The following is a 56,742-nucleotide window of genomic DNA, read 5'->3' as shown; positions in this document are numbered from 1 at the left end:
GCGCTAAAGCCAAGCCCTGCCAGAACTGACGCCGCACGGGCTGGCGCACTATCGGCCTGAATGGCACGCAGACGTTCATGGATTTCGGCAATGCGCACGGGGTCAGTCGCGGTTTCGGATTCGGTCAGAAGGGCGGTTCGCTCCACATCTCCGGCCAGAACCGTGTCGATCAGGGATGCGCCATCTGCCGGGGCTTCCTGCTTCACGCGGGCCATGCGCGCGCGGGATGACAGCCGGATATCCCCGCCATCCGGGGCGATATCGCCTGCAATGGCGGCCAGAAGTGTTGATTTTCCGGCACCGTTGCGGCCCACCAGCCCGACTTTGCGCCCCGGTTCTATGGACAGGTCAGCCTGGTTAAGCAGGGTGCGGCCCGCAATGCGAAGGGTAAGGTCTGAGATGACAAGAAGGCTCAACGGGGCTCTCGTTTCTGCTGCGTGTGTACTTTGATGGGGGAAGTACCTACCAGCCCGCGCGAATATGCTCTAGAGGAGCAGGCTGAAAGGCCGCGTTTCAGGCGGCTGAGCCAGAGAGGAGAAACCGAGATGGCAACAGAACGCACACTTTCCATCATTAAGCCCGATGCAACCCGTCGTAACCTGACCGGCAAAATCAACGCCGTGTTTGAAGATGCAGGCCTGAAAATTGTTGCGCAGAAGCGCGTGCAGCTGACCCCGGCCCAGGCTGGTGCGTTCTACGCTGTGCACAAAGAACGTCCGTTCTACAACGATCTGGTTTCTTTCATGATCTCTGGCCCGGTTGTGCTGCAGGTTCTGGAAGGCGAAAACGCCGTTGCCAAAAACCGTGACGTCATGGGCGCGACCGACCCGAAAAAGGCCGAAGCCCACACTATCCGCGCTCAGTTTGCAGAAAGCATTGAAGCAAACTCCGTGCATGGTTCTGACAGCGCAGAAAACGCTGCCAACGAAATCCGTTTCTTCTTTGCAGAGACCGAAATCCTGCCCTGAGACATTCCGTCTCGTGCCCCTGATGCTGTAAAGGCGCGGGGGTAGGCAGCAGGCCCGGTCTTACCAATGTGGAACATTTGTTTCCACATTGGTGGTCCGGGCCTGTTTCGTTTTGACGGTCAGAAAAGGAACAGAGGCCGAGGGGTGATTAAGTATCCCACACAGCGTATGCGAACACATAAAAGTTATAAAAGATCCTGCTAGATGCATAGCTGCGTTTCACGGTGCCATAAGCAGACCCAAAAGCAGCATGAAACCAAAGTTTTACACCAGTTTCAGCCGGTTTGGTATCAAGCTGGCGGCTGAGTGCATGGGAGGTGGCAGGCCAGAAGCATGTTCCACCCCATGAATACTTTATACCCTGTCATGCATTATTTTATGACCGACTGACAGGTTGCGTGCGGCGTGTCCTGTCCTGACCGAGAGGAATGGCATGAAAATTCTGGCAGTTCATCCCAGTGCGCTGATGTACACCAAAGTATTTCTCAGACTGGAACCCCTCGGTCTGGAACTGGTGGCTGGTGCAGCGCGTGATGCCGGGCATGACGTGCGGATTATTGATCTCCAGGTTGAAAAACATAAGGATTACTGGAAACTCCTGCACGATTTCAAACCCGACGCGGTTTGTTTTTCAGGCAGTTATCTGGCCAATATTCCAGAAATTATTGATCTGTGCCGTGCGACCCGCCTGCATTACCCCACTGTGTTCCAGTTTATTGGTGGCCATTCAGTCTCCTTTATTGCGCGTGATGTTCTGTCCCTTTCAGAAGGGGCGGTAAACTGCATCCTGAAAGGGGAGGGCGATGCTTCGATAGGCACGCTGCTGAAAGCGGTTGAAGACGGGACAGATATTCTTGACGTGCCCGGTGTGGTCACGATGGAGGGTGAAGGTCCCCCTCCGACATTTGTGAAATCACTGGATGATATCCGGCCCGCCCGTGACCTGCTGCGTCATAGAAATAAATATTTTATCGGAACGCTTGATCCGGCAGCCTCTATCGAATTTGCGCGTGGGTGCCCGTGGGATTGCACATTCTGTTCGGCCTGGACGTTCTATGGCCGGTCGTACCGTACCGCCAGCCCACAGGTTATTGCGGACGAACTTGAAGCCATTAAGGAACCCGGCATTTTTATTGTAGATGACGTGGCGTTTGTTCATGAAGAACACGGTATGGCCATTGCCAATGAGATCAAGAAACGAGGCATTAAAAAAGAATATTACCTTGAAACCCGCGCCGATGTTCTGCTGCGCAACAAGGAAGTGTTCAAGGTCTGGAGCGAGATTGGCCTGTCTTACATCTTCATCGGACTGGAAGCGGTGGATGAAGAAGGGTTGAAGCAGTTCCGCAAACGTGTGTCGCTGGATAAGAATTTTGAGGCGCTGGAGTATGCGCGTTCTCTGGGGCTGATTGTGGCCATCAATATTATTGCTGACCCGTCGTGGGACAGAAGCCGCTTTGAAGCCGTGCGGCAATGGTGCCTCGAAATACCGGAGATTGTGAATATCTCTGTCACCACGCCTTATCCGGGCACGGAAATCTGGCACAAGGAAGCACGTCGCCTGACAACGCGTGATTACCGGCTGTTTGATATTCAACATGCGGTGTTGCCCACCAAACTGCCGTTGCCAGAGTTTTATGAAGAACTGGTGAAAACCCAACAGGTGCTGAATACCAAGCATATGGGCTGGCAGGCGTTGAAAGACACCGCTGGCATTGCCGGGCGGTTGCTGCTGAAGGGCCAGACCAATTTTGTAAAAATGCTGTGGAAGTTCAATTCGGTGTTCAACCCCAAATTGCAGCTTGCTGACCACATGCGCAAAGCCCGTTATCTGATGCCCATTCAGCCCGATGTGGTGAAGTCGATTGACCGTAAGGATCTGTATGTGCACGGACCGGGTGGCCGCAAAACCCGTGCCTTGGATGACGATACAGAACAGTTTGTCGATAAAACCCGCATGGGCGAAGACGCCTGATTTTTCCCGGTTATTCGAGCGTTTTTCCCGCCCCTCTCTGGTGTGTCTGTTAACGCAGGTCGGGCGGGGGGAACTGGAACGCTGCGCTGGTATAGGTTTCAATAACGGCACTGAAAGGCACACCGGGCTGGGTGTGCAACACGGCCTGATGGCGCAGCGTAAGGGGCGGAAAAGTCAGCGGTGTGGCGTTGCCCGCTTCAAGCGAAGTTAGTTCCCATCCTTCTGGTAAAGGCGCCCAGAGACGTTCCGCCGTAATCAGCCTGCGGGTGAAGGAAAGCTGCGCCACAACGCGACCAAACGGGGTATCGGTTGTTTCCAGTTCGGTATTCATGGCTGGGCTTAAGCGACTGGGAATATACCAGTTTTCTGCTTCCGACAGCACCAGATCCCCACACATCAGCCGCACATGCCGATAGCGGAGGGTTTCGTTTTTTTCAGAACATGCCAAAGCAGCCAGTAATTCCGCAGGGCAAGAACGCTCGGGTGAGGCAACGCGAACTGCGCGAACAGTGGGGTCAGAAGCCAGATGATGGGCGCGGCTCCACTCTTCCAACGTGCGCGTCGCACTGGATGTAGTCAGCAGGGCGTTATCAAGCGTGTTGAGCAGGGCGGTCAGCATCAGGCGGTGTATGGCTGTGTTGTGCCAGCATGAGGCTGTTTGCGTGGTGGCGCCGGGCCGTCGGGCTGGTGAAATATCCTGCATAAGGTGGACCATACCATGTCCAGCCATTCTGCCGAGCATGTTCTTCTGTGGCTTTAGCCCTCTGACCAGAACCGTTTTTCATAAGCACGGCCGTTGCAGGTTTAACCAGAGTTTTGGCCGTGTGGCGCAAGTAAGCTATGCTGCACTCAGTTGTGATGAAACGGAGTATAAAGCCCATGGCGACGGCAAGCTTTATTGTCGAAGGAATGTCCTGTGATGGCTGTGTGTCTGCCATCAAACGCGCACTGGCCGCAGTTGATGGCGTGCAGGAAACAGACGTCAATCTGGCCAATGGCGAAGTAAAAATAGAATATGACCCCCAGCGGGCCGGTCAGTCTTCCCTACAAAACGCCATTCGCGGCGCGGGGTACGACGTAAGCTGAACCAGCGGCTGTGACGGCGTGGGCTGGTGGCTTCTGGTCACGCCCTTCTGCTTTAAGTGGGTCTTGCTGTGACATGCGGTGGGCACGGGGGCGGTGTGTAAAGCCGTTTGCTATGCCGTGTCGCGCAGATGTGGCATTGTGCCCGCCAGTAATGGCACGGGCACCTGCCCATACGCCGTAGGAAAGTGGTGAGTTTTGGGTGTGATGCGGGCAATTAAAACACAGTCACAGAAAAGGCTTGGTCTGGTAGTTATGGCGTATGCGCTGTTGCTGACGGCGGGGCTGGTGCTGTTAGGCGGATGTTCGTCAGAAATCGGGCGCGTGCCGCTGGTTGATACGGACGTGTCCTGCCTGCGCAAGCAGATGAAGGGTCCGATGTTCCTCAGCTTTCCACTGGCAGCCAATACCTGTCAGCGCATGAGCAACAACAACTTCATTCTGGGCGAAAAAAATGCCCATCCGCTGCCGCTGAACCTTAAAGACGCACCGGACCTGCAAAAGCAGGCGGACGAATACGGTTATAGCTACACGAAATAATGTATCGGGTTTTGGCGGAGGGAAAGAAACGTCCTCCGTCAGCTTTCCAGTTCCGTGTCCCAATATAAATAGTCGCGCCAGCTTTCGTGCAGGTAATTTGGCGGAAAGGCGCGTCCGTTATCCTGCAACTGCCATGATGTTGGGCGGGCTGGGCGGGCGCGGGGCAACATGCCGATAACATGGGGCAGATGCGGCCCCTTCCGCAAATTACACACACCACAGGCCGTCACCACGTTTTCCCAAGATGTGCGGCCGCCTTTGCAGCGGGGAATGACGTGGTCAAAGGTCAGATCATGGGTCGGGAATTTTTCGCCACAATACTGGCAGGAAAAATTGTCACGCAGAAAGACATTGAAGCGCGTAAAAGCTGGCTTGCGGGCAGACGGCACATAGTCTTTTAAGGCAATGACACTGGGCAGGCGAAAGGTATGGCGGGGGGAATGAACTTCAGCATCATATTCGCTCAGCACCGACACACGGTCCAGACAGACCGCCTTCATTGTGTCCTGCCAGGACCAGAGCGACAGGGGAAAGTAAGACAGCGGACGAAAATCCGCGTTAAGCACCAGAGCCGGAAAATTCAGCATACTGCCGTCAGCCAAAACGCGCCTCCCTGTTCTCGCAAGGGCGCAGCTTCAACACTGGCGTTTAAATCTCAGACCGGAACGCCGTTGGAAGTGCGTCGTCGAGGTAAATGTCGAAGTGAGTATTGCAGATTACCAGTGACGCAGCAAGAAAACGTGCAAGTATTTCATAAAACAGTATTATTTCTGCCATACTCTGTGCGGCAGATCGTTTCTGGTATGGCAAATAAAGACGGAGGCAGCGTGTGTGGGTAACCCGTTTTGCACCGAGTCCGACCGGGTTTCTGCATCTGGGGCATGTGGCGTCTGCCTTGTTCGGGTGGCAGTATGCGCAGCCCGATGGGCAGTGGCTTATCCGTATGGAGGACATAGACCCCCAACGCTGCAAACCGGCCTACGCCGAGGCCCTGCTGGCTGATCTGGCGTGGCTGGGATTGCAGTCTGACCATCCCGTTCTGTACCAGTCCAGCAGGATGGGGGCCTATGCAACTGTGCTGTCAGCGTTAGATCAGATGGGAGTGCTGTATCCATGTTTCTGCACGCGCAGTGACATTCTGCGTGAGGCCACAGCCATGTTTTCCGCCCCCCATACCGCGCCGGATGGAAGCCTGCGTTACCCCGGTACCTGCCGCGATTTATCACAGGCTGATCGCGCCCGCTTGCTGGCAGAGGGGCGGCCTCACGTTCTGCGTCTCAATATGCCCAAAGCACTGGAACTGGCTTACCGCAAGCATCTTGCTGAGACAGGAACGGCGCAGCAACGACCTGCGGAGCAGACGCACTCTTCAGGCTTCCTGACGTATCAGGATCTGCAACGCGGGCGGGTGGTGTGTCAGCCCGAGTTGTTTGGCGATGTTGTGCTGGCCCGGCGTGATGTTCCTGCGTCCTACCATTTATGTGTCACCCATGATGACGCCACACAGGGCGTGACTTTGGTAACGCGGGGCGAAGATCTGCGCCCCGCGACTGACCTGCACAGGCTGTTGCAGATGCTTATGGACTGGCCCGAACCCACTTATGCCTTTCATCCATTGTTGTGCGATGAAACCGGCCGCCGTCTTGCCAAACGCGATGGGGCAAAGGCCGTGCGCACAATGCGAGAAGCCGGCATGACCCCGGAAGACGTTCGGGCTGCTGCCGGTTTTGCTGGGCTTGCTTTGTAGGGAGTGGGGAAGCCTGCGCAGAAAAATCATGGCCGTATAGCGTTTCTCCGGTTCCGCCCGAACGCGAAGCGGATTATTGTGCCGCCCGAGTTGTGGGTGTTTCAGTCAGAGAACCCACGCTTCTGCCTGAATGGCGGTATGATGAAATTGTGTCAGGAAGTGTGGGAATTATGAGCATTGTCGCTGACCGTCTGAATAGAATCAGCCCTAGCCAGACGATTGTTATTTCGACCAAAGCACGCGCCCTTAAGGCCGAAGGTCGGAATATTATCAGCCTTTCAGCCGGAGAGCCGGATTTCCGCACGCCGGATAATATTGCCCGCGCCGCCATGAAGGCCATTGAAAACGGCCAGACCAAATATACCGACGTTGCAGGCACACCTGAACTGCGCAAAGCCGTGGCCGAACGCTTCCGTACCGATAGCGGGCTTGATTACACGCCTGAAGAAGTCATTGTATCAACCGGCGGCAAGCAGGTGATCTACAATGCCATGATGGCATCGCTAAACCCCGGTGATGAAGCCATTATTCCTGCGCCCTGCTGGGTTTCCTACCCTGATATTGTGACGCTGGCCGAAGGTGTGCCGGTTATTGTGCCGTGCAAGCGTGAAAACGGTTTCAAACTGACGGCCGAGGAACTTGAAGCCGCCATTACCCCGCGCACAAAATGGTTTTTCCTGAATTCACCGTGCAACCCGACCGGTGCTGCGTATTCAGCGGAAGATCTGCGGCCGCTATGCGACGTGCTGCTGCGTCATCCACATATCTGGATTTTCACTGACGATATCTACGCAAAGCTGGTTTATGACGGCTTCCGCCCCGCCACGTTTGTGGAAGTTGAGCCCCGTCTGCGCGCCCGCACTGTGACCATGAATGGTGTGTCAAAAGCCTATGCCATGACGGGCTGGCGAATTGGTTTTTCCGGTGCGCCGGTTGAAATGACCAAGGCCATGAACAAGTTGCAGGGGCAGTCGACCTCCAACCCATGCTCCATTGCGCAGGCAGCGGCGGTTGAGGCACTGACCGGCCCGCAGAATTTCATTAATGAAATGGTGGAAACCTATCAGGGCCGTCGTGATCTGGTGGTGTCCATGCTGAATCAGGCATCCGGCCTTCAGTGCGACAAACCGGAAGGCGCGTTCTATGTCTTCCCGTCTTTGGAAGGGTGTCTGGGAAAAACATCTGCCGGTGGCCGCAAGCTGGACACGGACGAAGATTTCGTGACCGCGTTGCTGGAAGAAGAAGGTGTTGCCGCCGTGCATGGTTCCGCCTTCATGTATCCGGGGCATCTGCGCATTTCTTATGCCACCGATACCGAAAGTCTGCGTGAAGCCTGTGAACGGATTCAGCGTTTCTGCGCTGGGCTGGTTTAAGAATGGGACGGTCTTTTGCCCGCCGCATGCAGGGGCTGCCGGCCCCTGCGACCATTGAAATGGCGCGTCGCGCACGGGCGCTGCGGGCAGAAGGCAAGCAGGTTATTTCTTTAGCGTTGGGGGAGCCTGATTTCCCCACGCCCCCAGCCGTAGTGCAGGCGGCTCATCAGGCCGCGCTAGACGGACAGACAAAATACCCGCCGGTTGATGGCACACCCGCCCTGAAGGCAGCCATCGCCCGCAAGTTTCTGCGTGAAAATGCCCTTGAGTACAGCCTGGACGAGATCATGGTCTCGAACGGTGGCAAACAGGTTATTTTTAACGCTTTCATGGCCACTCTTAACGATGGCGATGAAGTGGTTGTGCCAACACCTTACTGGGTAAGTTACCCGCTGATTGCCCGGATGTTTGGCGGGGTGCCTGTGTATGCTCCCTGCCGCGAGGAAGACGGATTTAAACTGAAAGCGGAAGCTCTGGCTGCGGCGCTGACGCCCCGTACCCGCTGGGTCGTGCTGAATTTCCCGAACAACCCGACCGGCGCTGTTTGTGAAAAGGCAGATTTGCAGGCCATAGCAGATGTGTTGCGCCAGTATCCAGACGTCTGGATCCTATCTGATGAAATCTACGAACATCTTGTTTTTGATGGTGTCAGGTCTGCGTCTCTGGCGGCGGTTGCGCCTGATCTGAAAGAGCGGACGGTGACACTCAACGGTGTGTCAAAAGCCTATGCCATGACAGGCTGGCGCGTCGGGTTTGCCGGTGGCCCGAAAGATCTGATCGCGGCAATGCGCGGCGTGCAGGGAAATGCAACGTCCGGGGTTTGCTCCATTGCGCAGGCCGCCGCGGCCTGTGCGTTAGATGGCCCCGCTGATCTGGTGCACGATATGGCTGCAACTTACAGCCGTCGCCGTAAAATGGTGGTGGACGCACTGCGCGCAATTTCCGGTCTGACATGCGCCATGCCGGAAGGGGCGTTTTATGCCTATCCGGGGGTGGCCGGGTGTCTGGGCCGCACAACAGCGGGCGGCGTAAGGCTGGAAACAGATCACGATTTTGCTTTGGCGTTACTGGAAGAAGCGCATGTCGCAACGGTGCCGGGAAGCGCATTTGGGCTGTCGCCCTATTTACGTCTGTCCTGCGCCACGCGCGATGAAGATCTACAGGAAGCGTGTAACCGCATTGCCCGCTTTGTCAGTGATCTTCATTAAGGTACTAGAAAAATCTAAAATCGACTGATTGTATCAACCCTCTTTGTTGCAGATGGAGTTGATGATCAAGGCTTCGCAAGATTAAGGTATCTTGCGCGTTCACAACAAACAATCAGTTTTCCTGCGGATTACAAAACAGTAGTCCGCAGGAATAGTGGCCTTATTTCTGGAAATCTCTGGCTGGCATCCAGCCTTTGTTGGTTAGCAGTAATTCCTCATGACCATGCTGGTGCGGGGTCAGCTTTACGGCAAAATCAGGAAATGTTTTCTGTATTGCAGGGTTTTTAGCCCAATCTGCAATCTCGCCGTCAGGACCATACGTGTAAACAACGCTGGAGAGTTTTCCCATGGGGCTATCAGACGGTGGGGTGAAGCGTTCGATGTTTTCAACTGTATAGTGGCCAGCGCAGAAAGTGTTTCCGGGCGACTGGTAAGCTTTTTTGCCTTCTTCCGTCAGGGAGTAAATGCGACCCGGTGCAGGCGTATCTTTGCTGTCAGCAAACAGACCGTCAGATTTTACCTGCCCATCCTCACCTTTTAGCAGTCCGGCACTGACCAGTGCTTCATAGGGGGCCAGTTTTTTCTCATTGGCTTCAGCCGTGCCTTCCGGGCCGCGGAACATGGTGGGTGTTTCCAGTTTTATGGAAACCGGGTAGCCGGGGTGGCTATTGGAAAAATCCATCCAGGACAGGGCAACGCAGTTTTTCTCGTAATGCGTATTCAGGGCTTTTTTGAAATTGTCTTCGTTGGCGGCTTTCGGGTCACTACACCCGGCCAGCAAAGCAACCGTACAGACCATACCAAGCGCTGTTATTTTTTTCATCGGGACACTATTCCTTTTATCGCGCAGTCTTTCTTTACGCGGTTAGGAACGCGGTTCCGTCATACAGGTTGCCGCAGCAGTCCGGTTAGAGCAATGAAGCGAGCACTTAGGTACGTGCAGAGTCCTTATGGCGCGTCAGGATGAAACCGTACGCAGGAAGCGCAACACACCCGTGCCTGTGTTCTGGTAAGCGTAGTTCTGGGCGCTGCTATAAATCGTGAAGTCGTTAGCAGTAACAGTCTGGCTTTCGGTATCAAAATCAATCTGAAGGGTGCCTTCAAGCACAAAAACCATTTCGTGCCAGCCCTCCGGGTCGGGGTCAGCCACGTAGCGTTCCCCGGCCGCCAGAGACCAGAGCCAGAGCTGGGTATCCTGCCGGGCAGGGGTGGCCCCCAGCAGAGTGGCCTGACTGACGTCATTTTTGCCGCGCCACATGACTTCTTGCAGTTTACGGCTTTCCTGCGCGGGGTTGCTGACCAGCTTCAGAAACGTGGTATTCAGGGCTTCGGCCAGACGGTCCAGACTGCCGAGGCTGATATTGGCGTTGCCGGATTCCAGATTAACAATCATGCGGCGGCTGATGCCTGACGCTGCGGCCAGAGCCTCCTGACTTAATCCGGCTTCCTTGCGCAATGTGCGCAGATTTGTCCCCACATGGGCCAGAACATCAGAACGTGGGGGTTGATTGTGCATTATAGTGCCCATATATGCTGAAACCTATGAACAGGATACAGCCTTCCACAGCCCCGTCCGTCAAGTTTGTCTCCCGGCAGGAGATGATTCTGATTGGCATTACCATGCTGTGGGGTGCGACGTTCCTGATTATTCATAACACCATGCGGTTTACCGGCCCGCTGTTTTTCGTAGGGCTCCGGTTTATCACAGCCGGGGTGATGTCTGTCATTCTGTTCCGTAAATCTCTGGGTGGATTGAACAGGCACGAACTCAAGGCGGGCTGCTGTATCGGTGTTTCCGTTTTTCTGGGGTACAGCCTGCAAACTTTGGGTTTGAAAACAATTTCAGGCACGCAGTCGGCGTTTATTACAGCGCTGTATGTACCCATGGTCCCATTTTTGCAGTGGGCTGTTTTGCGGCGCAGACCCCACGCCATGAGCTGGGTTGGCGTGGCGTGTGCTTTTGTCGGGTTGCTCTTGCTAACGGGCGCAGACGCGGTTTCGGGCGTTGGTTTTAGCGCTGGGGAAGGTGCAACCTTTTTAAGTGCAGTGGCTATAGCGGCTGAAATTATCCTTATCAGCCGGTTCGCGCTAAGTGTGGATAGCCGTCGCGTCACCATGGTTCAGCTTCTGGTTGCCGGGATTCTGGCGCTGATAGCCATGCCAATTGCTGGCGAATCCGTCCCTCCTTTTTCCTGGGTCTGGCTGGTTGCAGCCATCGGGCTTGGGGCCATGAGCGCTATCATACAGTTTGCCATGAACTGGGCACAGAAAACCGTCTCTGCCACGCGCGCCACCGTTATTTATGCGGCCGAGCCTGTGTGGGCTGGGCTGGTCGGGCGTATTGCGGGCGAACGTCTGCCGTTTTCAGCCCTGATAGGGGCGGGCATGATTCTGGTCGGGGTTCTGGCCAGCGAAATCCGCCTGCCGCGCTCACGCAAAAACGCGAAGCCGGTTCAGGAAACGACCTGACGCCGAGCAAGACGCAGCATCCGTTGTTCAAGAACGGGGGAGAAGTGCTGCTGTTGTTCTAAAGTGGTTCGTTAAAAGCAGTTTGGTTAGCCACGCAAAACATTGCGTGTGTAACGCTTTGCCAGATCAGACGCGCTTTCCGTGGCGGGCAGCAGGGATATAAGCTGAAGTTCGTCGCAATATTGTGCAATCTGTTCCCGTAACGGACGGCCTGCGACGGGCCGAATGGCAGGTTCACTTTGCAGCATCTGCAACACACTGTCGGCACTTAGTCCCGGTGTGTCATCAGCGACCAGTGTGGCGGCTTCGTCACGGTGTATATTGGTCCATTTTGCGGCGTCACGCAGCGTCAGGGCCATGGCTGTTGCGGCGTCAGGGTCCGCGTTCAGGGCGCTATTCGCCACGCCGAGCACCAGATTAACCCGGTCTGCATAATGTCCCGTATTGCTGCTGACCAATTCTGAAAACAGGCCGCCATTCTGGCTGAGCAGTTGCCATGTTAACGGGTCATGCGCCACTACGGCGTCAATCTCTTTTCGGTTGGCGGCATCCAGTAAGTCTGTGGCGGGCAGGTTTTTCCAGTTAACGCCGTCCATGGCGTTAATGCCTTTGCGCCGCATCATGATGGCAAAGAACAGTTTGTCAGCAGCGTTCTGGTCTGTCACGGCCACGGGCCGACCGACAAGCTGATCAAGCCGCGTAATACCCGAACCGCGTCTGACCAGCAAACGGAAAACGCCCGGTTGAATGCCCAGAATTAAACTGGCGTCCAGCCCCGCATGCAGGCGTGTCAGCCAGGTAAGGGCAGGGGCCACAGCAAAACCGGTTTGGCCGCTGGCAAGCAGATCAAGCGCTTCATGCCCGTTTTTGGGGTTGCCCACGGTATCAACATCAAGACTGTAGCGGCTAAAAAAATCTTTCTGATACGCCACGGCCAGAACCGGCGCGGTGGCTGCATTGGGCCATGTTATTTTAAGCTGCCGATACTGGCCATCGGGCTGTTTGCGTGGTGGGCGGTTGGCTTTGTGAATTTCATAAGCCCCCACGCCACCCGCCACGGCAAGCCCGGCAAGGCTGCTGAGGAGAATGCGGCGGGAAACAGCGGTGGAAGACGAACCGTTGGTGCTCATGCTTTCTTCCTACACTGTGTTTTTCTGGGTGTCGTCCTGCAAGGGAAACGGGAAATGAAAAAAAATGAAAAAAGGGGGTTTACGAGCAAGCGGGAACCCGGTTATACGGTGCCTCGCTGATCCCGAATAGCTCAGTTGGTAGAGCAAGCGACTGTTAATCGCTGGGTCGTAGGTTCGAGTCCTACTTCGGGAGCCAGCCAGATTTTCCCTTGAAAAATTAAAAGCATTTCGAAGCTGACAACACAGTGTGTGTTCTGCTTTTGCGAATGTACATTTGCGTGTGGCCGAACAGTGGAGGCGACGTGTGAACGGTCGCCCCCTAATTTTTGTCAGGCAGATGGTAGCGCAGCAATCCCAGTCAGTTCAACGCGCCAGGCAGGGTTGGCCAGCTTGGCTTCAACCGTTGCGCGGGCTGGTTTGTTGTTGCGGTCAAGCCATTTATCCCATGCTCGGTTCATGGCGGCCATATCGGCCATATCGGCCAGAAAAATCTGTACGGACAGAAGGCGGCTTTTGTCGGTCCCGGCTTTGGCCAGCAGGGTATCAACCTGCGCAAGAATATCAGCCATCTGGCCTTCCGCATCCAGCGATGCATCATCAGCAACCTGTCCGGCCAGATGCACAAGCCCGTTATAAATAACTGCGCCGGTCAGGCGTTCTTCGGGGTCAAGACGTGTAATGGTCATCCTGAAAATCCTTTTCAGATACAGAAAAAAGCAAGCGTGTCAGGAAAGCGGCATATTATCAATCAGCCGTACATCGCCAAGGCTGGCGGCCACAAACAGACGGGCTGCGGGGTCTGACGGCTGCGCCACCTGTAAGGATGTGCCAGAGCGAAGGTCCAGATAATGCACGGTAAAACCGGCTTCTTCCAATTCTTCGCGGCAGGTTTGCAAACAGGCGTCCGTGTTTTTTCCGGCTTTCAGTTCCGCAAGACACGTCAGCAGGCTGGCGGGCAGGTGGGCTGCACGCGCCCGTTGCGCCGCCGTTAGCCTCTTGTTGCGAGAGGACAGCGCCAGTTGATCGGCTTCGCGCACGGTTGGCACGGGCAGAATGGTTGTGGGCAGATCAAGATCCTGCACCATGCGCCGAATAATGCTGAGTTGCTGAAAATCTTTTTCACCAAATGCAGCAATGTCAGCCCGTGTTTGCATGAACAGTTTGGTGACAATGGTGGCCACACCGTCAAAGTGGCCGGGGCGGTCTGCGCCGCACAACATGGCATCCAGACCGGACACAATAACCCGTGTTGAAAAACCGGGCGGATAAATCTGCGTTTCATCCGGCGCATACAGCACATCGACCATACCGGTTTCTGTCAGTATGGCCGCATCAGCGTCCAGTCCGCGCGGATAAAGATGAAAGTCATCCGGGTTGTTGAACTGGATCGGATTGACAAAAATGGTCACAATCCGTCGGGTGGCTTTTCCGTCCAGCGCCTTTATCAGCGCAAGATGACCGTTATGCAGCGACCCCATTGTGGGAACAACACCGATTGTCTCCCCCTCACGGTGCCACTGTGTAACAATATCGGCCAGTTCCTGCCTGGTTTTAACAAGCTTCATTGCGTGTCCCGGTTACGTCAAAAAGAAGGAGAGGCGCAGGATAAGGGAAAATCCTTGTAGTGCTGCACCTCTCCACAGGGGCGCGAGTTTTACTGTGTTTTGATAAAAGGTTCCAGCAGTAGCCGGTCAGCCGCACTTAACCGGGCGGACGCCGTGTTGGCCTGATGCCAGTAGGGATACAGTAGCGGTGGTTTGCTGGCGTCATCCAGTCGTCTGATCTGGTCGGCTGACAGCGTCAGGTTTGCGGCTTTCAAATTGTCTTTTAATTGGTCATCTGTGCGGGCGCCGATCACGACCGATGTAATGGCGGGGCGATGTATGGTCCAGGCAAGGGCAACCTGTGCGGCTGATACCCCCAGTTCTTCCCCAACGTTCACTAGAACCTCGACAATATCGAACAGTTTTTCCTTATCATATACCGGGGGTTCGCCCCAGTTTTCCAACTGCCGTCCCTGTGGGGTGGGTTGGTTACGCCGATATTTGCCCGACAACAGACCGCCTGCCAGTGGGCTCCAGACCTGAACGCCAATCTGCTGATCTTTGGCTATGGGCAGAAGTTCATATTCTGCTTCCCGTGCCTGAAGCGAGTAATGAATCTGTTGTGCCACCGGTGCAATCAGACGGTCCCGTTCCGCAACGGACAGGGCCTTCATAATGTGCCAGCCGGAAAAGTTTGAAACTCCCGCATAGCGTATCTTGCCGCTGCGGGTCAGGGTGTCCAGCGCTTCAAGGGTCTCGTCTAACGGGGTGGTGCCGTCCCATTCGTGTAGATAATACAGGTCAATATAGTCGCGGCCTAGCCGCTTCAGGCTGGCTTCACAGGCTGCAATTAAATGATAACGCGATGAGCCCTCACCATTGGGACCGTCATCCGTGCGGAAGCGTGCCTTGGTTGTTACCAGCGCTTCCTTTGTCCGGCCTTTCAGGGCCTGACCCAGAATGGTTTCTGACTCACCCGAGGAATAGATATCGGCCGTGTCAAACATAGTGATCCCGGCATCAAGGCACAGATCAATCTGACGGGCCGCGCCTGCAAGGTCTGTATTGCCGGTTTTGGCAAAGGCTCCCTTGCCGCCAAATGTCATGGTGCCCAGCGTGAACGCCGAAACAAGCAGGCCTGAACGGCCTAACTGACGATAGTGCACGGTTGTGTTCTCCCTCACTTTTGCGTCAAGCGTTCAACCTTGGGGCCGACAGCTCTGTTGGCAAGGGAAAGGCTGCCCTGCGCACGGGGTTTTGACACTGCCTGACCGGGTGCCTAACAAGACACGACAGGCTGCACAGAACCACAAGGGCATCAGTCTGAAGGGGAAACGCAGCCAAAAAGGTATGGGGAGGCTGAAGCGCTATGACAGCAGCATCGCCAGTGGTCAAAGGGTGGTGTCCGGGCCTGTATGCGCCCATGCAGGCGGCGGATGGCTGGCTGGTCCGGGTGCGACCATCGCTAAACCGGATAAGCGCGGCACAGGCCAGAGTCATTGCGCAGGAAGCCGAAGGGCATGGAAACGGCATTATCACCCTGACAAACCGTGCCAATCTGCAACTGCGAGGGTTTTCGCATACAGACACACAGGACTTTCCGGGCCGTATGATTGCCGCAGGCCTTGGTTTGCCGGATGCAGGGCAGGAGAAACGTCAAAACCTTCTGGTATCGCCCTTGATGGGGGATGACCCGACCTGTGCCGAGACAACCGCCCATGTTGCTGACCGGATGCAGCAGGGCTTACGGCAAACAGAGGGTCTGTCTGCGTTGCCAGATAAATTTGGTTTTGCTGTCGATGGCGGAGGGTTTTTTTCTGTAGGGTCTTTGTCTGCTGACATCATGCTTCAGGCCGGTGCCGGTGCAGATATGTGGCGTGTCGTGTGTGGATCAGCCCGAAGCGAGGATCTGACCAGTGAGGCTGCCGTCACCCTTGCTCTGTTTCTGGCGACCCGCTTTGTGGCGCTGGGCCTAACAAAACGGCCATTGCGGGAGGCCTCCATCGGGCCTGATCTGTTCGCGGAAAGCGGGATTGTGCATCACGCCCTGTTGCCCCTGCCTTTGTGGCAGCAAAAGCCTACCGTTTCAGTCGGCCCTTTGATCGGAGCCTCAGCAGGCGCGTATGGGGTTGGTGTGCCCTTGGGGCAGATAACGCCTGCCATGTTGCAAGCCTGTGCCTGGGCTGCCGAGCAAGGAGATGGCATTCTTCGCCTGACGCCATGGCACACAATGGTGCTTGCGGGGCAGCAGGATACCGCGTGGCGGGAAACACTGGCCAACGAAGGGCTGGTGATTACGCCCAATGATGCAAGGTTGCGCGTAAAAGCCTGTAGTGGTGTGGCCGGATGTGCGCAGGCCGTGGCCGATGTTGGCGCGCAGGCGCTTGATCTGGCACGCTTTGTGCCGCCGGGGCGTGTCCTGCATGTGTCGGGGTGTCACAAGGGGTGCGCATACCCCAAGCCCGCGTGGGTGACGGTGGTATCGGGTTTGCATCACTCCGCCCTTGTCAGAAATGGCTGCGCGGGCGATGAACCGCTGTGTTATCTGCCAGACAAGACAGCAGTGAGCGCCCAGATGCAGCTATGGGCCAAAGAAGAAGGCGCGTGAGAGGAATAGAATGACTGCCTATGATTACATCCGCGACGGCGCGGCTATTTACAGGCGTTCATTCGCAACCATTCGTGCTGAAGCGGATTTAAGGGCCTTCACGCCAGAACAGGCGCAGATTGTGGTGCGTATCATCCACGCATGTGGCATGGTCGATGTTGCCCGGCATGTGGCCATGACAGACAATTTTGTTTCCTCTGCGCGGGCAGCTTTGAAAAATGGATGCGCTGTTCTGTGTGATGCGGAAATGGTGGCCAGAGGCGTTACCCGCGCGCGACTGCCTGCTGATAATGACGTTGTGTGTACCTTGCGTGATGACCGCACGCCAGAACAGGCGCGCCTGATAGGGAATACGCGTTCAGCCGCCGCACTTGATTTCTGGGGCGATAAACTGGCCGGGGCGGTGGTTGCCATAGGCAATGCGCCGACAGCACTGTTCCATCTGTTTGAACTGCTTGATGCCGGGGCACCAAAACCCGCTGCCATCATTGGGCTGCCGGTGGGTTTTGTCGGGGCAGCGGAATCCAAGGACGCGCTTACCCAGCGTCATGATGTGCCATGGCTGGTGGTCAAAGGGCGTCTGGGTGGCAGCCCCATGGCTGCGGCCACCGTCAATGCACTGGCAAGCGAGGCCGAGTAATGGCGGCGGGCACGTTCTATGTCGTAGGCGTTGGGCCGGGTGATCCTGAATTGCTGACAATGCGGGCAGTGCGCGTGATACAAAATGCGCCTGTGGTAGCCTATTTCTGTCGGCATGATAAAAAGGGTCACGCCCGGACAATTGCCGATCGCTATATTCGCCCCACAACGCGGGAACTACGGTTAGCTTACCCGTTTACAACAGAATTATCAGTTGCTGACCCGGCCTACCACACACGCATGCACGCATTTTATGATAAAAGTGCGCAGGATATTTCGAGCATTTTGACCAATGGGCAGGATGTGGTTCTGCTGTGTGAAGGCGATCCGTTTTTATACGGTTCCGCCATGTATCTTTTTGATCGGCTGTGCAGCACGTTTAAAACCGATGTGACCCCCGGCATTACCGCAATGAGCGGCTGCTGGGCGCAGGCGCGCCAACCCATGACACACGGCGATGATGTTCTGTGCGTGCTGCCCGCTACATTGCCAGAGCCTGAACTGGAAAACTGGCTTGAACGCGCTGATGCTGCTGTTGTGATGAAAATTGGCCGGAACATGCCAAAACTGCAACGGGCACTGGCACGCAGCGGCCGTCTGGATGATGCCCAGTATGTTGAACGTGGCACACAGGAAAACGGGTTTTCTCATCCCGTGACAGACTGCGCTGAAAAAGCACCGTATTTTTCCCTAGTTCTTGTGCCGGGCCGAAAGGGCGTGCGATGAGCGGACGGATCAGCATTATCGGGCTGGGGCCGGGTAATGCGTTGCAAATCACACCCCAGGCCACGCAGGCTTTGGCGAATGTAACTGATCTGGTGGGTTACGGCCCGTATGTGCAGCGGGTTAATGCCCCGGCGCATGTTGTGCGTCATGTTTCTGACAATCGCGAAGAACTGGCACGGGCGCGCCATGCGCTGGAAATGGCAGAAGCGGGCCGACATGTCGGTGTGGTCTCGGGCGGGGATGCCGGGGTGTTCGGCATGGCTAGCGCCGTGTTTGAAGCTGTGCAGAATGGCCCGGCGTCATGGCGCACGCTTGATATTCAGGTTGTGCCGGGTGTGAGTGCCGTTATGGCCGCAGCCGCACGGCTGGGTGCCCCCTTGGGTGGGGATTTTTGCGTTATATCGCTTTCAGACAACCTCAAGCCCTGGCTTGTTGTTTTGCGTCGTCTGCAACTGGCGGCAGAAGCCGGGTTTGTGATTGCGCTTTATAACCCCCGGTCACACGCGCGCCCATGGCAGTTGGCGGACGCATTGGAGCATTTGCGTCATTATCTGCCTGATTCCGTGCCGGTTGCTTTTGCGCGGGCGATTGGTCGCCCCGATGAAGCCGTCAAAATCGCGCAGTTGGCGGAAGCCGACGCGGCTTGGGCGGATATGAGCACATTGGTGCTGATAGGCTGCACAGCAAGCCACCTGATAGACCGGCCCGGTGGGCAGTTGCCGTGGTTTTATACGTCCCGCAAGGTTGAGGCTGACTGATGCCGCAGCAGCCACTGCAAAGCATTCTCTGCCGTGGCCACAACCGGAGCCGGGCTGGGGTGGGGGCGTTCTATCATGATAACGGGTATGTTCAGTATTCTGGCAGCCTGAATTTTGGGAAAAGTGGCGTCTCCGCCAGAGTTTTTGCTCACAAGAACATCGACCTCATAAGCGCGCAGCAGCCGCAGTTCATCGTCCAGACCAAAGGGGCCACGGGCGGTTATCAGGGTGGTGTGTGGCGGCAGCGCAGCCTCATCAGGCGGTTCGATCGACCGCAGAATATAATGGTGGCGCGGGGCGTCTTGAAACGGTCTGGTGTCTTTGCGGCCTGTTGTCAGAAACACCGTCGCGGGGGTTTTGTCCCAACCACCCGGGTTTGCCAGTGCCATAGCTGCTTCCGCCAGCGATGCAGCGGCGTGCCAGTTATCCTGCTCAGTTGGTTGCCATGCGGGGCGTTCCAGCCGCAGCAGGGGCAACGCCAGATCAGTGCAGGCTGTGGCAGCGTTATGGCTCATGGTGGCAGCAAAGGGGTGCGTGGCATCCACCACGGCTCTTATACCGTTTTCTTGCAGCCAGTTTTTCAAACCCTGCACACCACCAAAACCACCAATTTTAACAGGCAGATCTGGCAAATGGGGTGCCCGGGTGACACCGGCCAGAGACAATGTGGCGTTGAACCGGGCATCCTGTTCAAGGTGTCTGCACAAGGACGCAGCCTCAGTCGTGCCGCCCAGAATGACAACGGGAAACGGTTGAACGGCAGAGTGAACGACCGAGGACACGCTTTTTCCTTTCTTGAACATGCCTATAAGAATAATTGGGTTGGCGCGTTTTTTACAGTCCCAACCCTGACAAACATATTGTCTCATGCCATGGGCTGCTCTTTTCGTTTGCAGCAGAGCGCAATGTGCAAAACAGACAGCCTGCACAAGGAGGACTCATGCTGACACAGCCATGGTTAACTCTTGTTGGCGTGGGTGAGGACGGCATAGACGGATTGTCGGCTGTGGCGCGGCATCGTGTGCAAACTGCGCCATATGTTATCGGTGGTGCACGGCATCTTGAAAAATGTCGGTCTCTTTTGTCGGGTGAGGCGCATGTCTGGCCTACACCGTTTGCGGACGGTGTGCAGCAGGTTGTGGTACGACGGGGGCAACCGACGGTTGTTCTCGCTTCGGGAGATCCCTTTTTCTACGGGGTGGGGGCCAGTTTGGCACGTTTTATTCAGCCTTCTGAAATGCTGTCTATTCCCGCACCCTCATCCGTTTCTTTGGCGTGTGCCCGCTTGGGGTGGGCGCAGCAAAACTGCCGGGTATTGTCGGTATGTGGTCGGGCCAAGGAATTGCTGCTGCCATTTTTACAACCGGCAGCACGACTGCTGGTTCTCTGTGCAGATGAAACGTCGCCTGCTACGGTTCTGGCATGGCTGACAGAGCGTGGGTTTGGCACAACGCGTTGCTATATTCTGGAGGCTCTGGGCGGAGAGCATGAAAAAATAACGCTCTGTACAGCACAGGAAGGACCACCCGCACCGGTTGCGCGCCTGAATATGCTTGCGTTGGAGGTTCAGGCCGACACTTTAGCACGCACGCTGCCGCGCGTTTCGGGGTTGCCTGATTCCTGTTTTGAGCACGATGGCCAACTGACCAAACGCGAAATCCGCGCTGTCACACTTTCCTCTCTTGCGCCGCGGGCAGGCGAGCTTTTGTGGGATGTTGGTGGGGGGGCGGGCTCCATCAGCATAGAATGGATGCTGTCTGATCCCATATGTCAGGCTATAGCCATCGAACGGGTGCCAGAACGGGCAGCCCGCATTGGACGCAACGCGCTTGCCCTGGGTGTGCCGGGATTACAGATTGCGGAAGGCTCTGCCCCGGAAATATTTGAAAAACTGGTTGCACCTGACGCTATTTTTGTCGGTGGCGGTGCCAGTAAGCCAGGCGTGCTGGAGGCCGCATGGGCTGCGTTAAAGCCCGGTGGGCGCATGGTGGTGAACGCGGTTGTGGTTGAAACAGAACTGCGCCTGTTTCAGGCCATGCAGGACTGGGGCGGCACGTTAACGCGGCTGAATGTTGCGCGGTTAGAGACAGTCGGCTCGCTCCACGGTTTTCGTCCGGGTATGAGCGTGACGCAGTGGGTGGCTTGGAAGCCGTACACACAATGAGCGTGCTGGGCATGGGCTGGAATAGTCGCGCAACGGTTGAGAAAGCCGTGGCACTGGCAAAAACCGTTGTGCAAGACGGCAACACTTCTAAAATGACGCATCTTGCGGTTCCGGCATTTAAGCATGAGAGTACACTGCCCGTTGCTGTTGCGTCAGAACTTGGGCTGCAACTTGTCTGGATCAGTCAGCAGGATATGCTGGATGTTCAGGTGAAATGTCAGACATTTTCACAAAAAACATATTCAGAAACAGGTATGGCGTCAGTGGCTGAAGCCTGCGCACTTGCTGCGGCAGGTCGAGGCGCAGTGCTGCTGGTGCCTCGGCGGGCAGCAGATCATGTCACCTGCGCGCTGGCAGGGGCTTTGGCTGAAGGAGGAGCACAATGACAGTTCATTTTATCGGGGCCGGGCCGGGGGCGGCTGATCTGCTGACGCTGCGCGGGCGCGATATTCTGGCAAGCTGCCCTGTCTGCCTGTATGCGGGGTCAATCGTGCCGCCTGATATGCTGACGTTCTGCCCACCTGATGCACGGCTGGTGGATACCGCCCCGATGACGTTAGATGAAATTGAGGCAGAATATGTGCGCGCCCATCAGCAAGGGCAGGATGTCGCGCGTCTTCATTCGGGCGATCTGTCCATTTACAGTGCTGTTGCTGAACAAATCAGACGGTTGGAAAAACATGCTATTCCGTGGCGTATGGTGCCGGGTGTGCCAGCGTTTGCCGCAGCCGCGTCTGTTCTGAGGCAGGAACTGACAATACCCGGTGTGGCGCAAAGTCTGGTTTTGACGCGTGTAACAGGCCGGGCTTCTGCCATGCCAGAGCGCGAAAATCTGGCGGCCTTTGCAGCAACCGGCACAACACTTGCCATTCATCTAGCTGTGCATGTTCTTGATAAAATTGTCGAGCAACTGACACCTTTTTATGGATCAGACTGCCCGGTTGCTATTGTGGCCCGCGCAACATGGCCAGATGAGGTCGTTCTGCGTGGCACGTTGGCAACGATTGAAGAAGAGCTTGCCAAAAACCCGATTGAACGTACGGCCCTTATTCTGGTTGGTCCCGCTTTGGCCAAGAAAGATTTTCGGGAAAGCGCGCTTTATGACCCTGACTACAGGCGTCGCTTCAGAAGTTAGGCGTGTCGTTCTGGCAGAGCGGGGCCTGCGTGCCCTACGTATTGGCCTGCGCGGTCATAAACCAGAACATCAACCTGACAGGGTGTCGGGGCCAAGGTTTCTAAAACCGTTGTAAGAGCGGATTGGGCGATAAGGTTTCCCAGTGGAATTTCGGCTTGCGTTGCGACTAAAAAGGCCTCCGCAACGGTTGGGCTGGCTGCAATGGCGGCAAGAGCATCCGTGGTAGCATTACTGCTCGCCGCCAGTTGGGCGAGTGCTGCCATGTCGGCCTGACCTCGTTTGGAATGAAGGTCCAGACGGCCTTGGCCAAGTTTGGTCATTTTGGCAATGCCGCCCGCAATCGTCAGGCGTTCAATGGGGTGTTGACGCAAGTATTTCAGCATACCGCCAACAAAGTCGCCCATTTCTATCAGTGCGGTTTCTGGTAAATTATAGTGTTTTTGAACCGCTTTTTCAGACACATTCCCGGTTGATCCAGCAAGATGCGTCAGGCCTTCAGCGCGGGCAACATCAATGCCGCGATGAATACTGCTGATCCATGCCGCGCAGGAAAAGGGGACCACAATCCCGGTGGTGCCCAGAATGGAAAGCCCACCGATTATTCCCAATCGGCTGTTAAGGGTGCGCTGTGAAAGGTGCAGCCCATCTGCGACAGAAATGGTGACTTCGGCATCAGGCAGGCTGCCGTTGGCTTCGGCCAAGGCCGTGCAGATCATGGCGCGCGGGACGGGATTTATGGCGGCCTCGCCGGGCGGCAGGGGCAGGCCGGGGCGCGTAATGGTGCCAACACCATCCCCTGCGCGAAAACAGACGCCGTGGCCTGCCGGAAGAGGCCGTACTGTGGCCCGAATGGTTGCGCCGTGGGTAACGTCCGGATCATCGCCCGCGTCTTTGATAATTTCTGCAAACGGGTTGCCGTTGTCCACCCCGTATCGGCACACGGCAAAAACGACCTGCTGCCCGTTAGGGAGCGAAATAGAAACCGTTGCAGGTGGCGTGTGTCCCATCAATACCAACCACGCGGCTTTGGCTGCGGCTGTGGCGCAGCTTCCGGTGGTCCAGCCACGGCGTAAAGGAGGGGGCTGTTGCGTCATGTTCTTGGTTTTAAAGCAGATACCCGTTTGGGGAAACGGTGCTGTGCCCCCTACCGGCAATGCGGATAAGAACCGGAGAGAAGTGTCACCTATTTAGGCGCGGATAAACGCGTTGCAAGAGGTGAGATTGTGTTCAGGCTGTGGTAGGAAGACCCATGCCCTACGCTGATTTTGTCCACCTTCGTGTTCATTCCGCTTACTCCCTTAGTCAGGGGGCCATCCGCGTGCCAGAACTGGCAGGCATGGCCAAAGAAATGCATATGCCTGCGGTGGCTATTACCGATTCGGGCAATCTGTTTGGCGCGCTTGAATTCTCGCAATACTGCACAAAATCAGGCGTGCAGCCCATTATTGGCTGCCAGATTGGTCTTGCGGCCCGGAATGACAAGCCCGGAGCCCCGGCTGAGCCCATTGTTTTGCTGGCCCAGAATGAGATCGGGCTCACCAATCTGCAATTTTTGTCCTCGGCAGGGTTCAAGGAGTCTGATCCGTCTGACCCGGTTGTGGCGCTTCAGACCATTTTTGAAAAATCGGAAGGGCTGATGCTGTTGACGGGTGGCACACGGGGGCCGCTCTTTCAGATGATGGCAGAAGGCCAGAAGGACGAAGCCGAACGCTGGCTGGCACAACTGCACGAGGTTTTTGACGACCGACTGATTGTTGAACTGCACCGCCACAACCTGCCTGTGGAAAGAGCAGTCGAACCGGGCGTGCTGGGCTTGGCCGACCAGTTTGGCCTGCCTCTTGTCGCGACAAATGAGTGCTTCTTCCCCAAGCCGGAAATGTATGAAGCCCATGATGCGCTGATCTGTATTGCGCAGGGCCGCACCATGGCGGAGCGTGACCGCTGGCGCGTGACGCCCGAGCACTGGTTCAAGCCGCCTTCGGTCATGCGGGAACTGTTTGCTGATCTGCCCGATGCCTGTGACAACACGTTAGAAATTGCGCGTCGCTGTGCCGTAAAGGTTGAAACGCGCAAACCGCTCTTGCCCATGTGCCCTAAGGTGCGTGAAGGGGCAACGGAAGATGAAACCCTGCGTGCGATGGCATGGGAAGGGTTGGAAAAGCGTCTTTCGGGTATGGCGCTTGATGACGAAACCCAGAAGAAATATCAGGAACGTCTGGCGTTCGAACTCGATATTATCTCTAAAATGGGGTTCCCCGGTTACTTCATGATCGTGGCTGACTTCATCCAGTGGGGGAAGGCGCATGATATTCCCGTAGGGCCGGGGCGTGGGTCGGGCGCTGGGTCTCTGGCTGCGTGGGCGCTGACCATTACGGATATTGATCCGCTGCCCTTTAATCTTCTGTTCGAACGGTTTCTGAACCCCGAACGTGTGTCCATGCCTGACTTTGATATCGATTTCTGTCAGGACCGGCGTGATGAAGTGATTGCCTATGTGCGGCGTGAATACGGTGCAGACCGTGTGGCGCAGATTATTACCTTTGGGAAATTGCAGGCGCGTGCGGCTGTGCGTGACGTGGGGCGTGTGCTTGGTCTGCCCTATGGGATGGTCAACCGCGTTGCTGAACTGATACCCAATAACCCTGCAAAACCTGTGACGCTGAAAGAAGCAATCGCAGGTGAGCCAAAATTGCAGGAAATGCGGGAAAGCGATGAATCGCTCCGCAGGCTGCTTGAAATTGGCCAGCAGCTTGAAGGGCTGTTCCGTCACGCCAGTACGCATGCCGCAGGTGTGGTGATTGGGGACCGGCCTCTGGTCGAACTGGTGCCGCTGTATCGAGACCCGAAAAGCGATACGCTGGTTACACAATATAACATGAAGTTTGTTGAACAGGCCGGACTGGTCAAGTTCGACTTCTTGGGCCTGACAACGCTGACCATTTTGCAGCGTGGCGTTGGCTTTCTGAAGAAAATGGGCATTGAGGTTGACCTGAGCCGTATCCCGCTGAATGACCCGCTGACGTATGAAATGTTAAGCCGCGGGGACACGGCAGGCGTGTTCCAGTTTGAAGGCGCGGGCATGCGCGACGTTCTGAAACAGATGCGCCCCACACGTCTGGAAGACCTGATTGCGGCTGTGGCCCTGTACCGACCGGGGCCAATGGCGAATATTCCTGATTATTGCCGCAGAAAACATGGTGAGGCCTGGGAGCCACCGCACGAAGAAATCCGCGATATTCTTGAAGAGACCTATGGCATCATGGTCTATCAGGAACAGGTGATGCAGATTGCCCAGAAAATGGCGGGCTATAGCCTTGGCGGCGCTGATCTTTTGCGTCGTGCCATGGGTAAGAAAATTCGTGCGGAAATGGATACCCAGCGCGAAATCTTTACCGAAGGAGCCGTCAAACGCGGCATTGATCGTGACAAAGCTGTTGAGGTGTTTGACCTTATGGCAAAATTTGCTGACTACGGCTTTAATAAATCCCATGCGGCGGCGTATGCTCTGGTGTCCTACCAAACGGCGTGGATGAAGGCCAATCATCCTGTAGCGTTTCTGGCAGGCTGTATGTCTCTGGCCCGCGAACGGACGGAAAAACTGGCGGCGTTACGGCAGGAAGCCGAACGGATGGGGATCAAGGTTCTGCCCCCTGACGTGAATAAATCGGAAGCCGATTTCTCGGTTGAGACTTTGCCTGATGGCACTAATGGTATTCGCTATGCTCTTGCTGCCATCAAGAAGGTTGGCTTCAGTGCGATGGAGGCTTTGACAGCGGCGCGTGGGAGTAAGCCGTTCAAGGATCTTGCTGATTTCGCCACGCGGGTGGACCCCAAACAGATTAACCGCATGCAGATGGAAAATCTTGCCAAAGCGGGTGCGTTTGAGTGTCTGGATAAAAACCGGGCGCGTGTTTATCGCTCTGCTGAGACTATTTTGCGCCGTGCCCAAAGTCAGGCGCAGGAGGCGGCATCAGGCCAGATTGGTCTGTTTGGTGGGGGCGGCCATGTTGAGCCGCTGCGGTTGGAAGACGGGCCGGACTGGCCGGAGTTTGAGCGTCTGGCTATGGAAGCAGAAGCCATTGGCTTCCACATGACGGCGCATCCGCTTGATTCTTATGGGCCTGTGCTGCGTCGCCTGGGGGCTACTCGCTGTTCAGCCCTGATGTCTGCGGCAGAGGCCGGGGTCATGCGTGTCAGCATTGCGGGCTGCGTTGTTGATAAAAAGGAACGCCCCACACGCACAGGCAATAAAATGGCTTGGGTCAGACTGTCAGATGCCTCGGGTGGATGCGAAGTAACACTTTTTTCTGAAGTTCTCAGTCGTGTCAGGGAAAGTCTGGTTGCAGGGACAGCCGTTCTGGTAAAAGCTGACCTGAAACTTGAAGGCGAAGCCCTGCGTATTACCGCCACTGATGTGATGGAACTGGAACAGGCCGCCGCACAGGGCCAGAGCGAACTGCGCGTCTGGGTGGAGCAGGAAGCCGTGTTGGCGCAGTTAAGCCAACTTCTGAACGAACAGCGCGGCGGTGCTGGTCGCGTTGTACTGATGCCGGGGCTGGATGAGACCAGTGATGTTGAAGTGCGCCTGAAAGGCGGATATCGGGTTACGCCCATGCTAAGCCAGAAGCTAAAAACACTGGAAGGAATTTCACGTGTTGAACAGGTGTAACGAATGGTTGTGAAACTGCCCGTGTTTCGGTGCGTCCGGTAAAAGGCTCGCTGCTAGACAGGATGGTGGGTGGTTAGCCGCAGAGCCCATCATGCCTGTGTTAGATCGAACGCCATTTTGGGTCTTAACCGATTTATTGAAGAACTGTCTTCGTGGCGAAAAATAAAGGACTGAACAAAGAGTATGGGGACAGTGTGCATCTGGGCTCACGAACTGCCATGGCGTGACCCGGCTGCTGTTTTTGCTGCATGGGCTGATACCGAATGGTGTGCTTTTCTGGATAGTTCTGGCCCTTTAGAGGACCGCAGTCGATGGCAGATATTTTGCCGGACCCCGGACTGCGTTGTGAGGGTGCAAAATGGTTTCCTGCTCTGTGATGATGCACTGCCTGTGCCGTTTCACCCGGAAATACTGTTTGCGTCTCTTAAAATGCAGATGCCGCACGGCTGGTTGGGTAGCGATGAAACTGTAGCAGAACTTCCATTTTTTGGTGGCTGGGTTGGTTTTGCAGGCTATGGCTTGGGGGTGTCGCTTGAACAGATTGTTACCCGCCAGCCTGTAACGGATGAACCAGATTTTGCCGCTGCGTTTTACGACCGTGCCATTGTATGGGACAGGGTTGAAAAACGCGCTTTTCTGACAGGGTTTTCATCGACAGAGGATGTAGGAAAAACACTGTTTCTACGTCTATTGCCAGGCTGGGAAGTCCTGCCGCACTCCCCTCCAGTAATACCAGACGTGCCACGCCTGAGATTTGAAGCGGATCAGTCACAGCAGAGCTATTGTGCGGCAGTCGCGAAGGCACGAGACTATATTGCGGCGGGTGATATTTTTCAGGTGAATATAACTGGCCGCTATAAAGCCAAATTTCCTGAAAATTATTCGGATATATCGCTTTATCTGGCTTTGCGTGAGCATGCGCCAGCGCCGTTTGCGGCTTATCTGGCTTGTGGGCGAGAATATGTGCTGCACTCAACATCGCCTGAACGTTTTTTACAGGTGGACCGGAATGGAGCAATCAGATCACGCCCCATAAAAGGTACAGCGCCTCGCGGAGCCACCGCCGCAGACGATGAGGCTTTTGCTGAACGTCTTGCGAATGATGAAAAAGAACGTGCTGAAAACCTGATGATTGTTGATTTGATGCGCCATGACATTGGGCGTGTGGCCCGGGTAGGGAGCATGAGCGTGCCCGAGTTTTTGAAAGTCGAGCGTTTTGCCCATGTGCATCATCTTGTTTCAGAAGTGCAGGGTGAGTTGGCTACAGGGCGCGATGTGTTTGATCTGTTACAGGCCACATTGCCACCCGGTTCCGTGACGGGTGCGCCAAAGCATCGGGCACTGGAAATTATTGATGAGCTGGAGGCATCGCCTCGGGGCGCGTATTGTGGAAGCGTCTTCAGCATCGGTATTGACGGACGGATGGAGAGTTCCGTGATTATTCGCTCGGCTATTCATGCGGGAAAGCATCTGAAAATTGCAGCAGGTGGGGGGATTACCATTCTTTCTGATCCTGAAAAGGAGTATGAGGAAATGCGGCTGAAACTGGCTCCGTTTTTCTCTCTGTTCGGGGATGGTGCATGAGTGTCGTCTGGTTGAACGGTTGTTTGTGTGACGCCCATCTGGCCCATGTCAGCGTGACTGATCGTGGACTGACATTGGGGGATGGCCTGTTTGAAACATTCCGCGTGCACAGCGGAATGTTAATGTATCTTGATTTGCATATGGCCCGTTTGCAGGCGGGGGCAGCTATTTTGGACCTGCCGGTGCCGTCGTTGGAAGATGTGCAGCAGGCAGGGCAGGCATTGTGTCAGGCTAACGACATTCAGCAAGGGTCAGCACGGTTGACTGTGACACGGGGTGTAGGGCCGCGTGGCCTTCTGCCCCCTGAAAACCCAGTCCCCACAGTTTTCATGACGGTGACATTGGGTGTGCCCACCTGTTCTAGCGTGTCTGTCCTGACCAGTAAAAGGGTGCGTCAGGATGAAAAATCCATTTTGTGCCAGATGAAAAGCCTGAATTATTTACCTTTCATTCTGGCGCGACAGGAAGCCGCACGGGCAGGGTGTGGGGATGCGCTTATTCTGAATCTGGCCGGTCGTGTGGCGGATACCACGGTGAGTACGGTGGTCATTCAGGAAAGTGGGCGATGGTTGACCCCTGCGATAACCGAAGGCGCTTTGCCCGGTGTGGCCCGTGCGGTGCTGCTGGGGGCAGGGCTGGTTGCAGAGGCTGAAATAATCCCACAGCGCGTTTATGACGCCGAAGCGGTTTATCTGATCAACAGCCTTGGGGCGCGGTCTGTGACGTCTCTGGATGGACGCCCGCTGCCGCAGTGTCAGGCAGGGTTTAACAAATTATGTGCTGCGATGGATATTCCGTTGCCTCCATAAAAAATGGAACCGTATGAAAAATACTCCGTTTTGTCAGGAGACGTGTCTGAAAGATAAGACGGAGAGAGAATATTATGCATTCAAAAACATCTTCTTTTGTGCTGGCCGCTTCCCTGCTGGTGGCTCCGGCATTTGCGTTTGCACAGGCTGACAACACAAAAACCCCCACGGCAGACTCTGCCGCCGCACAGGTAGGGAAGGTTCCGCCAGCAGCGCAGGATGAAAACGGCAAGCGCGTGGAACCATCCAAAAAGCTGTGGAACAATCCGCGCACTGAAGCCGAGCAGCCGGGCACGCAGCCGCCGCCGAATGATAAACCAGCCGATACGACTGAAACGACCAAGCAGTCGCTGACAGCCCCCCATGCGTACCAGCCGGGTAAGCACAAGAACGGCAAGCATACGCATCAGAAAAGCACGCCCCCGCACACGGAAACCCAGCCTGAAAACTAAGAGGCTTATTTCTGGCGACAGCTAAGAAATGCACTCTGGACTAACCGAGGATTGCCCCATTGCCACGTAATGTGGTGGTGGGGCGTTTTTTTAGTGGGCGAACGCCTTCCTGCTGGGCGTAAATACGGTTCGGCTAATCTGACATGCAGTGTCAGGGCTTGTCTGATGCCCGACAAAGGCCCAGTTTTGACGGCTGTATCAGAGATGTGAGGTTCGGTTCCTTTCTGGGCATGAGCCTCGGGTCAGCAGAAAGGATATGGACGCTATGCTGGTTGAAGCCCCCCCTAAAGCAACCGCACCCCAGCAGAACATGCCGGAGTATGATCTGCGGCAAATCGATTGTGACCCTAATTTCTGGTATCCCGTCGCGTGGTCGCACAAGGTGCGCGCGGGTAAAGCTTTCCCAACCCGCTATGCTGGCCACCCTATTGCACTGATTCGCCCTGAAAAAGGGCCGGTCTATGCTCTGGAAGACCGATGTGCCCATCGGCAGGTGCCCTTAAGCAAGGGAATGGTCGAGGGCGACTGTATTAAATGCTGCTATCACGGTTGGGCGTTTGATCGGGCCGGGAGGTGCGTGACGGTGCCCTACCTGAATCGTGAGGACGTGGGTAGGCCGGTAAAAGCCTATCCTTGCCGCGAAAAGTCAGGCCTTATTTTTATTTTTCCGGGTGACCCGGCGTTGGCTGACACCGTGCCGGTGCCAGATATTGCGCAGGTGGGGAATCCGGAATTCAAGACCCGCCAGTTCGGGCCGCGCCTGAAATGCCATTATACGTTCATGCATGAAAACCTGATGGATATGAACCATCAGTTTTTGCACCGTCGGCAGATGGGCTCCATCACGGCCCGCTTCATGGGGCAAGATAAAGGCGAGAATTTTCTGGAAGCCCGCTATAGCTTTGCGCGCAAAGGCGGCAACCAGCCTCTGGCCGAAGCCCTGATTTTTGGCAAACATCGCGACCTTGAAGGCCGCGAACAGCCGGTGGAGGAAATTGTTTCTATCCGCACCACCTACCCATACCAGACACTGAAAATTCACGACAAGGATGGGGATCTGATTATGGATCTGTGGGTGTGCTACACGCCACTGGGGTCTGATCAGTTTGGCACACAGGCCTTTGGTCTGCTGTCTGTGAAAAAGCCGAAATGGGGTTTCCTGCTTGATCTGGCATGGCCAGCGCTGGGGCTGTTCACGCATCGGATATTTGAAGAAGACCGTGAAATTGTGGAACTGGAGCAGAAAGCCTGGCGTGAGCAGGGCGGCGACCACAACATAGAGGTGTTCCCTATTGTTAAGGCGTTGCGCAGTCTGCTGGCCCGGCATGGCGTGCCGAACAAGGCTGCCACGCCACGGCAGGAAGGCTGAAACAATAGTTTTGCTTGCATGAAGGCGCGAAAAACGCCATATCGGCATCGCTTGGCCCAGGCCGGGACGACGCACGCAAAGCCTTACACCTCTGGTGTCCTGTTTACGCAGGACAGTGCTTTGCGGAGGATTAACCAGAAAGGTAGGAATGACGCCAATGGCGATGCCTGATTTCACACTCCGTCAGCTTCTGGAAGCTGGCGTTCACTTCGGTCACCACACCCGTCGCTGGAACCCGCGTATGGAGCCGTATCTGTTCGGCGTGCGCAACCAGGTTCACATCATTGACCTGCAGCAGACCGTTGGTCTTCTTGACCGCGCCCTGCAGGCAATCCGCAACACGGTTGCTGGCGGTGGCCGCGTTCTGTTTGTTGGCACCAAGCGCGCCGCTGCAGAACCGATTGCTGAAGCTGCAAAGCGTTGTGGCCAGTATTACGTGAACCACCGCTGGCTGGGTGGGATGCTGACAAACTGGAAGACCATTACGGGTTCCATCAAGCGTCTGCGCCAGATTGAAGAAATGCTGGACGGCGGCACGGCCGGTCTGACCAAGAAAGAAATTCTTGAAATGACCCGCGACCGTGACAAGCTTGAACGCTCGCTCGGTGGGATCAAGGAAATGGGCGGTCTGCCCGACATCCTGTTCATCATCGACACCAACAAGGAAAAGCTGGCTGTTGAAGAAGCCAACAAACTGGGTATCCCGGTTGTTGCTATTCTGGACAGCAACTCTGACCCGAAGGGTGTAACCTTCCCAATTCCGGGTAACGATGACGCCATTCGCGCTATCTCCCTGTATTGCGATCTGGTTTCTTCTTCAGTTCTGGATGGTATTTCTGCAGAACTGGGTGCTTCTGGTCAGGATTTCGGTGCTTCTGAAGAACTGCCGATTGACCCGGCACTTGAAACAGAAGCAGCCCCTGCTGCTGAAGCCGCTGCTCCGGCTGCTGGCTGATAAAGTGACTGACAGGCGGGCCTTTTGCCCGCCTGTTTCAGATGTGATGACTGCCTGACCTCAGGCATGATGACAGTCTGGTGCGCGCCCACACGGGCGCGTTCCGGTTTTTAAGGAGACAGAACATGGCGGCCATTACCGCTGCACTGGTAAAGGAACTGCGCGAAAAGACTGGCGCAGGCATGATGGACTGCAAAAAGGCCCTGAACGAAGCCAACGGCGAAATTGAAGGCGCTATTGACTGGCTGCGTACAAAAGGTCTGGCTGCTGCTGCCAAGAAATCTGGCCGTACGGCAGCTGAAGGTCTGGTAGGCGTTGCGTCTGAAGACAAAAAAGCCGCCATGGTTGAAGTGAACGCTGAAACCGACTTCGTGGCCCGTAACGAAGCTTTCCAGAACTTTGTGGAAGCCGTTGCCAAGGTTGCCCTGAAGACGGGTGAAGATCTGGAAGCCATCAAGGCAGCTACGCTGGAATCCGGCCGTACGGTTGCTGATGAACTGACGCACCTGATTGCCACCATTGGCGAAAACATGTCCCTGCGTCGCGCCCGCGTGTTCACGGTGCCATCTGGCGTTGTGGCAACATACGTGCATGGTGCGCTGCGTCCGGGCCTGGGCAAGATTGGTGTTCTGGCTGCTATTGAAGCCCCGACCGCTGATGATGCCATTGAAAATCTGGGCCGTCAGGTTGGTATGCACGTTGCGGCAACCCGTCCGTCTTCACTGGATGTTTCCAGCCTGAACCCGGAAGAAGTTGAACGTGAACGCGCTGTTCTGATCGAACAGGCTCGTGCATCTGGCAAGCCGGAAGCCATCATTGAAAAGATGATCGAAGGCCGTATCCGCAAGTTCTATGAAGAAGTTGTTCTTCTTGAGCAGGTGTGGGTGCATGACGGTGAAACCCGCGTGAAGAGCGTTCTGGAAAAAGCTGGCGTTAAGCTGGTTGGTTTCGATCGCTTCCACCTGGGTGAAGGCATTGAAAAAGAAGCCGATGATTTTGCTGCTGAAGTGGCAAAAGTTTCCGGCGTCTGATTTCAGGCTGATTGCCGCGTAATGCTACAGGGCGGGACTTCCCATGACAGGGAGGCTCCCGCCCTTGTGCTTTCTGCTGCCCCCATGGGGGAAAATAACGCCCGCGTGCATGTGCTGACCGAAGAAAACGGGTTGGTGCATGGTGTGGCGTTTGGTGCGCGGTCGCGCACCGGGGCTGCGTTGTGGCAGCCCGGTAATGTGGTCAAAGCCCGCTTTCAAAGCCGCACAGCGGGCAGTATGCCGCGCCTGACGGGCGAAATGCTGTATGGGTGTGGGTTTCGGCTGCTGGATGCGCCGCTGGCTTTGTCCATGATGCAATCGGTCTGTGTGCTGGCAGATGCCGCTTTGCCAGAGGGCGAGCCATGCCCGACCTTGTTTGCCCACACATTAAAATTACTGACTTTTCTAGGTATGGACCCGGCCCTGACCGAGCGCGAAGGTCTGCCGCAGGTTGTGCGGTGGGAACTGGCGCTGCTGGCTGATCTGGGGTTTGGGCTTAACCTGACCCGGTGTGCTGTTACAGGGGCAACAACAGGGCTTGTTTACGTCTCGCCCCGTACCGGGTGCGCGGTGACGGAAGAGGGTGCGGGCGAATGGAAAGACCGTTTGCTACCATTACCGGCATTTCTGCTGACGGATGATGATTCCGGAACGTGGGATGACTGGCTGGCGGGCCTGCGCCTGACCGGTTTTTTTCTGGCACGGGATGCTTTTGGCCAGCGTCATAGACGAATGCCCGCGGCCCGCGAGTGGTTGGAAGACCGCGTTGCCCGTCTTGTGCAAAAAACGCAGGAGGACGCTTCCTCTGACGCGGAAAATTCTGCTGATGGTGTGGAAAACTAACCAAGCGAACACACAGAGCCACTTTTCAGCACCAATAGATCGGACAGGCGGCGGGCGTGAGATCGCATTCATGCAATGAAATGCTGCTGTTTCATCCAGTTTTCGGCAAGGTGCGGCCATGTGGCTGTGGCAGTTTCGCGGTAGCCCAGACCAAACCCATGGCCGCCAGAGGGAAAGATGTAGCGTGTCACCGGCACGGTGTTGCGTTGGCACGCAGCCTGAAGCACCGCCGTGTTTTCAGGCACGGTAATGCGGTCATCCGCAGCCTGAACCAGAAAAAATGGCGGACACCCTTTGTGAATATAGGTTTGCACAGACCATGCGGTGGCCTCGGCCGGGGTTGGGTGCGGGCCAAGCAGGGTTCTGCGTGACCGTGTGCCCAGATACGGGGCCTCAAGCGTCACCACTGGGTAGGCCAACAGCACAAGGTTAATATCAGGGCGAAGGCTGTCGGCGCTGTCTATGGCAGGGTAGGTCTGCCAGTCTGGGCGGGCGGCGCACAGGCCCATTAAGTGCCCACCGGCCGAAAACCCCAAAGCCCCGATCCGTTTACGGTCTAGTCCATACTGGTCAGCTTGGGCGTGGATCAAGCGGATGGCGCGTTGGGCATCCTGCACGGGGGCAAGCGCACCGGCATGCCAGCCTTCTTCAGGCAGACGGTAAGAAAGAACAAAAACCGTTACCCCCAGTTTTTGTAACCAGCGCGCCGCAGGCAGAGATTCGTGCCGCATGGAAATGTGCTGATACCCACCACCACCGGCCACCAGAACGGCGGCTCCATTTGGTCTGGCAGGCCGAAAGACCTGTAACTGCGGCCGGGCAATGCGGGAAATTGACCCGGCGGGGGAGACCATGGGCAGGGCCTCGTCCGGGCCACCACCACCCGGCGGTTCAGCCGGCCACAGGGGGATAACAGTTGCCACAGGCTGTGGTGACGGGGGAACAGCCGCTTCCGGTTCGGAAAACGCATCACCCGGCAGACTATTCAGACACAGCCCTGCGGCAACGGCGGAGAGGAAGACCCTTCTTGACGTCTGGGGCATTTGTTTGTTCCGAAGGCCGTTGTCAGAACAGCATATCAGCACAATTACGCGGAATGGAAAGAGGACCGGCCTTCAACTCTTTGCTCAGGGCTGGAACAAAATAGCAAGCAAGGCTATGTCTCGGGCGGGCGAGAGCCTGCACAGTGTCCGGGGAGCAGGAAATGAGCGAGACATTTGAAGGCCATGTGGAAGAAACCAAGCTGGCGGATGCGCTAAGCGAACGGTATCTGGCCTATGCGCTGTCCACTATTATGTCGCGTTCTCTGCCTGATGTGCGTGACGGGCTGAAGCCTGTGCATCGGCGTCTGGTGTACGCCATGCATCAGTTGAAGCTTGATCCTTCATCCGGGTTCAAGAAATGCGCCCGTGTGGTGGGTGACGTTATTGGTAAGTTCCACCCGCATGGGGATGCGTCAGTCTATGAAGCGCTGGTGCGTCTGGCGCAGGATTTTGCAGCCCGCTATCCGCTGGTGGAAGGGCAGGGCAATTTCGGCTCAATTGACGGTGATAACGCCGCCGCCATGCGATACACCGAATCCCGCCTGACAGAAGTCGCCCGCGCCCTGCTGGACGGTATTGAGGACGATGCCGTTGATTTCCGCCCTACCTATGATGGTGAGGAGCAGGAGCCGGTTGTGCTGCCCGCAGCCTTCCCCAATCTGCTGGCCAATGGCGCGTCTGGGATTGCGGTTGGTATGGCCACCAGCATCCCGCCGCATAATGCCGCAGAAGTCTGTGCGGCCGCAGCGCTGCTTGTGCGCAAACCCGAAAGCACCACGCAGGATTTGTTGGCCCTTATGCCGGGCCCTGACTTCCCGACAGGTGGGCTGATTGTTGAAGATTCAGACGCCATTCTGAAAGCCTACGAAACCGGGCGCGGCAGCTTTCGTATGCGGGCCCGTTGGGAAGTAGAGCAGGGCCGTTTTGGCACATGGCAGATTATTGTTACCGAAATTCCGTATCAGGTGCAGAAATCGCGCTTGATAGAACAGGTTGCTGATCTGCTTGAACTGAAAAAACTGCCTCTGCTGGGGGATATCCGGGATGAAAGTACGGACGTTATTCGTCTGGTGCTTGAACCCAAGACCCGCGGCATTGAACCTGAAGTGCTGATGGAAACCCTGTTCCGGGCAACCCTGCTAGAAAGCCGGTTTGGCCTGAACATGAATGTTCTGGGGGCTGATCGGGCACCGGGTGTGCTGGGCCTGAAAGACGTGCTTCAGGCGTGGCTGAACCATCGTCATGACGTGTTGGAGCGGCGCAGCCGCCACCGGCTGGACGCCGTGCAGCGCCGCCTTGAAATTCTGGCCGGTTTTCTGGCGGTCTATCTGAATCTGGATGAAGTGATCCGCATTATCCGTGAAGAAGATGATGCGAAAGCTAGCCTGATGAGCACCTTTTCCCTGACAGATTTGCAGGCGGAATCGGTGTTGAACATGCGCCTGCGCAGTTTGCGTCGGTTGGAGGAGCTGGAAATCCGCAAGGAGCATGACAAACTGTCTGCCGAGCGTGACGAGCTGCTTAAACTGTTGGGTGATGAAAAACTGCGCTGGAACCGCATCGGGCGTGAGCTTGATGGCATGGTGAGGCAGTTCGGGGCTGGTAAACTGGGCCAGCGTCGCAGCACATTGCAGTCAGCCCCTGCCGCCATTGATATTTCTGTGGTGGAAACGGTTGAACGTGAACCACTAACCCTGATTTTGTCGCAGAAAGGGTGGGTGCGGGCTGTTAAGGGCCACACGGTTGATGTGGAAAACCAGAAGTTCAAGGAAGGCGATGCCCTGAAACTGGCAGTGCCATGCCAGACGACCGATAAACTGTGCTTCTTTGCGACAGATGGGAAGGCATTTACGGTCAAAGGCGCTGACCTGCCGCGTGGGCGTGGGGATGGGCAGGCTGTCAGATTGCTGTTTGACCTTTCAAACGATGAAGACCTGATAACTGTGTTCCCGGTGCGGGAGGGGGCGAAGCGCCTTGTCGCATCCAGTTCCGGTCGCGGGATGCTGGTTGAAGAAGAATCGATGGTGGCGGAAAAACGCTCCGGCCGTCAGGTTCTCAACCTCAAGGAAGGCGAGTTTGCCAAAACATGCAGCCCCGCTGAGGGGAATCAGGTTGCGGTGTTGGGTGACAACCGGCGCTTCCTGATTTTCCCGGCAGACCAGTTGCCGGTTATGGCGCGAGGACTGGGCGTGGCCTTGCAGAAATATGCGGATGGCGGGCTGAAGCAGGCCATCGTGTTCTCTGCCGAAGAAGGGCTGTTATGGCCGGGTGCTGTGCGGGTGCGGCAATTTGCAGACTTGCAGGAATGGGTTGGCCGCCGGGCTGCTGTGGGCAAATCTGCCCCAGCCTGGGCTTTGAAAAAAGCCTGACCAGTCTTTTCCTAAGCTGCTTTAGGCATCGCAATATAGGGCGGACGACAGGCTGGGTTTTTCAATAAACCGGCCAGTCGTCGTTGCTTCTGCCACCTGCCATTTTTGCCAATAGTGGCTTAGTAACTTTTCATGCTTTCGTGGGCGTAATCAGGCAGGCTTTCTCAAACCGGGGAAGTAAACGGGGCTATTCAAATGTCCGCGGATCATCGGCGGGTGGGTTTGCCGTATCTAATGTATGCCACGTACCGTGGCTTAGGATTTCTGCCGGGTGATAGCGGGCCTTATACGCCATTTTGGGGCTCTGTCTGATCCAGTAGCCTAAATAAAGATAGGGTAATCCCAGCTGCTCTGTTTCTTTGATAAGGCTGAGAATGGCAAAGCTGCCCAGTGACCGCTGTGGCGCGTCAGGTTCGTAAAAACTGTAAACAGCAGAAAGACCGTCTTCAAGACGATCGACCAGACTGACGGCCATCAGTTGACGTGCGGGTGTGCGGAATTCGACCAGCATGGTCTGCACCGTGGTGTCTTCTACCATGCTGCGGTATTCGGCGGCGTTCATGTCCGCCATGTCTCCTTCCGCGTGGCGGGCATCCTGATAACGGGCAAACAGATCATACTGTTCTTGCGTCGCCGTGGGGGGGATAATGCGTGCTGCCAGATCCGCATTGTGACGCACGGTGCGCCGTTGGGTACGGTCGGGTGCAAATTGCGTAACGGGAATACGGATGGGAATACAGGCTGCGCAGGTTTCACAGACAGGGGCGTAGGCCAGCGTGTGACTACGGCGAAACCCAACGCGTGAGAGGCGACTATGCAGGGCATCGGCGTCTGGCACAGCCAGATCCGCAATGACTTTGCGCTCAAGCCTGCCGGGCAGGTAAGGGCACGGCTGCGGAGCCGTTGTGAAGAAAGACTGCGGGTGACGCAGTGTGGAAACCATGAATCCTATCCGGTCAAAAATGCTGTGGGGCGGGGCAGGCACCGTCCAGAGGCAACTCTAACAGGATGATGGGCTGCTGCGCACTCTGTTTATGGTAAGCAGAACACGCAGCAGTTTAATATCACTGTGAAGACGGTGTGCTTACACGCCGTAGGTCTGTTTGATGCGTTCGGCGGCTTCAATGGCAAAATATGTCAGCACACCATTGGCACCGGCACGGCGGAAGGCCAGCAGGCTTTCCATCACGGCGCGTTCGTGGTCCAGCCAGCCATTCTGGATGGCGGCCATCAGCATCGCGTATTCGCCAGACACTTGATACGCATAGGTGGGCACGGCAAAGGTCTCACGCACACGCCGTACAATATCCAGATACGGCATGCCGGGTTTGACCATAACCATATCGGCCCCTTCAGCGATATCCATCTCCACTTCACGGAGGGCTTCATCACTGTTGGCAGGGTCCATCTGGTAGGTTTTTTTGTCGCCCTTCAGCATACCGCCCGAACCCAGTGCATCACGGAACGGACCATAAAACGCGCTGGCATATTTGGCGGCGTAAGACATGATACGGGTGTTCACCAGCCCGTTTTGATCCAGGGCCTGACGCATCACTCCAATGCGACCGTCCATCATGTCTGACGGGGCAATGATATCGACCCCGGCCGCAGCCTGATTAACGGTCTGCTGCGTCAGGATCGTGACGGAGTCATCATTCACCACGTAGTCATCACGGATAATGCCGTCGTGGCCGTGGCTGGTGTAGGGGTCTAGCGCCACATCCCCAATCAGCCCCACATTGGGGAATTCTTTTTTCAGAAGGCGCGCGGCCCGGCACATCAGATTGTCCGGGTTCAGGGCTTCCGTGCCCTTGGCGTCCCGCACTTCCATGGGGGTGACGGGAAACAGGGCAACGGCAGGGATACCCAGCTTGGCGGCGGGTTCAACATGGGCTGCCAGCCGATCAAGCGTGACGCGTTGCACGCCCGGCATGGAGGCCACATCTGTCACGGTGTTGGTACCTTCCGTGAAGAATATCGGCCAGATCAGGTTGTTGATGCCCAGAGAGGATTCAGCAACCAGACGACGGGTGAAGTCATCAAAACGGTTGCGACGGGGGCGGGCCAGGGGGAAGCGACCGGCCTTCATGGGCGGAATCTCCTTGCGTGTCGGCGCTGGTATGGCCGGGCAGGGAGTGAGCGGCCAGAGACAGGCAGAGCCGACGGGGTGAACGGCGGGGCGGAGTATGCGCCCCCCGCCGTGTTATGCAACCCCGCAGCAGCAGATATCAGGTTCGCGCAAGGCGGCTGCGATACCGCCCGTAGCACAGGTAAATGACCATACCGATAGCCAGCCAGACCACCAGACGCACCCATGTAAGTGTGTCGAGTGAGATCATGACCGAACCACAGCACACAATGCCCAGAATGGGGATAATATCCCCGCCGGGCACCTTGAAGGCGCGCGGGGCATCGGGGGATTTGCGACGCAGCACCATGACGCCCGCACAGACAAGCACAAATGCCAGCAATGTGCCGATTGATGTCATGTGACCAAGTTCTGAAATAGGCAGAAACGCGCTGAGCAGACAGGTCAACACCATGAAAAACACGTTAGATAGCCACGGTGTCTGATAGCGGGGGTGGGTTTTGCTGAACATGCTTGGCAGCAGCCCATCGCGGGCCATGGCAAAGAAGACGCGGCTCTGGCCCAGTAGCAGGCCCATCAGCACGGAGGTAAAGCCGCAGATAATGCCGATTTTTACCGCCAGTTGCAGCCACTGATACGGGGTGCGGTTAATGGCGGTGGCAACGGGGGCGGCGTCACCCAGCATGTCCTTGTAGTTTACAAGGCCGGTCATGACGAAGGAGAAAACGATATAAGCGATTGAACACACAAGCAGGCTGCCTAGAATGCCAATGGGCATGTCACGGGCCGGGTTTTTGGTTTCCTGCGCGGTGGTGGAAACCGCATCAAACCCGACATAGGCAAAGAAGATTGTACCAGCCGCCCGCATGATGCCAGACCAGCCATAATGACCAAAAGTGCCGTCATTTGGGGGGATGAAAGGGTGGTAGTTGGATGGGTTGATGTAGGAAATGCCAAAGCCAATGAATGCGGCAATCACCAGCAGTTTGATGGTGACAATAACCGCATTGACCTGTGCTGACTGCGAAATACCCCGGATAAGAATCCACGATACCAGACAGATAATAAAAGTTGCTGGCAGGTTCATCAGCCCGGATACGGTGCTGCCATCCGCCAGATGGACCGTTTCAAACGGCGATGCTGTCAGGCGGGGGGGAAGAACAAGCCCCCACGAATCCAGCAATGACACCGCATAGCGTGACCAACTTACGGCCACGGTGGCGGCCCCGACCGCGTATTCCAGCACCAGATCCCACCCGATGATCCATGCCATCAGTTCGCCCAATGTTACGTAAGCGTAAGTATAGGCGCTGCCTGCAATGGGAATCATGCTGGCCAGTTCGCTGTAGCACAGCCCTGCGAATCCGCACGCTATGGCGGCTATCAGAAAGGAAATGACAACAGCAGGGCCTGCATTTTCTGCCGCGGCAATGCCCGTCAGTGAAAACAGGCCAGCCCCGATTGTTGCACCTACCCCCAGGGCCACCAGACTGCCGGGACCCAGAACCCGCTTGAGACCTTGGGATGATTCCAGCTTGTCGAGTGGCATGCAGCGCGTGAAAGCCGAGGCTGCGGAAGAGGCAGGCCTTTGCGTCATCAAATTTTTCTCCTGTCAGAACCCCGGCAAAAACGGTAAAGAGCGCCGGGATAGCCTTCTGCTTCTATAGAGAGGCTAGTGTGCACGTCTTAGCAAGATGTGTTTTGAACGTAATGAACTGGCGCGGTGTCCTTCCGGGCGGTATCCGTTGCTGGGCGATGTGACGACATTCAAGGGAGCTCCTGATGAGCCAGACGGATCTGGATCGTTTTTTTCACGCACCGGTTACAGAAATTGATCCGGATGTTGCGGCCGCTCTGGCCAGTGAGCTGAAACGCCAGCAGGAAGGCATTGAACTGATTGCCAGCGAAAACATGGTGTCTGAAGCCGTGTTGCAGGCGCAGGGCAGTGTGCTGACCAACAAATATGCTGAAGGCTATCCCGGCCGCCGCTACTATGGCGGGTGTTCGGAAGTGGACAAGGTTGAGGTGCTGGCAATTGAACGCGTGAAAACGCTGTTCGGGGCAGCGTATGCCAACGTGCAGCCGCATTCAGGCGCAAATGCCAACCAGGCGGCGTTCATGGCGCTGGCCAAACCGGGTGACACGGTTCTGGGCATGAGCCTTGCCGCGGGTGGCCATCTGACCCACGGTGCAGCGCCAAACTATTCAGGCAAATGGTTCAATGCTGTTCAGTACGGGGTGCGTCGTGAAGACGGCATTCTGGACTATGAAGAGATGGAACGTCTGGCCCGTGAACATAAGCCAACGCTGATTGTGGCTGGTGGGTCTGCCTACCCCCGTATTATCGACTTCCCGCGCTTCCGCCGGATTGCGGATGAAGTCGGCGCGGCCCTGATGGTTGATATGGCGCATTTTGCCGGTCTGGTTGCGGCTGGTCTGTACCCCAACCCGGTTGAATATGCTGACGTAGTGACATCCACCACGCATAAGACGCTGCGTGGCCCACGTGGTGGCGTTATTCTGACCAATGACGAAGCACTGGCCAAGAAGATCAATTCTGCGGTGTTCCCCGGTCTTCAGGGTGGTCCGCTGATGCATGTAATCGCTGGTAAGGCGGTTGCGTTTGGTGAAGCCCTGCGCCCTGAATTCAAGGAATACCAGAAAGCAGTGCAGAAGAACGCCAATGTTCTGGCTGAAGTTCTGGTTGAACGTGGGTTTGACATTGTGACAGGTGGCACGGATTCCCACCTGCTTCTGGTTGATCTGCGCCCCAAGAAAGTGACCGGTAAGGCTGCGGAACAGGCGCTGGAACGCGCTGGTATTACCGCAAACAAGAACGCCATTCCGTTTGACCCGGAAAAGCCTGCCATTACGTCTGGCGTACGTCTGGGCAGCCCCGCTGCCACGGCGCGTGGTTTCCGTGAAGCGGAATTCCGTGAAGTGGGTGAAATGATTGACGAAGTGCTGACAGCCCTTGCGGCTTCAGGCGGTGAAGGCAATGCGGCCGTTGAAAACGCCGTGCATGACCGTGTGAAAGCCCTGTGCGCCCGTTTCCCAATCTACACGCGCTGAGTTTTCTGACGGCTTTGTCTGCCAGAAGGGGCATGGACTTCGGTTCATGCCCTTTTTTTATGGGTGCTCGGCAAAGCGTGCCAGCCGCACTGCGGTATGGCCGCGCATGGGCCGTAAATTGGGCATTACCAGCACGCAGTCATCATACGGCGTGCGAATTTCTTCGGTTCCGTCAAAGGCCAGCAGGGTGCCCTGTTTGGACATGACATCCCCACTACAGAACGCTTTGACAAAAACAAAGCCTGCGGTGTGAGCCAGAACAGTATGGGTCACCACAACCTGTGCGGGTATTTCTGGTTCTTGTGCAACCTGCGCGTGTGGTTGGCGTAGTATCATCTGTTCCAGAAACAGGCGCGTGGTGGTTGCGGCAACCGCCACGCTGTCCGGGTGCCAATGTTGTCCGGCTTCAAGCAGGCAGGCAGTGGCTGTCGTGCGATTGGACGCGAAGCGTTCGTAATCAATCAGGCGTGGGCCGTCTTCATGCCCGCCATCCTGCACGACCAGTGGGGCAGGGCGTTGCTGTGCGCTTAGGGAACAGGACAGAGCCCGACTGCGCTCTGTTAGGCCGCTAAGTAGAACCGGCTTGGCGGGCCAGAGCATGGAGTGAAGGTCAAGCAGGGCATCTACTGTCTCCATCAGGGGACAGATTTCCCGCACACGCTCCATTTCAAGCGATGTGTGCGTGGAGTGGATGAGGTCCGGGCTCCATAACCTGTTCATGTCCTCCTCAACAAAGCGCGACAGGGTTGGGCGTGTGGCGTCAAACCGGGCGAATGCAGCAAGGTTCAGGAAAATCAGGCTCAGACGTCCGCGCAGGGGGCGTATGTTTTGGTGCAGGAGATCTGCCAGAACATGCGCGCCTGCATATTCGTTTCCGTGCATCAGCGCCGTAACCGCAACATGCGGGCCTGGTTGACGGGCTTCAAAGTGATGCACGCCGCGTATGCCGCAATTCCCTTTCTCCCATTGGCTCAGATCAGGCGGGGGGAGGGAAATCTTGAACCGTGGCAAGGGGTGCTGTGGCGGCGGCAGCGTTTCAGAGAGTGTGCGAACACGAATAAGGCCCCGCTCCGGGTTGTGGCGGCGGGACGCACAACTCATGGTTGTGGTGTCTGCTTTAGGGAGTGATAGGCAGGCCGCTCCCCACACCCCTTGTGTTCGGCAGGGGGAAGGGGGTGAAAAGTGCGGGCTGGGCTGATCAGACAGACTGGCATGCGGCGTGCAGTATTATCTGGCTTCCCCACAGGTGCAATCCCTCAGTGTTTGGGGGTAGGCGGTCTGACATGTTTCTGACAAAATGGAACCGTGACATCAACTCTGCACCCTCTCCACCGTTTATGGCGTTTGCTGCCGGTTGAACGTCGGCGACGCGCCTTGGCTCATGTCACGAGTGTTCTGGCCCCCAAAGCATCATGGCCTGCCCCTGCCTGTGATGGCCGGGTGGTGGTGGCTGGTGAATTATCGCGGCAATCCGGGTTGGGAGAAGGGGCAAGACTTCTTCTGCGCGGGTTGCAGACGCATGGTATCAGCGCGGAAGGCGTTGAAGCAGGCTTGCTGGCCAGCCGCCCGTCAGGGCAGGAGGCAGCTTTTCTGGCTGATAGGCAGGCCGCGCTTCTATTGCACGTCAACAGCCCTCAGGTTCCCGCAGCTTTGTTGCGGTTGGGGCGGCCTGCCGTCAAAGGGCGGCGGATTGTGGGCTACTGGGTGTGGGAACTCCCCAAATTGCCGCCTGAATGGCAGGCCGGGGTCGCCGGTGTGCATGAAATATGGACGCCATCACACTTTAGTGCCCGTGCGCTGGATGGCCTAAAACCGGGCTGCGTTCGCGTTGTGCCGTATCCGCTGGCCGATGCTCAACCCCAGCCATCGGCCCTGACGCGGGCAAGCTTCGGATGGCCGGATGATGCCGTTGTGGTGCTGACATCGTTCAGTCTGGCGTCCAGTTTTGCGCGGAAAAATCCTCTGGCCGCGATTGCTGCTTTTCGGCAGGCATTTGGTGACAGACCGGACCGTATATTGGTCATGAAGGTTTCAAGCGCGCAGCATTACGAAGAAGATTTGCGGCGATTACAGGCAGCCGCAGGCGGGGCAGCCAATATCCGCTTTGAAACCCGCAATTTTCCGATGGCGGATGTGCATGCCATGACACGCAATGCCGATATTGTGCTGTCGCTGCATCGGAGCGAGGGGCTGGGTCTGGTTCCTGCCGAAGCCATGTTGCTTGAACGCCCTGTGATTGCGACGGACTGGTCCGCAACCGCCGAATTTCTGACGGAAGCCTGTGGGGTGCCTGTTCCCTACACGCTGGTGCCAGCGACAGATGATCGCGGGGTCTATCAGGTGGCCGGGGCCATGTGGGCCGATGCCGATGTTTCTTTCGCGGCGCAGGCCCTTCGTAAGCTGGCGGATGACAGTGCACTGCGTGCCGCATTGGGGCAGAAAGCGCGTCAGGCAGCCCTGCGTGCCTTCAGCCCCCAGCCATTGTTGGATGCCGTGGCGGCCCTGACATCCGCGCCAGCGGGGGGCCGGTAATGCGGGTGCTTGTCTGGCAATGGGGGCGGCGCGGGGCAGGCCCCAAAATAGCAGTTGAACTTGCAAAAGGCATCAACGTGCTGCCGGGGCAGGAGGCTTTTCTGTCTCTGTCCTCGCACGCGGAAATTGTGCGGGCAGAGACCCAGACCGTCCAGAATGATATTCCGGTCGAGACCTACACGTCTCTGCCCGGATTGGTGTGGAGAGCCGTAACGGGTTACGCGCTCGTGCGCTCGGTTGTGCGGGCCGTACGGCGTATCCGACCAACGGTTGCCATTTGTGCCATGCCCGGCCCGCTTGATCTTCTGATGGTCTTTGCCCTGCGCCGTGCCGGGGTGCCGGTTGTTGTGGTGGTGCATGATGCGCAGGCGCATCCGGGAGATGGGTTTCCGGGGCAGATGGTTTTGCAACGTCTGCTGGTCCGCAGTGCTGATTGTGTGGTGGCCCTGACGCAGCATGTTGCAAAAATTCTGGCACAGCAGACGTGTATGCGGGGGCGGTCTGCAATCGTGGCGTATCATCCGCCTTTTGCATTTGATGCAGAAGAGAGTGCCGCCTGGCAGCCGCCACTGGCGCATGAGGGGCCGATGCGTCTGCTCGTTTTCGGGCGATTGCTGCCCTACAAGGGGCTTGATCTGCTGGCTGATGCGCTGACGCAGGTTAAGGGACAGCAGGTGGCGTTTGATTGCCACGTTGTCGGCAAAGGCCCGGATGCGCCGTGGCTGGAAAAACTGGCTGCGGTGCCCGGTGTGACAGTCGAAAACCGCTGGGTGCCAGAGGGCGAAATTGCCAGATTACTGGCATGGGCCGATGTGCTGCTTCTCCCGTATCGTGAAGCCAGTCAGAGCGGTGTTGGGGCTGCGGCCCTTGCGGCTGGGCGCTGGGTGTTGGCCACCAATGTGGGTGGATTGACTGAGCAGTTTGGCCGAAACCCGCAGGCCCGCATGTGTGCGCCAACAGTTGCAGGCATCTCCGATGCCCTCACGCAGTTTATTCTGTCTCCTCCACCCCGGCCTGTTATCGACACACAGACAACGGTGGAGGATGAATGGGCGACTATGGCCGCCGCGCTGCTTTCGGATGTTTCTGCTCAGCTTGGTCGACCGGCGGTAAAGCCTGTTCCTCAGACAAAATCCTGATTTTGACGGCTGCACCGACCTCAATCTGACGCAGCTTCTGCCGGTCGCTCATAGAACAGAATGTCAGGGCCGTGCCAGTTTTTCCGTTTCGGCCAGTCCGGCCAATGCGGTGCAGGTAGGTTTCAGCCTGATCGGGTGGGTCAAAGTTAATGACGGTACGGACGTCAGGTACATCCAGTCCACGCGCCGCAATGTCCGTAGCAACCAGAACGGGCATACGCCCCTCGGCAAAGCTGGCTACGGTTGCCGTGCGTTGGGTTTGCGTCAGGTCACCATGCAAAGGGGCCGCGCCGACGCGCAGCTTTTTTAATGTGGCGGCCAGTTGGTCTGCGTCTGCTTTGGTTTTGACAAAAATGATCGTGCGGCTTTTCCGGTCACGATTGAAAAAAAGCTTCAGGAAAGGCAGACGCTGCGCGGGTTCCAGAAAAAACGCACCCTGCCGGATCAGTCCACGTTTTTCAGTGGGTTTTTCAATATGAATTTCGACCGGTTTGCGAAGCAGCTTCTGCAAAATGGGGGTAAGGGTTTTGGGAAGCGTGGCTGAAAACAGCGACGTCTGCCGCACAGGCGGCAGCCCTTCAACCACCGTGGCGCTTTCTTCAAAAAACTCGGGCGCGAACAGGCGGTCGCCTTCATCCAGCACCACGCGGGTGCAGGTGAACAGGTCAATTTCGCCGGTGTGCACAAGGTCAAGCAGACGGCCGGGGGTGGCGATCAACACCCGTGGTCCATCATGGGCCAGATTGGCAATCTGGTTCTCACGGTCCACGCCCCCATACAGTGTAATAATGCCGGGTGTGCCCGCTTTCTGGCGGTTGCTTTTCGGGTCCTGCCCAAGACAGGTGCGAAATACGCCTGCTGTCTGCAATGCCAGTTCACGCGTGGGCACAAGCACCAGCGCATCATGGGCGCGACGGGTGCTCATCAGATGTTGCAGCAATGGCAGCACGTAGGCAGCAGTTTTACCCGTGCCAGTTGGGGCGACTGCCAGTACGTCTTTATCTGCCAGACTGGCAGGAATGGCCTGCTGCTGAATGGGGGTAGGGGTTGTCAGACCGGCCTTTGCCGCATGTGTGCATAAGGATGGCAGAAGGCCCATTGCCTCGAAGCTGTTGGACATGCTGGTTTTATCCGCCTTGACCCGGTTCAAAAACATGCTTTGCATAGCGTGGTGCCGGTCTGGCCGCCGTGCATAAAGCAGGGCACCGGGCCGGGAAGCGCATGGAAAGCGGGGAAAATCGCCTAATGGCTAGTGACGTATATGCTGGAAAGGCGACGGTTTCAAATGGTGTCTCGCCCGAGGCCCAGTCGGCGGAACCGCTGGCTGCCCTCTCCGGGCAAGATGCTGGCCTTGAAAACGGCAGGACACACCGGCCGCCTCTCCCGGCTTTTGTGGTGGGGGAAGACTTCGCGGGCATGCGCTCCCAGGCGCTCGGGTTAGTAGGCCGTGCTGGCTGGGATGGGTCTTTTCATGCCATTCGGCCATCGCGTATGGCGCGGCTGGCGCTGCGCGGCCCCGGCTGGCTACAGGGGCGTTTTCTGAACGATGTGACGGGTGCTCCGCTTCTGCCTCTTGCAGCGCAGTCCCGCGTTATTGTGAGCATTGGCGGTAAAGGTGGCGCGATTGGTGCGGCGCTGCGCACACCAGAGCGCCCCGTTGTGCAGATTCAGCATCCGCGCCAGCCGCTAACACGTTTCGATCTGATTGTGGCGTGTGTTCATGATGAAATCAGCGGCCCGAACGTGCTGCTGGGTCGTACTGCCCTGCATGGGCTGACGCCCAAGGTTCTGGAACAGGCCCGGCAGAGGTGGGAGCCCCGATTTGCCCATCTGCCACGCCCTTTGATTGCCGGGTTGGTTGGTGGGTCTAACGGACGCTTTCAGTTTGGGGTGGGCGAGGCTGCGCGGTTAGGTGCGTTGCTGGCAAAAGCCGTTGTGACGCAGAAAGGCAGCCTGATTGTGACCCCGTCGCGGCGCACCGCGCCAGAAGCACGGGAAATGCTGACCGATCTGGTTGATGCAGTGGGCGGCACAGTCTGGGATGGTACGGGCGAAAACCCATATGTGGGGCTGATTGCCTGTGCGGACCATCTGGTCGTGACGATGGATAGTGTGTCCATGGTGTCAGAAGCCGTTGCAGGTGCTGCACCTGTATCTGTGTTTCCATTGCCCGGAAAATCGCGACGTATTGCACGCTTTATCAGCGAACTTGAAAAGTCAGGCCGTATTCGGGTGCTGACGGAAAATTCTCCACACACCAAAATGCAACCTTGGGTTGTAACTCCATTGGACGATACACCCGCTCTAGTTGCAGAAATGCACCAGAGATTGGGCTTCTGATACGGGGGAAGCCGCGCGTGTTCTTCTTAAATCCAGATTGTGCCAAGTAGGATCAGCGTACCGACAATCAATGCCGCGACATGCCGCATGACATGCTCTGGCGAGTCAGGCGGCAGATTGAGATAATATTCAAAACAGTACCCCATCAGGGCACAGCCCACCAACACCAGCGCAACACGGACAAACGGAAAAGATGAAATATCCCGCCTAGGGTCGAACTGCATGGTGTGGCTCCTCGCTGTCTGACGGTGTGGGCGATTATATTCAGTCGCCAGAAAAGGCTGATGCCGGATAACCCTGCGTGAACAGAGCAGTCCGCAGGGATGTATGGTTGATCTGGGCTGCAATGGCATTACGCACAATCGGCTTGGCATAAAACGCCAGACCCAGCCCGGCGTCTTTCAGCATCGGCAGGTCATTGGCCCCATCGCCGATTGCAAGCGTCTGTTCAGGGGGTAGGGCATGCTGGGTAGCAAGGTTTTTCAGTAAGGCCAGTTTGGTGTCTGGCCCCAGAATGGGGTGCCCGGTCTCGCCCGTTAGAACATCCTGATCAATCACCAATGTGTTGGCATGGTTTTCATGAAAGCCACACAGGGCGGCCACGCGGGACGTAAAGAAGGTAAAGCCACCTGATACCAGTGCGGTATGGGCACCATGTTGACGCATGGTTTGCACCAGTTCTTTTGCCCCGTCATTCAGGCGCACGTCCTTCCATGCTTTTTCAAGCAGAGAGGCGGGAAATCCTTTCAGAAGAGCAACGCGTTCACGCAGGGCTGTCGCAAAATCCAGCTCACCATTCATGGAGCGGGCGGTAATGGCGGCAATTTTTTCACCAATGCCGGCGTAGGTGGCCAGATCATCCAGTGTTTCGTTCGTGACAATGGTGCTGTCCATATCAGACACCAGCAGGTGTTTGCGTCGGGCGTCACGATGTGTCAGGACCGCATCAATCGGCCGGTCACCAAAGGCTGCCCGCAGCGCTGGCAAATGCTCGACCGCCGTGGCGGGGCAGGGGATGTCAACGGCCTCCCCGGCGGAGAGAGTCGTGATGGTCTGAGCGCCATCCACGGCATCCCGTGCCAGGGCAATGGTGGCGTCATCAAGGGGGGTGGCGTCGCGCTGCGCGACAAGTGTCAGGACCAGGCTCATCATTTTGAATGGATGTGACAGGAATGCCCGCATGAGGCAAGCGGAAGACCAGAGAGACAGCTCTGCACAGATTAGCCCTGCGGCTCTGATTATTGCGGGCCCTACCTGTTCGGGTAAATCGGCGCTGGCTCTTGCTGTGGCCAGAACACTGGGCGGCACCGTTATTAATGCGGATTCCATGCAGGTGTATCGTGATCTACATGTGCTGACGGCGCGCCCTACGGCTGCGGAGGAGGCACAGGTGCCGCATCGCCTTTATGGTGTTCTGCCCGCTGCGGAAAAAGGAAGTGTTGCATGGTGGCGGGAGCAGGCTCTGACAGCCATGCACGACGCATGGGGTGCTGGCAGGCTGCCCATTCTGTGCGGGGGCACCGGCATGTATATGCGCGCCCTGACCGATGGGCTGGCCGAAATCCCTGATTGTGGGGAAGCCGCCCGGCTTGAGGCCCGCACATTCGTGGCCGAGGAAGGGCCAGAAGCACTACATGCCCGTCTGGCGGCGGTTGACCCTGAAATGGCAAGTCGCCTGCAACCTGTCGATTCTCAGCGTGTCTCGCGTGCGTGGGAGGTCTGGCGGGGCACAGGACGCAGCCTTGCATGGTGGCAGGCGCAACCGGGGTTGCCACCAGCGCCCTGCCGGTTTGTGGCAATACGCATTCTTCCCCCGCGCCCGGATCTGCGAGCCAGAATAGCCGTGCGATTTGAACACATGATGCAGAATGGCGCGGTTGAAGAAGTCGAGGCCCTGCTTGCCCAGAATCTGGACCCAGCATTGCCAGCCATGCGGGCACACGGGGTGCCAGAACTCTGCGCCATGGTGCGGGGCGAGATCTCGCAGGAAGAAGCGGTGCGTCTGGCGGTGGTTGCGACGGGCAAATATACGCGCAGACAGGCGACGTGGTTTGCCCATCATGCTTTGTCTGCGCCGGGGCTGACATATGATCTTGATACGTGTACGCCACCTTTTGAGAAATTTTCGGAAAGAAAGTTTGGTGAAATTATTTCTTTTATTCTTTCCGGGATTGACGGTGCCGCTCAGGTTCCCTAATGATGCCGCCCAACCCGATTTTGGGAGATAGGACAAAATGACACCGAAAACCGCTTCTGCCCCGATGGCCGCACAGACAACCACCACCCTTCCGGGTGCGGAAGTCCTTATGCGCGCACTTGTGGAGCAGGGGGTGGAGGTTATTTTCGGTTACCCCGGTGGGGCCGTTCTCCCTATTTATGATGCCCTGTTTCGGCAGAACCACATCCGTCACATTCTGGTGCGGCACGAACAGGCAGCCGTGCATGCGGCAGAGGCCTACGCGCGTTCGACCGGTAAGGTCGGGGTGGTGCTGGTAACCAGTGGTCCTGGCGCGACCAATGCCGTGACCGGCCTGCTGGATGCGCTGATGGATTCTATTCCGCTGGTGTGTCTGTCTGGTCAGGTGCCTACAGCGCTGATCGGGAATGATGCGTTTCAGGAAGCGGATACGACCGGCATTACGCGGCCTGTCACCAAATACAATTATCTGGTACGTCGCCCGGAAGATCTGGCTGCAACGGTGCATGAAGCGTTTGCCATTGCGCAGGCTGGCCGTCCGGGACCGGTGCTGATTGATCTGCCCAAAAACATTACGGTTGGAAACGCGCCCTATAAAGGGGCGGATGAAGTCAAACCGCGTGTTGGCAAAGTGCAGGTTGAACCAGACCGTGACGCGATTGTCCGTGCTGTTGCGGCCATGAAAAATGGTCGTCGCCCACTGTTTTACACGGGGGGGGGTATTATCAATTCCGGGTCGGAAGCCTGTGAAGGGCTGCGCAAGCTGGCCAAGCTGACAGGGTTTCCGGTGACATCGACCCTGATGGGCTTTGGTGCCTTCCCGGGTACCGATAAGCAGTTTCTGGGTATGCTGGGTATGCACGGCACGTACGAAGCCAATCTGGCAACCCATGGGTGTGACGTGCTGATTGCACTGGGTAGCCGGTTTGATGACCGTGTGACAGGGCGTCTGGACGCGTTTTCACCTGATTCTTTCAAAATTCATGCTGATATTGACCCATCGCAGATCAACAAGATTATTCCTGTGGATCAGCCGATTGTGGGGGATGTCGGGCGCACAATCGCATTGATGATTGAAGAATGGGAAAAACAGCCAGCCTATGAGCATAAGGCTGAACTGACCGCCTGGTGGGAGCAGATTGAGGCCTGGCGCGCGCTTGATTGCCTGCGTTTCAATCAGGATCAGGCACCTGATGCGATTATCAAGCCCCAGCAGGCTATCCAGCGTATTTATGAACTGGCGCAGCAAACCGGGCGCGATACGTTTGTGTCAACAGAAGTGGGGCAGCACCAGATGTGGGCTGCGCAGTTCTTCAAGTTTGACAAACCCAACCGCTGGCTGACGTCTGGTGGTCTGGGCACCATGGGCTATGGTCTGCCTGCTGCCGTTGGGGCGCAGATTGCTCACCCTGACGCGCTGGTGCTGGATGTGGCGGGTGAGGCATCAACCCTGATGAATATTCAGGAATTGGGCACCATTGCGCAGTATCGTCTGCCGGTTAAGCTGTTCATCATCAATAACCATTACATGGGGATGGTGCGCCAGTGGCAGGAACTGCTGCATGGGTCACGTTATTCTGAAAGCTACAGTGACGCCCTGCCAGATTTTGTGAAGCTGGCAGAAAGTTTCCATGCCAAGGGGCTGCGTGCCACGCGCATGGACCAGCTTGATGATGTTATTCGCGAAGCCTTGGCGCATGATGGGCCGGTGGTGGTTGATCTGTGCGTGGCGGAGGGCGAAAACTGCTTCCCCATGATTCCGTCAGGTGCCGCCCATAACGAGATGATCCTTGGGCCGGAACAGGAAGAACGCGGTGCGAAAGTAACGCGTGAAGGCATGATGCTTGTCTGATTGTTTTCATCCTCTGTTTCGTGGCGTGATGATGCGCCTTTCTCTGGTGTGATTTCAGGAAGTTTTGCAATGCAGCAGGAAGCTCCCGGTTCGGCAGTTATCTCCCTTCTGGTGGATAACGAAAGTGGCGCATTGGGCCGTATTATTGGTCTGTTTTCAGGGCGTGGGTATAATATCCGCAGCCTGACGGTGGCCCCGGTTGATGAACACGGGCTGGTGTCCCGCGTGAATATTGTCACCACCGGCACGTTGTCTGACATTCGGCAGATCAAGGCGCAGATTGAACGTCTGGTGCCAGTGTCCCGCGTGGTTGACCTTTCTTCTGAAGGGCCGCATGTGGCGCGCGAAATGGCGCTTATCAAAGTCGTCTCTTCGGGCGAACCGCGCACGGAAGCCCTGCGTATTGCAGAAGCCTTCCGGGCCCGCGCTGTGGATACAACGGCCTCTTCCTTTGTGTTTGAACTCACGGGTTCAAGCGACAAACTCGACAGTTTCATTGAACTGATGCGTCCGCTCGGGCTGGCTGAGGTTTCTCGCACCGGAATCGCGGCCATTTGCCGCGGACCGCAGACAATTCAGAACAACTGACAATGAAAGGGCAGGGTGGTAGAGACGCCCTGCCATAATCAAGGAGCAAGTCTATATGTCTATGCGTGTGTATTACGACCGCGATGCGGATGTTAACCTGATCAAATCTAAAAAAGTTGCGGTTATCGGTTACGGCAGCCAGGGCCATGCCCATGCCAACAACCTGAAAGACAGCGGCGTTAAAGACCTGGTTATCGGTCTGCGTGAAGGCTCTTCCGCCGTGAAAAAAGCACAGGATGCTGGCTTCACTGTCATGACGCCTGACAAAGCTGCTGCATGGGCAGATGTTGTCATGGTTCTGACACCTGATGAAGGTCAGGGCGCGCTGTATAAAGACTCACTGGAAAAGAACCTGAAACAGGGTGCGGCTCTGGTTTTTGCACATGGTCTGTCCATTCATTTCCGCATCATTGAAGCACGCCCTGACCTTGACGTGTTCCTGATTGCACCGAAGGGCCCTGGCCACACCGTGCGTTCTGAATATCAGCGTGGCGGCGGTGTTCCCTGCCTAGTGGCTATTGCACAGGATAAGTCCGGTTCTGCGCTTGAAATCGCTCTGTCTTATGCCTCTGCCATTGGTGGTGGTCGTGCTGGCACGATTGAAACCAGCTTCAAGGAAGAAGTTGAAACCGATCTGTTTGGTGAACAGGCCGTTCTGTGCGGTGGTCTGGTCGAACTGATCCGCGCCGGGTTCGAAACGCTGGTTGAAGGTGGTTATGCACCGGAAATGGCATATTTCGAATGTCTGCACGAAATGAAGCTGATTGTGGATCTGATCTACGAAGGCGGCATTGCCAACATGAACTACTCCATTTCCAACACGGCGGAGTATGGTGAGTATGTGTCTGGCCCGCGTGTGATCACCCCTGACACGAAGAAAGCCATGAAGGAAATTCTGACCGACATTCAGAACGGTACCTTCGTGCGGAACTTCATTCTGGAAAACCAGTCTGGCAATGTTGGCTTCAAAGCTACTCGTGCCATTAATGACGCACACCAGATTGAAGCTGTTGGTGAAAAACTGCGTGGCATGATGCCGTGGATTGCAAAATCCCGTATGGTTGACAAAGCCAAGAACTAATCCAGTCAGCCTGCCTGATAAAACAGGCATCTGATGCAAAGCCCTGCCGTGTTCAACGGCAGGGCTTTTTTGTTGCCTTGAAAAGAGTGCGTATTCAGTACGTGACCTATGGCATAAGGGTGTCTGATTACGCATAACCTGAAGGGCAGAGCAGCCCACAGCATGACGGAGCAGCCATGACGGGCCACCCTGACATTATCCCTTCTTTTCTACGCAGGCGGGGCGACCAGCCGACCCGCGTGACGAATGAAGAACTGTTCTTTGATCTGGTGTACGTGTTTCTTGTGACCCAGATCAGCCACGGCCTGCTTCATCATCTGTCATGGCTGGGGGCGTTGCAGACGCTGGTCTTGTGGTTTGCGGCGTGGCTTGGGTGGCAATATACCGGCTGGGTTACAAACTGGTTTGACCCGCGCGTGCCTGCATTGCGGGGGGTGCTGTTTGCAACCATGGCATTGGCGCTGCTGTGTGGCGCGGCTGCCCCTGAAGCATTCGGCCCCAAAGGTGTGGAATTCGCCCTGTGTTATGTGCTGATGCAAGTTGGGCGGTCCGCTTTTATTGTTGCCCGGCTTCCAAAATCTCATGCGCTGGCACCCAATTATCGGCGCATATTGGGGTGGGGGCTGATTGCGGCCTGTTTCTGGGTGGCTGGGGCTTTCTGCCCGCCGGGGTGGCGTCTGACACTGTGGCTTATCGGCGTGCTGTGTGAATATGTGTCCCCCATGTTTGGCTTTGCGTTGCCGGGGTTGGGCCGGTCCCGCACGTCTGACTGGACGATTGACGGCGGACATCTGGTTGAGCGCTGCCAACTTTTTGTGATTGTGGCGTTGGGGGAAACAATCATGGCCTCTGGTGCATCCATGGCAGAGGCTGAAATCTGGTCTGTGCCGAAACTTGCCGGATTTGCAGCCAGTTTTCTGTGTACAGTCGCTATGTGGTGGCTGTATTTTGGCACATCAAGCCAGACGGCTGAACATGCCATTACCCATTCCCCTGACCCCGGTCGCATGGGCGCGTATTTCCATTATCTGCATGCATTGTTGATTGGCGGTATTATTGTCACGGCGGTGGGTATGGAACTGATGATGGAAAACCCGATGGAGTACGCTGAAGGCGCGCCTGTTCTCATCATGATGATAGGGCCAGTGCTTTATCTGCTGGCCAATGCAACCTATCGCTGGGTGGCTAGTTCTCGCCTGCCGCGTAGTCAGATTATCAGCGCCATAGGGCTGGCGGCGCTGATTCTGCTGCGTGCTTACATCCCCATGCTGGCTATTGGTTGCGTTGCCACACTGGTGCTGCTGGCTGTCGGCTGGAATGATAAAAGTTCTGCCAAAACCAGCTCTGTCTGAAAGAAGACGTTTCAGAGTGTGTGCAAAAGTGAGAGGGGAGGTCTCCCTCTCATCGCATCATTTTACGGATCACACCCAAGAGTTCTTCCAACGCGTCTTCACCCCCATCTTCCATAACGGCTTTTCGCACACAGCCATTGGCATGGGTGGAAAGTAACTGGATGCTGACACCATCAATCGCAGCCTTCACGGCGGAAAGCTGCATGATGATATCCACGCAATAGCGGTCCTCTTCAACCATGTTACGGATCCCGCCTATTTGTCCCTCAATCCGTTTGAGGCGGTTTAAGAGCGCGATTTTATTGGGCTGCGTCACACGTTTTTCGTTCGCGTCATCCGTCGCGCAGTGTGCGCAGCCGGGCGTGTTTGTGTCAGGGGACGTCGTTTTCAGGGGTGCTGATTTCTTTGCTGTTTTTTCAGTTTTCTTTTTTTCAGCCATTCTGAAAACCTTTTCTGAACCAGAGTGCTTTTCAATGAAGAATTTGACAACCAGGCGGCTGACAACGCCACCCGGAGTGTAAGGCTGTCAGGTAGTTAAAACCATGACCGGATACCAAATGTAAAACGCAGATCATCCGGGCCGTTGTCAGGTTGCCCCCTGTTTCGGCCTTGTTGGAGTGTGTTGCCATAATGGCCAGCGTAGGTCACGGCAATATACGGCGCAAATTTACGATAGATTTCATACCGTAGGCGCAAACCCGCATCTATATCTGAAAATCCTTTGCTGACACCGCGTTCTGTATCCGCATGCGAATAGAAGTTAAGTTCCGCCTGCGGTTGCAGAATAAGCCGGTTGGTAATCAGAAAATCGTAAGACCCTTCCAGCTTTCCGGCTACGCCATGGTTGTTGAAAAAAGCGGTTGCTGAAACGTCAAAGAAATAAAGGGCAAGCCCTTGCACCCCCAAGGCACCCCATGCACGGGTTGGGCCTGTATCGCTATCAACCCGTACCCCGGCCTGTGCATCAAAATAGGTTGAAATGGCGCGGTTATAGAACAGTTCATGGTCACCATCGCTAAAACGACCTTGACCATCAAGCGTACCTTCTGACTTCAGCCATATCTTGTTGTGGTCGGTGCCGTACCATGCCTGCCCGGAATAGCGGAACAGACTGTCCCCTTTGCTGTAACGGCCTTCAAACTGATCAAGAATACCGTGGAAATAGGTCATGTTATCCATGACGGGCATAATGTTGTTAATGTAGCGCACATGCGGTACGGGCGGTGGTCTTGTGGTTGTGCGCGCCAGTGGATACGGGTTTGGCGTGCCAGTGCCAGTGCCAGTGCCAGTGCCAGTGCCAGTGCCAGTG

The 56,742-nt window shown here is 56.4% G+C and carries 54 protein-coding genes and 1 tRNA gene (1 of these 55 only partly in view); 34 read left to right on the top strand and 21 right to left on the bottom strand.

The window, feature by feature from the left end; translation table 11 throughout:
- A protein-coding gene (locus Abin_RS08460; protein ID WP_048845911.1) for an ABC-F family ATP-binding cassette domain-containing protein crosses the window boundary here: on the bottom strand, positions 1-416 show its 5' portion. 1,480 nt of this gene lie to the left of the window's left edge; the window shows 416 of its 1,896 coding nt (coding positions 1-416); it begins with the start codon at positions 414-416; its stop codon lies off the left edge, out of view.
- Between the two features lie 129 nt (positions 417-545).
- On the opposite strand from Abin_RS08460, the gene ndk reads away from it, so the two are divergent.
- Together ndk and hpnR are read left to right on the top strand one after the other, a co-directional pair.
- Complete coding sequence (gene ndk, locus Abin_RS08455) at positions 546-968, top strand: nucleoside-diphosphate kinase (protein ID WP_043553592.1); 423 nt, start codon at positions 546-548, stop codon at positions 966-968.
- Positions 969-1,401: 433 nt separating this feature from the next.
- Complete coding sequence (gene hpnR / locus Abin_RS08450) at positions 1,402-2,943, top strand: hopanoid C-3 methylase HpnR (RefSeq protein WP_048845910.1); 1,542 nt, start codon at positions 1,402-1,404, stop codon at positions 2,941-2,943.
- A 49-nt stretch (positions 2,944-2,992) separates the two neighbouring features.
- Here hpnR and Abin_RS08445 read toward each other — a convergent pair whose 3' ends face one another.
- Positions 2,993-3,658, bottom strand: a complete 666-nt coding sequence (locus tag Abin_RS08445) for a hypothetical protein (protein ID WP_255319312.1) — start codon at positions 3,656-3,658, stop codon at positions 2,993-2,995.
- Positions 3,659-3,822: 164 nt separating this feature from the next.
- Between Abin_RS08445 and Abin_RS08440 the strand changes: the two genes are divergently transcribed.
- Positions 3,823-4,029 (top strand): heavy-metal-associated domain-containing protein, encoded by a 207-nt coding sequence (locus Abin_RS08440; RefSeq protein ID WP_048845909.1) that lies wholly within the window; start codon positions 3,823-3,825, stop codon positions 4,027-4,029.
- Between the two features lie 252 nt (positions 4,030-4,281).
- On the top strand, positions 4,282-4,566 hold the full coding sequence (locus Abin_RS08435; protein WP_048845908.1) for a hypothetical protein: 285 nt from the start codon (positions 4,282-4,284) through the stop codon (positions 4,564-4,566).
- Between the two features lie 38 nt (positions 4,567-4,604).
- Here the strand turns inward: Abin_RS08435 and Abin_RS08430 are convergent, their stop codons facing one another.
- Positions 4,605-5,168, bottom strand: coding sequence for an HNH endonuclease (locus Abin_RS08430; RefSeq protein ID WP_174766852.1), 564 nt, complete (start codon positions 5,166-5,168; stop codon positions 4,605-4,607).
- 227 nt (positions 5,169-5,395) lie between these two features.
- Here Abin_RS08430 and gluQRS point away from each other — a divergent pair, with 227 nt between their 5' ends.
- The 3 genes from gluQRS (at position 5,396) to Abin_RS08415 (ending at position 8,894) form a co-directional block, all read left to right on the top strand.
- Positions 5,396-6,313, top strand: a complete 918-nt coding sequence (gene gluQRS, locus Abin_RS08425) for a tRNA glutamyl-Q(34) synthetase GluQRS (RefSeq protein WP_048845907.1) — start codon at positions 5,396-5,398, stop codon at positions 6,311-6,313.
- Positions 6,314-6,483: 170 nt separating this feature from the next.
- Positions 6,484-7,686, top strand: coding sequence for a pyridoxal phosphate-dependent aminotransferase (locus tag Abin_RS08420; RefSeq protein WP_048845906.1), 1,203 nt, complete (start codon positions 6,484-6,486; stop codon positions 7,684-7,686).
- 2 nt (positions 7,687-7,688) lie between these two features.
- Complete coding sequence (locus Abin_RS08415) at positions 7,689-8,894, top strand: pyridoxal phosphate-dependent aminotransferase (protein WP_048845905.1); 1,206 nt, start codon at positions 7,689-7,691, stop codon at positions 8,892-8,894.
- A 160-nt stretch (positions 8,895-9,054) separates the two neighbouring features.
- Here Abin_RS08415 and Abin_RS08410 read toward each other — a convergent pair whose 3' ends face one another.
- Together Abin_RS08410 and Abin_RS08405 are read right to left on the bottom strand one after the other, a co-directional pair.
- On the bottom strand, positions 9,055-9,717 hold the full coding sequence (locus Abin_RS08410; RefSeq protein ID WP_048845904.1) for a hypothetical protein: 663 nt from the start codon (positions 9,715-9,717) through the stop codon (positions 9,055-9,057).
- 135 nt (positions 9,718-9,852) lie between these two features.
- Positions 9,853-10,410, bottom strand: a complete 558-nt coding sequence (locus Abin_RS08405) for a helix-turn-helix domain-containing protein (RefSeq protein WP_218026271.1) — start codon at positions 10,408-10,410, stop codon at positions 9,853-9,855.
- A gap of 26 nt (positions 10,411-10,436) precedes the next feature.
- Here Abin_RS08405 and Abin_RS08400 point away from each other — a divergent pair, with 26 nt between their 5' ends.
- Positions 10,437-11,363 (top strand): DMT family transporter, encoded by a 927-nt coding sequence (locus tag Abin_RS08400; protein WP_048845983.1) that lies wholly within the window; start codon positions 10,437-10,439, stop codon positions 11,361-11,363.
- Between the two features lie 86 nt (positions 11,364-11,449).
- On the opposite strand, the gene Abin_RS08395 is transcribed toward Abin_RS08400, so the two are convergent.
- The gene (locus tag Abin_RS08395) at positions 11,450-12,493 is read right to left on the bottom strand and encodes an ABC transporter substrate-binding protein (RefSeq protein ID WP_048845902.1); all 1,044 of its coding nucleotides are present in this window, start codon (positions 12,491-12,493) and stop codon (positions 11,450-11,452) included.
- 120 nt (positions 12,494-12,613) lie between these two features.
- Here Abin_RS08395 and Abin_RS08390 point away from each other — a divergent pair.
- A tRNA-Asn gene (locus Abin_RS08390) sits at positions 12,614-12,689 on the top strand.
- 133 nt (positions 12,690-12,822) lie between these two features.
- Here Abin_RS08390 and Abin_RS08385 read toward each other — a convergent pair.
- The 3 genes from Abin_RS08385 to Abin_RS08375 form a co-directional block, all read right to left on the bottom strand.
- Entirely contained in the window at positions 12,823-13,179 is a 357-nt protein-coding gene (locus Abin_RS08385; protein ID WP_048845901.1) for a RidA family protein, read from the bottom strand.
- A gap of 39 nt (positions 13,180-13,218) precedes the next feature.
- Positions 13,219-14,058: a pantoate--beta-alanine ligase gene (gene panC / locus Abin_RS08380; RefSeq protein ID WP_048845900.1), complete on the bottom strand. Its 840-nt coding sequence runs from the start codon at positions 14,056-14,058 to the stop codon at positions 13,219-13,221.
- Between the two features lie 89 nt (positions 14,059-14,147).
- On the bottom strand, positions 14,148-15,203 hold the full coding sequence (locus Abin_RS08375; RefSeq protein ID WP_048845899.1) for an aldo/keto reductase: 1,056 nt from the start codon (positions 15,201-15,203) through the stop codon (positions 14,148-14,150).
- 203 nt (positions 15,204-15,406) lie between these two features.
- On the opposite strand from Abin_RS08375, the gene cobG reads away from it, so the two are divergent.
- From cobG to cobJ, 4 genes are read left to right on the top strand one after another with little or no spacing between them, the layout of a single operon-like run.
- Complete coding sequence (gene cobG / locus Abin_RS08370; protein WP_048845898.1) at positions 15,407-16,645, top strand: precorrin-3B synthase; 1,239 nt, start codon at positions 15,407-15,409, stop codon at positions 16,643-16,645.
- 10 nt (positions 16,646-16,655) lie between these two features.
- The gene (locus Abin_RS08365) at positions 16,656-17,285 is read left to right on the top strand and encodes a precorrin-8X methylmutase (RefSeq protein WP_048845897.1); all 630 of its coding nucleotides are present in this window, start codon (positions 16,656-16,658) and stop codon (positions 17,283-17,285) included.
- Positions 17,285-18,010, top strand: coding sequence for a precorrin-2 C(20)-methyltransferase (locus tag Abin_RS08360; RefSeq protein ID WP_048845896.1), 726 nt, complete (start codon positions 17,285-17,287; stop codon positions 18,008-18,010). The genes Abin_RS08365 and Abin_RS08360 overlap by 1 nt, the downstream gene beginning before the upstream one ends.
- Positions 18,007-18,768: a precorrin-3B C(17)-methyltransferase gene (gene cobJ / locus Abin_RS08355; RefSeq protein ID WP_048845895.1), complete on the top strand. Its 762-nt coding sequence runs from the start codon at positions 18,007-18,009 to the stop codon at positions 18,766-18,768. Before Abin_RS08360 ends, cobJ begins: the two co-directional genes overlap by 4 nt.
- Here cobJ and Abin_RS08350 read toward each other — a convergent pair.
- Positions 18,738-19,571 carry a cobalt-precorrin-6A reductase gene (locus tag Abin_RS08350; protein ID WP_048845894.1) on the bottom strand — a complete coding sequence of 278 codons (834 nt, stop codon included), beginning with the start codon at positions 19,569-19,571 and terminating at the stop codon, positions 18,738-18,740. The two genes, cobJ and Abin_RS08350, sit on opposite strands and share 31 nt — an antisense overlap.
- A gap of 137 nt (positions 19,572-19,708) precedes the next feature.
- On the opposite strand from Abin_RS08350, the gene Abin_RS08345 reads away from it, so the two are divergent.
- Genes Abin_RS08345 through cobM form a run of 3 tightly spaced genes read left to right on the top strand, consistent with a single transcriptional unit; the run spans position 19,709 to position 22,067 of the window.
- Entirely contained in the window at positions 19,709-20,932 is a 1,224-nt protein-coding gene (locus Abin_RS08345) for a bifunctional cobalt-precorrin-7 (C(5))-methyltransferase/cobalt-precorrin-6B (C(15))-methyltransferase (protein WP_048845981.1), read from the top strand.
- Positions 20,929-21,318 (top strand): cobalamin biosynthesis protein, encoded by a 390-nt coding sequence (locus Abin_RS08340; protein WP_048845893.1) that lies wholly within the window; start codon positions 20,929-20,931, stop codon positions 21,316-21,318. The genes Abin_RS08345 and Abin_RS08340 overlap by 4 nt, the downstream gene beginning before the upstream one ends.
- A complete protein-coding gene (gene cobM / locus Abin_RS08335; RefSeq protein WP_048845892.1) occupies positions 21,315-22,067 on the top strand; it encodes a precorrin-4 C(11)-methyltransferase in 753 nt (250 codons plus the stop codon). Before Abin_RS08340 ends, cobM begins: the two co-directional genes overlap by 4 nt.
- Here the strand turns inward: cobM and Abin_RS08330 are convergent.
- Positions 22,064-23,161: a cobalt-precorrin-5B (C(1))-methyltransferase gene (locus Abin_RS08330; protein ID WP_048845891.1), complete on the bottom strand. Its 1,098-nt coding sequence runs from the start codon at positions 23,159-23,161 to the stop codon at positions 22,064-22,066. The genes cobM and Abin_RS08330 overlap by 4 nt on opposite strands.
- Positions 23,162-23,316: 155 nt before the next feature.
- On the opposite strand from Abin_RS08330, the gene dnaE reads away from it, so the two are divergent.
- The 8 genes from dnaE to recO all read left to right on the top strand — a co-directional run bounded on the left by dnaE (position 23,317) and on the right by recO (position 33,779).
- Positions 23,317-26,736, top strand: a complete 3,420-nt coding sequence (gene dnaE / locus Abin_RS08325; protein ID WP_048845890.1) for a DNA polymerase III subunit alpha — start codon at positions 23,317-23,319, stop codon at positions 26,734-26,736.
- A 183-nt stretch (positions 26,737-26,919) separates the two neighbouring features.
- Entirely contained in the window at positions 26,920-28,320 is a 1,401-nt protein-coding gene (locus Abin_RS08320; protein WP_048845889.1) for an anthranilate synthase component I family protein, read from the top strand.
- Entirely contained in the window at positions 28,317-29,129 is an 813-nt protein-coding gene (locus tag Abin_RS08315; RefSeq protein ID WP_048845888.1) for an aminotransferase class IV, read from the top strand. Before Abin_RS08320 ends, Abin_RS08315 begins: the two co-directional genes overlap by 4 nt.
- A 74-nt stretch (positions 29,130-29,203) precedes the next feature.
- Positions 29,204-29,581, top strand: a complete 378-nt coding sequence (locus Abin_RS08310) for a hypothetical protein (RefSeq protein WP_048845887.1) — start codon at positions 29,204-29,206, stop codon at positions 29,579-29,581.
- Positions 29,582-29,846: 265 nt separating this feature from the next.
- The gene (locus tag Abin_RS08305; RefSeq protein WP_048845886.1) at positions 29,847-30,950 is read left to right on the top strand and encodes a Rieske 2Fe-2S domain-containing protein; all 1,104 of its coding nucleotides are present in this window, start codon (positions 29,847-29,849) and stop codon (positions 30,948-30,950) included.
- Positions 30,951-31,107: 157 nt separating this feature from the next.
- Positions 31,108-31,905, top strand: coding sequence for a 30S ribosomal protein S2 (gene rpsB, locus Abin_RS08300; RefSeq protein WP_048845885.1), 798 nt, complete (start codon positions 31,108-31,110; stop codon positions 31,903-31,905).
- Positions 31,906-32,030: 125 nt separating this feature from the next.
- Complete coding sequence (gene tsf / locus Abin_RS08295; protein WP_048845884.1) at positions 32,031-32,936, top strand: translation elongation factor Ts; 906 nt, start codon at positions 32,031-32,033, stop codon at positions 32,934-32,936.
- 21 nt (positions 32,937-32,957) lie between these two features.
- A complete protein-coding gene (gene recO / locus Abin_RS08290) occupies positions 32,958-33,779 on the top strand; it encodes a DNA repair protein RecO (RefSeq protein WP_048845883.1) in 822 nt (273 codons plus the stop codon).
- A gap of 68 nt (positions 33,780-33,847) precedes the next feature.
- Here the strand turns inward: recO and Abin_RS08285 are convergent, their stop codons facing one another.
- Positions 33,848-34,822 (bottom strand): alpha/beta hydrolase, encoded by a 975-nt coding sequence (locus Abin_RS08285; RefSeq protein WP_048845882.1) that lies wholly within the window; start codon positions 34,820-34,822, stop codon positions 33,848-33,850.
- Positions 34,823-34,983: 161 nt separating this feature from the next.
- Between Abin_RS08285 and parC the strand changes: the two genes are divergently transcribed.
- Entirely contained in the window at positions 34,984-37,191 is a 2,208-nt protein-coding gene (gene parC, locus Abin_RS08280) for a DNA topoisomerase IV subunit A (RefSeq protein WP_048845881.1), read from the top strand.
- Between the two features lie 187 nt (positions 37,192-37,378).
- Here the strand turns inward: parC and Abin_RS08275 are convergent, their stop codons facing one another.
- The 3 genes from Abin_RS08275 to Abin_RS08265 form a co-directional block, all read right to left on the bottom strand.
- Entirely contained in the window at positions 37,379-38,134 is a 756-nt protein-coding gene (locus tag Abin_RS08275; protein WP_048845880.1) for an arginyltransferase, read from the bottom strand.
- Positions 38,135-38,275: 141 nt separating this feature from the next.
- A complete protein-coding gene (gene hemB / locus Abin_RS08270; protein WP_048845879.1) occupies positions 38,276-39,280 on the bottom strand; it encodes a porphobilinogen synthase in 1,005 nt (334 codons plus the stop codon).
- Between the two features lie 139 nt (positions 39,281-39,419).
- Complete coding sequence (locus Abin_RS08265; RefSeq protein ID WP_048845878.1) at positions 39,420-40,877, bottom strand: amino acid permease; 1,458 nt, start codon at positions 40,875-40,877, stop codon at positions 39,420-39,422.
- Between the two features lie 185 nt (positions 40,878-41,062).
- Between Abin_RS08265 and glyA the strand changes: the two genes are divergently transcribed.
- A complete protein-coding gene (gene glyA / locus Abin_RS08260; protein ID WP_048845877.1) occupies positions 41,063-42,352 on the top strand; it encodes a serine hydroxymethyltransferase in 1,290 nt (429 codons plus the stop codon).
- Between the two features lie 57 nt (positions 42,353-42,409).
- Here the strand turns inward: glyA and Abin_RS08255 are convergent, their stop codons facing one another.
- A complete protein-coding gene (locus tag Abin_RS08255; protein ID WP_048845876.1) occupies positions 42,410-43,453 on the bottom strand; it encodes a M14 family metallopeptidase in 1,044 nt (347 codons plus the stop codon).
- Positions 43,454-43,657: 204 nt separating this feature from the next.
- Between Abin_RS08255 and Abin_RS08250 the strand changes: the two genes are divergently transcribed.
- The gene (locus Abin_RS08250; RefSeq protein ID WP_048845875.1) at positions 43,658-44,884 is read left to right on the top strand and encodes a glycosyltransferase family 4 protein; all 1,227 of its coding nucleotides are present in this window, start codon (positions 43,658-43,660) and stop codon (positions 44,882-44,884) included.
- Positions 44,884-46,023 (top strand): glycosyltransferase, encoded by a 1,140-nt coding sequence (locus Abin_RS08245; RefSeq protein ID WP_084593542.1) that lies wholly within the window; start codon positions 44,884-44,886, stop codon positions 46,021-46,023. Before Abin_RS08250 ends, Abin_RS08245 begins: the two co-directional genes overlap by 1 nt.
- On the opposite strand, the gene Abin_RS08240 is transcribed toward Abin_RS08245, so the two are convergent.
- Positions 45,941-47,143, bottom strand: a complete 1,203-nt coding sequence (locus Abin_RS08240; RefSeq protein ID WP_048845979.1) for a DEAD/DEAH box helicase — start codon at positions 47,141-47,143, stop codon at positions 45,941-45,943. The genes Abin_RS08245 and Abin_RS08240 overlap by 83 nt on opposite strands.
- A gap of 296 nt (positions 47,144-47,439) precedes the next feature.
- Between Abin_RS08240 and Abin_RS08235 the strand changes: the two genes are divergently transcribed.
- Entirely contained in the window at positions 47,440-48,363 is a 924-nt protein-coding gene (locus tag Abin_RS08235) for a mitochondrial fission ELM1 family protein (RefSeq protein WP_255319318.1), read from the top strand.
- Positions 48,364-48,389: 26 nt separating this feature from the next.
- Here Abin_RS08235 and Abin_RS08230 read toward each other — a convergent pair whose 3' ends face one another.
- Together Abin_RS08230 and serB are read right to left on the bottom strand one after the other, a co-directional pair.
- On the bottom strand, positions 48,390-48,587 hold the full coding sequence (locus tag Abin_RS08230; RefSeq protein WP_048845873.1) for a hypothetical protein: 198 nt from the start codon (positions 48,585-48,587) through the stop codon (positions 48,390-48,392).
- Between the two features lie 40 nt (positions 48,588-48,627).
- Entirely contained in the window at positions 48,628-49,515 is an 888-nt protein-coding gene (gene serB, locus Abin_RS08225) for a phosphoserine phosphatase SerB (protein ID WP_048845975.1), read from the bottom strand.
- A 28-nt stretch (positions 49,516-49,543) separates the two neighbouring features.
- On the opposite strand from serB, the gene miaA reads away from it, so the two are divergent.
- The 5 genes from miaA to Abin_RS08200 all read left to right on the top strand — a co-directional run bounded on the left by miaA (position 49,544) and on the right by Abin_RS08200 (position 55,433).
- Positions 49,544-50,560 (top strand): tRNA (adenosine(37)-N6)-dimethylallyltransferase MiaA, encoded by a 1,017-nt coding sequence (miaA, locus tag Abin_RS08220; protein WP_048845872.1) that lies wholly within the window; start codon positions 49,544-49,546, stop codon positions 50,558-50,560.
- Positions 50,561-50,597: 37 nt separating this feature from the next.
- A complete protein-coding gene (gene ilvB, locus Abin_RS08215) occupies positions 50,598-52,412 on the top strand; it encodes a biosynthetic-type acetolactate synthase large subunit (RefSeq protein WP_048845871.1) in 1,815 nt (604 codons plus the stop codon).
- Between the two features lie 69 nt (positions 52,413-52,481).
- Complete coding sequence (gene ilvN / locus Abin_RS08210) at positions 52,482-53,000, top strand: acetolactate synthase small subunit (RefSeq protein WP_048845974.1); 519 nt, start codon at positions 52,482-52,484, stop codon at positions 52,998-53,000.
- Between the two features lie 61 nt (positions 53,001-53,061).
- Entirely contained in the window at positions 53,062-54,081 is a 1,020-nt protein-coding gene (gene ilvC / locus Abin_RS08205; protein WP_048845972.1) for a ketol-acid reductoisomerase, read from the top strand.
- Positions 54,082-54,257: 176 nt separating this feature from the next.
- On the top strand, positions 54,258-55,433 hold the full coding sequence (locus tag Abin_RS08200; RefSeq protein ID WP_052948196.1) for a low temperature requirement protein A: 1,176 nt from the start codon (positions 54,258-54,260) through the stop codon (positions 55,431-55,433).
- Between the two features lie 49 nt (positions 55,434-55,482).
- On the opposite strand, the gene Abin_RS08195 is transcribed toward Abin_RS08200, so the two are convergent.
- Complete coding sequence (locus Abin_RS08195; protein ID WP_084593540.1) at positions 55,483-55,872, bottom strand: metal-sensitive transcriptional regulator; 390 nt, start codon at positions 55,870-55,872, stop codon at positions 55,483-55,485.
- Between the two features lie 95 nt (positions 55,873-55,967).
- Positions 55,968-56,742: copper resistance protein B (locus Abin_RS08190; RefSeq protein ID WP_258027421.1), on the bottom strand; the 775-nt coding region annotated here is incomplete at its 5' end.

It is taken from the genome of Acetobacter indonesiensis, from assembly GCF_000963945.1.
GTDB lineage: Bacteria > Pseudomonadota > Alphaproteobacteria > Acetobacterales > Acetobacteraceae > Acetobacter > Acetobacter indonesiensis.
This window is presented reverse-complemented; position numbering and strand designations above follow the sequence as displayed.

Bases quoted from the DNA above. Each gene is read 5' to 3' on its own strand.
- ndk (WP_043553592.1), top strand. From the start codon at position 546: ATGGCAACAGAACGCACACTTTCCATCATTAAGCCCGATGCAACCCGT.
- hpnR (WP_048845910.1), top strand. From the start codon at position 1,402: ATGAAAATTCTGGCAGTTCATCCCAGTGCGCTGATGTACACCAAAGTA.
- Abin_RS08445 (WP_255319312.1), bottom strand. From the start codon at position 3,658: ATGGTCCACCTTATGCAGGATATTTCACCAGCCCGACGGCCCGGCGCC.
- Abin_RS08440 (WP_048845909.1), top strand. From the start codon at position 3,823: ATGGCGACGGCAAGCTTTATTGTCGAAGGAATGTCCTGTGATGGCTGT.
- Abin_RS08435 (WP_048845908.1), top strand. From the start codon at position 4,282: ATGGCGTATGCGCTGTTGCTGACGGCGGGGCTGGTGCTGTTAGGCGGA.
- Abin_RS08420 (WP_048845906.1), top strand. From the start codon at position 6,484: ATGAGCATTGTCGCTGACCGTCTGAATAGAATCAGCCCTAGCCAGACG.
- Abin_RS08415 (WP_048845905.1), top strand. From the start codon at position 7,689: ATGGGACGGTCTTTTGCCCGCCGCATGCAGGGGCTGCCGGCCCCTGCG.
- Abin_RS08410 (WP_048845904.1), bottom strand. From the start codon at position 9,717: ATGAAAAAAATAACAGCGCTTGGTATGGTCTGTACGGTTGCTTTGCTG.
- Abin_RS08405 (WP_218026271.1), bottom strand. From the start codon at position 10,410: ATGCACAATCAACCCCCACGTTCTGATGTTCTGGCCCATGTGGGGACA.
- Abin_RS08400 (WP_048845983.1), top strand. From the start codon at position 10,437: ATGAACAGGATACAGCCTTCCACAGCCCCGTCCGTCAAGTTTGTCTCC.
- Abin_RS08395 (WP_048845902.1), bottom strand. From the start codon at position 12,493: ATGAGCACCAACGGTTCGTCTTCCACCGCTGTTTCCCGCCGCATTCTC.
- Abin_RS08385 (WP_048845901.1), bottom strand. From the start codon at position 13,179: ATGACCATTACACGTCTTGACCCCGAAGAACGCCTGACCGGCGCAGTT.
- panC (WP_048845900.1), bottom strand. From the start codon at position 14,058: ATGAAGCTTGTTAAAACCAGGCAGGAACTGGCCGATATTGTTACACAG.
- cobG (WP_048845898.1), top strand. From the start codon at position 15,407: ATGACAGCAGCATCGCCAGTGGTCAAAGGGTGGTGTCCGGGCCTGTAT.
- Abin_RS08365 (WP_048845897.1), top strand. From the start codon at position 16,656: ATGACTGCCTATGATTACATCCGCGACGGCGCGGCTATTTACAGGCGT.
- Abin_RS08360 (WP_048845896.1), top strand. From the start codon at position 17,285: ATGGCGGCGGGCACGTTCTATGTCGTAGGCGTTGGGCCGGGTGATCCT.
- cobJ (WP_048845895.1), top strand. From the start codon at position 18,007: ATGAGCGGACGGATCAGCATTATCGGGCTGGGGCCGGGTAATGCGTTG.
- Abin_RS08350 (WP_048845894.1), bottom strand. From the start codon at position 19,571: ATGTTCAAGAAAGGAAAAAGCGTGTCCTCGGTCGTTCACTCTGCCGTT.
- Abin_RS08345 (WP_048845981.1), top strand. From the start codon at position 19,709: ATGCTGACACAGCCATGGTTAACTCTTGTTGGCGTGGGTGAGGACGGC.
- Abin_RS08340 (WP_048845893.1), top strand. From the start codon at position 20,929: ATGAGCGTGCTGGGCATGGGCTGGAATAGTCGCGCAACGGTTGAGAAA.
- cobM (WP_048845892.1), top strand. From the start codon at position 21,315: ATGACAGTTCATTTTATCGGGGCCGGGCCGGGGGCGGCTGATCTGCTG.
- Abin_RS08330 (WP_048845891.1), bottom strand. From the start codon at position 23,161: ATGACGCAACAGCCCCCTCCTTTACGCCGTGGCTGGACCACCGGAAGC.
- dnaE (WP_048845890.1), top strand. From the start codon at position 23,317: ATGCCCTACGCTGATTTTGTCCACCTTCGTGTTCATTCCGCTTACTCC.
- Abin_RS08320 (WP_048845889.1), top strand. From the start codon at position 26,920: ATGGGGACAGTGTGCATCTGGGCTCACGAACTGCCATGGCGTGACCCG.
- Abin_RS08315 (WP_048845888.1), top strand. From the start codon at position 28,317: ATGAGTGTCGTCTGGTTGAACGGTTGTTTGTGTGACGCCCATCTGGCC.
- Abin_RS08310 (WP_048845887.1), top strand. From the start codon at position 29,204: ATGCATTCAAAAACATCTTCTTTTGTGCTGGCCGCTTCCCTGCTGGTG.
- Abin_RS08305 (WP_048845886.1), top strand. From the start codon at position 29,847: ATGCTGGTTGAAGCCCCCCCTAAAGCAACCGCACCCCAGCAGAACATG.
- rpsB (WP_048845885.1), top strand. From the start codon at position 31,108: ATGGCGATGCCTGATTTCACACTCCGTCAGCTTCTGGAAGCTGGCGTT.
- tsf (WP_048845884.1), top strand. From the start codon at position 32,031: ATGGCGGCCATTACCGCTGCACTGGTAAAGGAACTGCGCGAAAAGACT.
- recO (WP_048845883.1), top strand. From the start codon at position 32,958: ATGCTACAGGGCGGGACTTCCCATGACAGGGAGGCTCCCGCCCTTGTG.
- Abin_RS08285 (WP_048845882.1), bottom strand. From the start codon at position 34,822: ATGCCCCAGACGTCAAGAAGGGTCTTCCTCTCCGCCGTTGCCGCAGGG.
- parC (WP_048845881.1), top strand. From the start codon at position 34,984: ATGAGCGAGACATTTGAAGGCCATGTGGAAGAAACCAAGCTGGCGGAT.
- Abin_RS08275 (WP_048845880.1), bottom strand. From the start codon at position 38,134: ATGGTTTCCACACTGCGTCACCCGCAGTCTTTCTTCACAACGGCTCCG.
- hemB (WP_048845879.1), bottom strand. From the start codon at position 39,280: ATGAAGGCCGGTCGCTTCCCCCTGGCCCGCCCCCGTCGCAACCGTTTT.
- Abin_RS08265 (WP_048845878.1), bottom strand. From the start codon at position 40,877: ATGACGCAAAGGCCTGCCTCTTCCGCAGCCTCGGCTTTCACGCGCTGC.
- glyA (WP_048845877.1), top strand. From the start codon at position 41,063: ATGAGCCAGACGGATCTGGATCGTTTTTTTCACGCACCGGTTACAGAA.
- Abin_RS08255 (WP_048845876.1), bottom strand. From the start codon at position 43,453: ATGAGTTGTGCGTCCCGCCGCCACAACCCGGAGCGGGGCCTTATTCGT.
- Abin_RS08245 (WP_084593542.1), top strand. From the start codon at position 44,884: ATGCGGGTGCTTGTCTGGCAATGGGGGCGGCGCGGGGCAGGCCCCAAA.
- Abin_RS08240 (WP_048845979.1), bottom strand. From the start codon at position 47,143: ATGTCCAACAGCTTCGAGGCAATGGGCCTTCTGCCATCCTTATGCACA.
- Abin_RS08235 (WP_255319318.1), top strand. From the start codon at position 47,440: ATGCGCTCCCAGGCGCTCGGGTTAGTAGGCCGTGCTGGCTGGGATGGG.
- Abin_RS08230 (WP_048845873.1), bottom strand. From the start codon at position 48,587: ATGCAGTTCGACCCTAGGCGGGATATTTCATCTTTTCCGTTTGTCCGT.
- serB (WP_048845975.1), bottom strand. From the start codon at position 49,515: ATGATGAGCCTGGTCCTGACACTTGTCGCGCAGCGCGACGCCACCCCC.
- miaA (WP_048845872.1), top strand. From the start codon at position 49,544: ATGAGGCAAGCGGAAGACCAGAGAGACAGCTCTGCACAGATTAGCCCT.
- ilvB (WP_048845871.1), top strand. From the start codon at position 50,598: ATGACACCGAAAACCGCTTCTGCCCCGATGGCCGCACAGACAACCACC.
- ilvN (WP_048845974.1), top strand. From the start codon at position 52,482: ATGCAGCAGGAAGCTCCCGGTTCGGCAGTTATCTCCCTTCTGGTGGAT.
- ilvC (WP_048845972.1), top strand. From the start codon at position 53,062: ATGCGTGTGTATTACGACCGCGATGCGGATGTTAACCTGATCAAATCT.
- Abin_RS08200 (WP_052948196.1), top strand. From the start codon at position 54,258: ATGACGGGCCACCCTGACATTATCCCTTCTTTTCTACGCAGGCGGGGC.
- Abin_RS08195 (WP_084593540.1), bottom strand. From the start codon at position 55,872: ATGGCTGAAAAAAAGAAAACTGAAAAAACAGCAAAGAAATCAGCACCC.